The organism is Bradyrhizobium sp. cir1, assembly GCF_014198245.1.
Classification (GTDB): Bacteria; Pseudomonadota; Alphaproteobacteria; order Rhizobiales; family Xanthobacteraceae; genus Bradyrhizobium.
Map to the genome: position 1 here is coordinate 777542 of NZ_JACIHE010000002.1, position 46087 is coordinate 823628.

Annotated in this window: 52 protein-coding genes, 3 tRNA genes and 1 pseudogene (1 of these 56 only partly in view); 35 read left to right on the top strand and 21 right to left on the bottom strand. The window is 65.1% G+C overall.

Going from position 1 to position 46087, the window contains the following annotated elements; genetic code table 11:
- Window positions 1-1284, top strand: partial view of an APC family permease gene (locus GGD63_RS08205; RefSeq protein ID WP_183240625.1) — the 3' portion only. 84 nt of this gene lie to the left of the window's left edge; the window shows 1284 of its 1368 coding nt (coding positions 85-1368); its start codon lies off the left edge, out of view; its stop codon occupies window positions 1282-1284.
- A gap of 14 nt (window positions 1285-1298) precedes the next feature.
- On the top strand, window positions 1299-2498 hold the full coding sequence (locus GGD63_RS08210; protein WP_246785387.1) for a hypothetical protein: 1200 nt from the start codon (window positions 1299-1301) through the stop codon (window positions 2496-2498).
- 21 nt (window positions 2499-2519) lie between these two features.
- Here GGD63_RS08210 and GGD63_RS08215 read toward each other — a convergent pair whose 3' ends face one another.
- Entirely contained in the window at window positions 2520-3077 is a 558-nt protein-coding gene (locus GGD63_RS08215; RefSeq protein ID WP_183240628.1) for a helix-turn-helix domain-containing protein, read from the bottom strand.
- A gap of 355 nt (window positions 3078-3432) precedes the next feature.
- Between GGD63_RS08215 and GGD63_RS08220 the strand changes: the two genes are divergently transcribed.
- The 3 genes from GGD63_RS08220 to GGD63_RS08230 are packed head-to-tail and all read left to right on the top strand — an operon-like array spanning window position 3433 to window position 6276.
- The gene (locus tag GGD63_RS08220; RefSeq protein ID WP_183240630.1) at window positions 3433-4746 is read left to right on the top strand and encodes an MFS transporter; all 1314 of its coding nucleotides are present in this window, start codon (window positions 3433-3435) and stop codon (window positions 4744-4746) included.
- 55 nt (window positions 4747-4801) lie between these two features.
- Window positions 4802-5323 (top strand): MOSC domain-containing protein, encoded by a 522-nt coding sequence (locus GGD63_RS08225; protein WP_183240631.1) that lies wholly within the window; start codon window positions 4802-4804, stop codon window positions 5321-5323.
- Window positions 5320-6276 carry a PDR/VanB family oxidoreductase gene (locus tag GGD63_RS08230; RefSeq protein ID WP_183240633.1) on the top strand — a complete coding sequence of 319 codons (957 nt, stop codon included), beginning with the start codon at window positions 5320-5322 and terminating at the stop codon, window positions 6274-6276. The genes GGD63_RS08225 and GGD63_RS08230 overlap by 4 nt, the downstream gene beginning before the upstream one ends.
- Window position 6277: 1 nt before the next feature.
- Here the strand turns inward: GGD63_RS08230 and GGD63_RS08235 are convergent, their stop codons facing one another.
- Window positions 6278-6487 (bottom strand): hypothetical protein, encoded by a 210-nt coding sequence (locus GGD63_RS08235; RefSeq protein ID WP_183240635.1) that lies wholly within the window; start codon window positions 6485-6487, stop codon window positions 6278-6280.
- Between the two features lie 78 nt (window positions 6488-6565).
- Window positions 6566-6904 carry a membrane protein insertion efficiency factor YidD gene (yidD, locus tag GGD63_RS08240; protein WP_183240637.1) on the bottom strand — a complete coding sequence of 113 codons (339 nt, stop codon included), beginning with the start codon at window positions 6902-6904 and terminating at the stop codon, window positions 6566-6568.
- Window positions 6905-7152: 248 nt separating this feature from the next.
- Here yidD and GGD63_RS08245 point away from each other — a divergent pair, with 248 nt between their 5' ends.
- The gene (locus GGD63_RS08245; RefSeq protein ID WP_183240639.1) at window positions 7153-8052 is read left to right on the top strand and encodes a hypothetical protein; all 900 of its coding nucleotides are present in this window, start codon (window positions 7153-7155) and stop codon (window positions 8050-8052) included.
- A gap of 141 nt (window positions 8053-8193) precedes the next feature.
- Here the strand turns inward: GGD63_RS08245 and GGD63_RS08250 are convergent, their stop codons facing one another.
- Complete coding sequence (locus GGD63_RS08250; RefSeq protein WP_183240641.1) at window positions 8194-8649, bottom strand: iron-sulfur cluster assembly scaffold protein; 456 nt, start codon at window positions 8647-8649, stop codon at window positions 8194-8196.
- A 256-nt stretch (window positions 8650-8905) separates the two neighbouring features.
- Here GGD63_RS08250 and folE point away from each other — a divergent pair, with 256 nt between their 5' ends.
- The 4 genes from folE (at window position 8906) to GGD63_RS08270 (ending at window position 12751) form a co-directional block, all read left to right on the top strand.
- On the top strand, window positions 8906-9598 hold the full coding sequence (gene folE / locus GGD63_RS08255; RefSeq protein WP_183240642.1) for a GTP cyclohydrolase I FolE: 693 nt from the start codon (window positions 8906-8908) through the stop codon (window positions 9596-9598).
- A gap of 28 nt (window positions 9599-9626) precedes the next feature.
- Entirely contained in the window at window positions 9627-10049 is a 423-nt protein-coding gene (hisI, locus tag GGD63_RS08260) for a phosphoribosyl-AMP cyclohydrolase (RefSeq protein ID WP_183240644.1), read from the top strand.
- A gap of 175 nt (window positions 10050-10224) precedes the next feature.
- Complete coding sequence (locus GGD63_RS08265; protein ID WP_183240796.1) at window positions 10225-11286, top strand: lytic transglycosylase domain-containing protein; 1062 nt, start codon at window positions 10225-10227, stop codon at window positions 11284-11286.
- 289 nt (window positions 11287-11575) lie between these two features.
- Window positions 11576-12751: a DUF2336 domain-containing protein gene (locus tag GGD63_RS08270; RefSeq protein ID WP_183240646.1), complete on the top strand. Its 1176-nt coding sequence runs from the start codon at window positions 11576-11578 to the stop codon at window positions 12749-12751.
- A 232-nt stretch (window positions 12752-12983) separates the two neighbouring features.
- On the opposite strand, the gene GGD63_RS08275 is transcribed toward GGD63_RS08270, so the two are convergent.
- The 3 genes from GGD63_RS08275 to GGD63_RS08285 all read right to left on the bottom strand — a co-directional run bounded on the left by GGD63_RS08275 (window position 12984) and on the right by GGD63_RS08285 (window position 15004).
- Entirely contained in the window at window positions 12984-13562 is a 579-nt protein-coding gene (locus tag GGD63_RS08275) for an Hpt domain-containing protein (protein ID WP_183240647.1), read from the bottom strand.
- A gap of 28 nt (window positions 13563-13590) precedes the next feature.
- Complete coding sequence (locus GGD63_RS08280; RefSeq protein ID WP_008549760.1) at window positions 13591-14136, bottom strand: response regulator; 546 nt, start codon at window positions 14134-14136, stop codon at window positions 13591-13593.
- An 88-nt stretch (window positions 14137-14224) separates the two neighbouring features.
- Window positions 14225-15004, bottom strand: coding sequence for an NAD kinase (locus GGD63_RS08285; protein ID WP_183240649.1), 780 nt, complete (start codon window positions 15002-15004; stop codon window positions 14225-14227).
- A gap of 248 nt (window positions 15005-15252) precedes the next feature.
- On the opposite strand from GGD63_RS08285, the gene GGD63_RS08290 reads away from it, so the two are divergent.
- Window positions 15253-16818, top strand: coding sequence for a S10 family peptidase (locus tag GGD63_RS08290; protein WP_183240651.1), 1566 nt, complete (start codon window positions 15253-15255; stop codon window positions 16816-16818).
- A 51-nt stretch (window positions 16819-16869) separates the two neighbouring features.
- On the opposite strand, the gene GGD63_RS08295 is transcribed toward GGD63_RS08290, so the two are convergent.
- The gene (locus GGD63_RS08295; RefSeq protein WP_183240652.1) at window positions 16870-18252 is read right to left on the bottom strand and encodes a serine hydrolase; all 1383 of its coding nucleotides are present in this window, start codon (window positions 18250-18252) and stop codon (window positions 16870-16872) included.
- A 109-nt stretch (window positions 18253-18361) separates the two neighbouring features.
- On the bottom strand, window positions 18362-18904 hold the full coding sequence (locus GGD63_RS08300; RefSeq protein WP_183240654.1) for a lipopolysaccharide assembly protein LapB: 543 nt from the start codon (window positions 18902-18904) through the stop codon (window positions 18362-18364).
- A gap of 250 nt (window positions 18905-19154) precedes the next feature.
- On the opposite strand from GGD63_RS08300, the gene GGD63_RS08305 reads away from it, so the two are divergent.
- The 4 genes from GGD63_RS08305 (at window position 19155) to GGD63_RS40765 (ending at window position 21738) form a co-directional block, all read left to right on the top strand.
- Entirely contained in the window at window positions 19155-19607 is a 453-nt protein-coding gene (locus GGD63_RS08305) for a His-rich protein BRANT (RefSeq protein WP_183240656.1), read from the top strand.
- Window positions 19608-19802: 195 nt separating this feature from the next.
- On the top strand, window positions 19803-20237 hold the full coding sequence (locus tag GGD63_RS08310) for a hypothetical protein (RefSeq protein ID WP_183240657.1): 435 nt from the start codon (window positions 19803-19805) through the stop codon (window positions 20235-20237).
- Between the two features lie 287 nt (window positions 20238-20524).
- Window positions 20525-21229, top strand: a complete 705-nt coding sequence (locus GGD63_RS08315) for an outer membrane protein (protein ID WP_183240659.1) — start codon at window positions 20525-20527, stop codon at window positions 21227-21229.
- A gap of 266 nt (window positions 21230-21495) precedes the next feature.
- Window positions 21496-21738 carry a DUF6719 family protein gene (locus GGD63_RS40765; RefSeq protein WP_183240661.1) on the top strand — a complete coding sequence of 81 codons (243 nt, stop codon included), beginning with the start codon at window positions 21496-21498 and terminating at the stop codon, window positions 21736-21738.
- Between the two features lie 27 nt (window positions 21739-21765).
- Here GGD63_RS40765 and GGD63_RS08325 read toward each other — a convergent pair whose 3' ends face one another.
- Entirely contained in the window at window positions 21766-22020 is a 255-nt protein-coding gene (locus GGD63_RS08325; protein ID WP_183240663.1) for a hypothetical protein, read from the bottom strand.
- A gap of 305 nt (window positions 22021-22325) precedes the next feature.
- On the bottom strand, window positions 22326-22715 hold the full coding sequence (locus GGD63_RS08330) for a hypothetical protein (RefSeq protein WP_183240665.1): 390 nt from the start codon (window positions 22713-22715) through the stop codon (window positions 22326-22328).
- 106 nt (window positions 22716-22821) lie between these two features.
- Here GGD63_RS08330 and GGD63_RS08335 point away from each other — a divergent pair, with 106 nt between their 5' ends.
- From GGD63_RS08335 to GGD63_RS08360, 6 genes and pseudogenes are all read left to right on the top strand, one after another.
- Window positions 22822-22989 (top strand): hypothetical protein, encoded by a 168-nt coding sequence (locus GGD63_RS08335; RefSeq protein WP_183240667.1) that lies wholly within the window; start codon window positions 22822-22824, stop codon window positions 22987-22989.
- Window positions 22990-23033: 44 nt separating this feature from the next.
- Window positions 23034-23238, top strand: a pseudogene (locus GGD63_RS08340) (methyl-accepting chemotaxis protein); the annotation flags it as partial.
- Between the two features lie 202 nt (window positions 23239-23440).
- Window positions 23441-24160, top strand: coding sequence for a bifunctional 2-polyprenyl-6-hydroxyphenol methylase/3-demethylubiquinol 3-O-methyltransferase UbiG (locus GGD63_RS08345; RefSeq protein ID WP_183240668.1), 720 nt, complete (start codon window positions 23441-23443; stop codon window positions 24158-24160).
- Between the two features lie 79 nt (window positions 24161-24239).
- Window positions 24240-24953, top strand: a complete 714-nt coding sequence (locus GGD63_RS08350) for a class I SAM-dependent methyltransferase (RefSeq protein WP_183240670.1) — start codon at window positions 24240-24242, stop codon at window positions 24951-24953.
- Between the two features lie 101 nt (window positions 24954-25054).
- Window positions 25055-26890, top strand: coding sequence for a PQQ-binding-like beta-propeller repeat protein (locus GGD63_RS08355; RefSeq protein WP_183240672.1), 1836 nt, complete (start codon window positions 25055-25057; stop codon window positions 26888-26890).
- Between the two features lie 121 nt (window positions 26891-27011).
- Window positions 27012-27431 carry a GFA family protein gene (locus GGD63_RS08360; RefSeq protein WP_183240674.1) on the top strand — a complete coding sequence of 140 codons (420 nt, stop codon included), beginning with the start codon at window positions 27012-27014 and terminating at the stop codon, window positions 27429-27431.
- A 357-nt stretch (window positions 27432-27788) separates the two neighbouring features.
- Here GGD63_RS08360 and GGD63_RS08365 read toward each other — a convergent pair.
- Together GGD63_RS08365 and GGD63_RS08370 are read right to left on the bottom strand one after the other, a co-directional pair.
- Window positions 27789-27863, bottom strand: a tRNA-Thr gene (locus tag GGD63_RS08365).
- A 170-nt stretch (window positions 27864-28033) separates the two neighbouring features.
- Window positions 28034-28486: a hypothetical protein gene (locus GGD63_RS08370; RefSeq protein ID WP_183240676.1), complete on the bottom strand. Its 453-nt coding sequence runs from the start codon at window positions 28484-28486 to the stop codon at window positions 28034-28036.
- A gap of 306 nt (window positions 28487-28792) precedes the next feature.
- Between GGD63_RS08370 and GGD63_RS08375 the strand changes: the two genes are divergently transcribed.
- Both GGD63_RS08375 and GGD63_RS08380 read left to right on the top strand, forming a co-directional pair.
- Window positions 28793-29278: a hypothetical protein gene (locus tag GGD63_RS08375; protein WP_183240677.1), complete on the top strand. Its 486-nt coding sequence runs from the start codon at window positions 28793-28795 to the stop codon at window positions 29276-29278.
- Window positions 29279-29322: 44 nt separating this feature from the next.
- Window positions 29323-29808 carry a hypothetical protein gene (locus GGD63_RS08380; RefSeq protein ID WP_183240679.1) on the top strand — a complete coding sequence of 162 codons (486 nt, stop codon included), beginning with the start codon at window positions 29323-29325 and terminating at the stop codon, window positions 29806-29808.
- Between the two features lie 198 nt (window positions 29809-30006).
- On the opposite strand, the gene GGD63_RS08385 is transcribed toward GGD63_RS08380, so the two are convergent.
- Window positions 30007-30092 (bottom strand) — tRNA-Tyr (locus GGD63_RS08385).
- Window positions 30093-30299: 207 nt separating this feature from the next.
- Between GGD63_RS08385 and rlmB the strand changes: the two genes are divergently transcribed.
- A complete protein-coding gene (gene rlmB / locus GGD63_RS08390; RefSeq protein ID WP_183240681.1) occupies window positions 30300-31127 on the top strand; it encodes a 23S rRNA (guanosine(2251)-2'-O)-methyltransferase RlmB in 828 nt (275 codons plus the stop codon).
- Between the two features lie 10 nt (window positions 31128-31137).
- Here the strand turns inward: rlmB and GGD63_RS08395 are convergent, their stop codons facing one another.
- Together GGD63_RS08395 and GGD63_RS08400 are read right to left on the bottom strand one after the other, a co-directional pair.
- Entirely contained in the window at window positions 31138-32169 is a 1032-nt protein-coding gene (locus GGD63_RS08395; RefSeq protein ID WP_183240683.1) for an LLM class flavin-dependent oxidoreductase, read from the bottom strand.
- A gap of 136 nt (window positions 32170-32305) precedes the next feature.
- Window positions 32306-33229, bottom strand: a complete 924-nt coding sequence (locus GGD63_RS08400) for a LysR family transcriptional regulator (protein ID WP_183240684.1) — start codon at window positions 33227-33229, stop codon at window positions 32306-32308.
- A 112-nt stretch (window positions 33230-33341) separates the two neighbouring features.
- On the opposite strand from GGD63_RS08400, the gene GGD63_RS08405 reads away from it, so the two are divergent.
- Genes GGD63_RS08405 through GGD63_RS08415 form a run of 3 tightly spaced genes read left to right on the top strand, consistent with a single transcriptional unit; the run spans window position 33342 to window position 36465 of the window.
- Window positions 33342-34700 (top strand): MFS transporter, encoded by a 1359-nt coding sequence (locus tag GGD63_RS08405; RefSeq protein ID WP_183240686.1) that lies wholly within the window; start codon window positions 33342-33344, stop codon window positions 34698-34700.
- A complete protein-coding gene (locus GGD63_RS08410; RefSeq protein ID WP_183240688.1) occupies window positions 34697-35200 on the top strand; it encodes a GAF domain-containing protein in 504 nt (167 codons plus the stop codon). The genes GGD63_RS08405 and GGD63_RS08410 overlap by 4 nt, the downstream gene beginning before the upstream one ends.
- A gap of 17 nt (window positions 35201-35217) precedes the next feature.
- Window positions 35218-36465 (top strand): amidohydrolase family protein, encoded by a 1248-nt coding sequence (locus GGD63_RS08415; protein ID WP_183240689.1) that lies wholly within the window; start codon window positions 35218-35220, stop codon window positions 36463-36465.
- A gap of 6 nt (window positions 36466-36471) precedes the next feature.
- Here GGD63_RS08415 and GGD63_RS08420 read toward each other — a convergent pair whose 3' ends face one another.
- On the bottom strand, window positions 36472-38529 hold the full coding sequence (locus GGD63_RS08420) for an ATP-dependent helicase (RefSeq protein ID WP_183240691.1): 2058 nt from the start codon (window positions 38527-38529) through the stop codon (window positions 36472-36474).
- 128 nt (window positions 38530-38657) lie between these two features.
- Between GGD63_RS08420 and GGD63_RS08425 the strand changes: the two genes are divergently transcribed.
- Window positions 38658-39248, top strand: coding sequence for a TMEM175 family protein (locus GGD63_RS08425; protein ID WP_183240693.1), 591 nt, complete (start codon window positions 38658-38660; stop codon window positions 39246-39248).
- A 9-nt stretch (window positions 39249-39257) separates the two neighbouring features.
- Here GGD63_RS08425 and GGD63_RS08430 read toward each other — a convergent pair whose 3' ends face one another.
- Window positions 39258-39638 (bottom strand): YciI family protein, encoded by a 381-nt coding sequence (locus GGD63_RS08430; RefSeq protein WP_183240694.1) that lies wholly within the window; start codon window positions 39636-39638, stop codon window positions 39258-39260.
- Window positions 39639-39843: 205 nt separating this feature from the next.
- On the opposite strand from GGD63_RS08430, the gene GGD63_RS08435 reads away from it, so the two are divergent.
- Entirely contained in the window at window positions 39844-40029 is a 186-nt protein-coding gene (locus tag GGD63_RS08435; protein WP_183240696.1) for a hypothetical protein, read from the top strand.
- Between the two features lie 27 nt (window positions 40030-40056).
- The gene (locus GGD63_RS08440) at window positions 40057-40260 is read left to right on the top strand and encodes a hypothetical protein (RefSeq protein WP_183240698.1); all 204 of its coding nucleotides are present in this window, start codon (window positions 40057-40059) and stop codon (window positions 40258-40260) included.
- Between the two features lie 11 nt (window positions 40261-40271).
- On the opposite strand, the gene GGD63_RS08445 is transcribed toward GGD63_RS08440, so the two are convergent.
- Window positions 40272-40985 carry an ABC transporter substrate-binding protein gene (locus GGD63_RS08445; protein WP_183240700.1) on the bottom strand — a complete coding sequence of 238 codons (714 nt, stop codon included), beginning with the start codon at window positions 40983-40985 and terminating at the stop codon, window positions 40272-40274.
- A 332-nt stretch (window positions 40986-41317) separates the two neighbouring features.
- On the opposite strand from GGD63_RS08445, the gene GGD63_RS08450 reads away from it, so the two are divergent.
- Complete coding sequence (locus GGD63_RS08450) at window positions 41318-43729, top strand: ATP-binding protein (RefSeq protein WP_183240701.1); 2412 nt, start codon at window positions 41318-41320, stop codon at window positions 43727-43729.
- Between the two features lie 318 nt (window positions 43730-44047).
- Window positions 44048-44121: transfer RNA gene (locus tag GGD63_RS08455), tRNA-Gly, on the top strand.
- Between the two features lie 56 nt (window positions 44122-44177).
- On the opposite strand, the gene GGD63_RS40580 is transcribed toward GGD63_RS08455, so the two are convergent.
- Window positions 44178-44303: a hypothetical protein gene (locus tag GGD63_RS40580; RefSeq protein ID WP_283811930.1), complete on the bottom strand. Its 126-nt coding sequence runs from the start codon at window positions 44301-44303 to the stop codon at window positions 44178-44180.
- A 47-nt stretch (window positions 44304-44350) separates the two neighbouring features.
- On the opposite strand from GGD63_RS40580, the gene GGD63_RS08460 reads away from it, so the two are divergent.
- Window positions 44351-44818: a metallophosphoesterase family protein gene (locus GGD63_RS08460; RefSeq protein ID WP_183240703.1), complete on the top strand. Its 468-nt coding sequence runs from the start codon at window positions 44351-44353 to the stop codon at window positions 44816-44818.
- Between the two features lie 208 nt (window positions 44819-45026).
- Here the strand turns inward: GGD63_RS08460 and GGD63_RS08465 are convergent, their stop codons facing one another.
- Entirely contained in the window at window positions 45027-45239 is a 213-nt protein-coding gene (locus GGD63_RS08465) for a DUF6894 family protein (protein ID WP_183240705.1), read from the bottom strand.
- A 304-nt stretch (window positions 45240-45543) separates the two neighbouring features.
- On the opposite strand from GGD63_RS08465, the gene GGD63_RS08470 reads away from it, so the two are divergent.
- A complete protein-coding gene (locus GGD63_RS08470; protein ID WP_183240706.1) occupies window positions 45544-45807 on the top strand; it encodes a hypothetical protein in 264 nt (87 codons plus the stop codon).
- Between the two features lie 185 nt (window positions 45808-45992).
- On the top strand, window positions 45993-46087 hold a 95-nt coding region (locus GGD63_RS08475; RefSeq protein ID WP_183240708.1), incomplete at its 3' end, for a GDP-mannose 4,6-dehydratase.

The window sequence follows — 46087 nt, forward strand, 5'->3', positions numbered from 1 at the left end:
GCGATCGTCGTTGCCGACATGATCGGGGTCGGCGTCTTCACCAGCCTCGGCTTCCAGGTCAAGGACATCCCGTCCGGCTTCTCGATCCTCCTGCTCTGGACCGTTGGCGGCATCGTCGCGCTGTGCGGGGTGTTCTCCTACAGCGAGCTCGGGGCGATGTTTCCGCGCTCGAGCGGCGAGTACAATTTCCTCGGCCGCGCCTATCATCCCGCCTTCGGCTTTCTCGCCGGCTGGGTCTCGGCGACGGTGGGCTTTGCAGCGCCCGTCGCGCTCGCCGCGATGGCCTTCGGCGAATATGCCAAGTCGGTCATTCCCGATCTGCCGCCGATCCCGCTTGCCATCGGCGTGGTGTGGCTGGTCTCGATCGTGCAACTGACCGGCGTCAGGCACTCCTCGACCTTTCAGCTGATCTCGACCATCTTGAAGGTCGTGCTGATCGTCGCCTTCCTGGTCGCCGGCTTCATCATCGGTGTGCCGCAGCCGATCGCCTTCACGCCGCAGCCGGGCGACATCGCGCATATCGTCAGCGCGCCCTTCGCGATCGGGCTCGTCTTCGTGATGTATTCGTTCTCCGGGTGGAATGCCGCGACCTACATCATCGGCGAGATGAATACGCCGCAGCAAAGCCTGCCGCGTGCGCTGCTCGCGGGCACGCTGATCGTGCTCGTGCTGTATGTCGCGCTGAACGCGGTGTTTCTCTATTCCACGCCGGTCGGTGCGCTCGCCGGCCAGCTCGACGTCGCCAGTGTCGCCGGCACCGCCATCTTCGGCAGCCTCGGCGGCCGGATCGTCGGCGCCATGATCTGTGTCGGCCTGATCTCCTCGATCAGCGCGATGATGTGGATCGGCCCGCGCGTGATGATGACGATGGGGGAGGACATTCCGGCCTTGCGCGTCTTCTCGAAGCGATCGGCCAGCGGTGCGCCGGCCTATGCCATCCTGTTCCAGCTCGCGGTCGCGACCCTGCTGCTGTTCACGCGCAGCTTCGAGGCCGTGCTCGACTTCATCCAGTTCGCGCTGCTGTTCTGCTCGTTCTTCACGGTCGCCGGCGTCATCAAGCTGCGCATCACCGATCCCGATCTCCCCAGGCCCTATCGCGCCTGGGGATACCCGTTCACGCCACTCGTTTTCCTGCTCGTGACCGCGTTCATGATGTACTACCTCTTGACCGAGCGGCCGGTGCAGTCGCTCTCGGGGATGCTCGTCATGCTCTCGGGCCTGTTGATCTATGCTGTTTTCCGCAGGCGGCCGGTCGCCGCTGGCAATTCATCACACCGCGAATAGACATGTTCCGACCCATGAGAATTGCGGCCGTCGCTCTTGCCTTCCTGGCTGCGGCCGTCTCGTCCGCACGTGCCGCCGACGTCACCTTTGACGATACCGCGCGCTTCCTCGCGGGCATGCAGCCTTCGGCGGACTCGCCGCTGGTGCCGCTGACCAGGGACCCCAACTGGCAGCATCATGCAAAATTCTTCGACAACGCCTTCGCCCAGCTCGAGCAGCGGCAAATATCGAAGATCCGCGCCTGGGCCGACGTCAATCTGGCCGCGCCACGGCCGACCATGTTCTACATGTTCAGCGGCCCGGACTTCCTCTACGCCAATGCCTTCTATTCCAAGGCCAGCACCTACGTGCTCGGTGCGCTGGAGCCGGTCGGTGCCGTGCCCGACCTGACGAAGTTGCCGCGCGGTTCGGTCGGCGCGGCGCTCTACAATGTCGAGCGCTCGCTCGGCTCGATCCTGAGCTTCTCCTTCTTCATCACCAAGCAGATGAAGATCGACCTGCACACCAACCAGGTCAACGGCACCTTGCCGATCCTCTATGTCTTCCTTGCCCGCTCCGGCAAGACCATCCGCAACGTCGAGATGGTCGCGCTCGACAACAAGGGCGGGATGCATGTGGGGAACGACAATCCGGGACCGAACGCGACGCGCGGCGTCCGCATCACCTTCGCCGGCAGCGACGGTGAGGTGCGCACGCTGTACTATTTCTCGACCGACCTCTCGAATGCCGGCGCGCGTGCGACCGGTTTCCTGAAGTTCTGCGAGACGCTCGGCCCCGGCAACAGTCTGCTCAAGAGCGCATCCTATCTCTTGCACTCCGGCAACTTCACGGTCGTCCGCGACTGGCTGCTCGCCAACAGCGCCACCATCGTCCAGGACGATTCAGGCATTCCGCTTGCCAACTACAATGCACGGCAATGGCGTTTCTTCCCGTTCGGCCGTTACCTCGGGCCGATCAGCGAATTCCCCGGACGCTACCAGGAGCGCTACGCCGAGCTGTTCACGCGCGCCCAGCCGATCGACTTCGGCGTCGGCTATCGCTGGCGCATGCATGAATCCAATCTTCTGCTGTCGGTGAAAGTGCCGGGCAGCGAGACCGCGCCGGCGGCCGATGCCACTTCGTCCACCGAGCCGCCAAGACCGCCGCGCCCGAAGCGGCCGCGTCCGCCCGAGCCGATCCCGCCGCCGCCCGGGCGTTTCTTCTGGTTCCGCTAAGCTATTCGCTGAGGCCCGGCGTCAAGGAGTCTGGGCAACAACGACCAGAACCTCGGCCTTCTGCCGCCCGAGGCTCCTGACCTCGTGCGGCGTTTCGCCTGAGAAATACAGGCAGTCGCCCTTGCCGAGCGTCAGCTCCTCGCCGTCGAGCTTGATCGCGATCTTGCCGTTGATGACGAACAGCAGCTCCTCGCCGGCATGCGAGGCGCGCGTCGCCGCCTTGTGCGGCGGGCTGAGCAGGAACGGTTCCATCATCTTGCGGGTTCGGCCGGTTGCCAGCGGCACCACGCCGAACGTGTCCTGGAACAGCGGCACGTTGCCGCCTTCGCGGCGAAACAGCGTGTAGCGCGGCGCCGGCTCGGCGTTCGGATCGAAGAAGTTTGCGACATTGACCTCGAGGGCGGCGGCCATCCGAAGCAGGGCGGCGAGGGAGGGGATTTTCAGGTTGCGCTCGACCAGCGAAATGTAACCGCGCGTGAGGTCGCTCTGCCTCGCAAGCTGGTCCAGCGTCAGGCCCTTGGCAACCCGCGCCTGGCGGATGTTGGCCCCGACCGCTGTCGCTTTGCTGACGTCAAGCACGCAAGAATCTCCCGAACTGCTCGCGCCTGTTTTGCAACAGATAGCGCCCGACTGCCAGCCCCGCGGCCCACGCAGGCCGCGTCGGTCGCCTCTGGGTGTATTCCAAAGGAAAACACAAGAGCAGAAATTTCGGGCAGGGCCGCGGATATTATGAGCAAGTGAACTGATATAGCCTGAAAAATAGCTGAATTTAAGTGCAAATCGTCAGCCTTGCCGCGATCGTCGGCATTTGCCGCGTTCCGCGGCGTTGATTTCCAACAGTAAACATGATCGATTTTACCGTCGTGGCTGCCGATGGGCTCCACGCACCGAACCAACTGCTTTTCCCTGGCGCCGGTACCTTTTGGAGAGATCGATGACCGTAGCAGACGACGTAACCCTGAACGTAGCGCCGGACGAGGCGGCGAGCTTGCGACGGATCGTGTGGTCGAGCGTGATCGGCACCGCGGTCGAATGGTACGACTTCCTCATCTACGGCACCGCAACCGCACTGGTGTTCAACAAGGTCTTCTTCGCCGCCGGCAATCCCACGCTTGCCACCATCGCCGCCTTCGGCACCTACGCGGTCGGCTTCCTGGCGCGGCCGCTGGGCGCCGCGATCTTCGGCCATTACGGCGACCGGGTCGGGCGCAAGGCGATGCTCGCGATCACGATCATGGTGATGGGCATCGGCACCTTCCTGATCGGCCTGCTGCCGACCTACCAGCAGATCGGCATCGCAGCGCCGCTGCTGCTGATCGGGCTGCGCTTCCTCCAGGGCATCGGCCTCGGCGGCGAATGGGGCGGCGCCGTGCTGATGGTGGTGGAGAATTGCCCGACGCATCGCCGCGGCCTGCTCGGCAGCATGGTGCAGGTCGGCAATCCCATCGGCAATCTCGCTGCGATCGGTATGTTCGCGCTGGTGGCGAGCCTGCCGGAGGGCGACTTCATGGCTTACGGCTGGCGCATTCCCTTCCTGATTTCGATCCTCCTGGTTGGCGTCGGCCTCTACATCCGCCTCAACATGGAGGAGACCGCGGCCTTCCGTCAGGTTCAGGCCAAGAAGGACGTTGCGAAGCTGCCGCTGGTCGAGATCTTCACGCATCACCGCAGGCCCTTCTTCACAGCGGTCGGTCTCAAGATTTCCGAGATCGCCTATGCCAGCATCGGCGGCGTGTTCGTGATGTCCTACGCCACCGCCATTCTGGGATTGCCGCGGGCGGTGGTGCTGAACGGCGCCTTTGCCGCGTCGCTGGTCGCGCTGCTTGCCATTCCGCTGTTCGGCTGGCTGTCCGATCTCGTCGGCCGCAAGACCATGTTCTACGCGAGCTGCCTGTTCTCGGCGCTGTTTGCCTTCCCGCTGTTCTGGCTGCTCGACACCCGCGATTCCACCATCGTCATCTGCGCCATCGTGGTCGCGATCACCTTCGGTCAGATGGTGATGTTCGGCATCGGCGCGCCCTGGTATTCCGAATTGTTCTCCGCGCGGCTGCGCTATAGCGGCGCTTCGCTCGGCTTTCAGGTCGGTGCTGCCCTGAGCGGCGGGTTGACCCCGCTGATCGCGGCCTCTCTGATGGCGTGGAGCGGCGGCGCCACCTGGCCGGTCTCGCTGCTGCTGATCGCCTGCGCCGCCATCACCGCGACTGCGACCAGGTTCGCGCCCGAGATGGCGAACAAGGAACTGACCTGATTCCGCCGCGCGCCGCCATCTGCGGCGCGCCATCGCTTCTGACAAGGATTTTGTCATGCTCGACATCGTCAGCGCCGGCTCGGCGCAAAAGACAGCACAACTCGGCTGGACCGGCGTGGTGCGCTTCCTCCATCTCGCTCCGCGTGCGTTCCTGCCGATGCGCGCAGCCGAGACGATCACCCTCGTCGCCGGCAAGGGGATCGAGGGCGACCGCTACATGATCGGCAAGGAGGAGGGGTTTTACTCGCACAAGCCGGAAGAGGGCCGGCAGGTCACCCTGTTCGAGCTCGAGACGCTGATCGCGCTCAAACGCGATGCCGGCATCGAGCTCGGTCCCGAAGAGCATCGGCGCAATGTCACGGTCGAAGGCGTGCCGCTCAACCACCTCGTCGGCCGCCGCTTCTGGCTGGGCGACACTCTGTTGGAAGCGACGCGGCTGTCGGTGCCGTGCCGGCATATAGAGGAGATCACCGGCAAGGCGATCTTCGATCCCCTGATCAATCGCTCCGGCCTCAACTGCAGGATCCTGCAGGGCGGCATCGTCAGGGTCGGCGACACCGTGCGGAATGCGGCATGAGTGCGCGCCCGATTACGACGGTCAAGACGATCGTCACCGGCATCGAGGAGGCGGGGGCAGACATCAAGCTGTTCACGCTGGCCGATCCTGACCGATGGGAGTTGCCGCCGTTCAAGCCCGGCGCGCACATCGACCTGCATCTGCCGAACGGGCTCGTGCGGACTTACTCGCTGTGCAACGAGCCTGCGGACAACACGCGCTATGTCATCGCAGTCAAGCGCGAAGCAGACGGGCGCGGTGGTTCGCGCGCGCTTCACGATGACGTCGGGGTTGGCGATATCATCGGCGTTTCATTGCCGCGCGGCGGGCTGGCGCCCGATGCGCGCATCGGGCGCTACATGTTCGTGGCGGGTGGCATCGGCGTGACGCCGTTCCTGTCCGTGGTGCGGCATCTCCAACGCACCGCGCAGGCCGAATTCACGCTGCATCTGGTCGCGCGCGAGGAGGTGCCGCTCGCCGCGCATCTCGGCTCACTGATCGAGGCGGGGACTGTCGTCGTGCATCGGACGTCGCGAGCGGGACGTCCGGATCTCGCGGAGTTGGTCGGCGATCCCGATCCGGAGACCCTGGTGGCTTGCTGTGGCCCGGAAGGCATGACCGAGGATTTCGAGCGCCTGACCACAGCCTGGCCAACGGCCAACGTTCACATCGAACGCTTTGTCGCGCCGCCACCGATCATCGATCCCGACGCCAAACCATTCACATTGTCGCTTGCGCGCTCGGGTACCGAGATCCAGGTGCGCGCCGGCCAGACCATGTTGGCCGCGTTGCAGGAGGGCGGCATCGACATCGCGACCTCCTGTTGCGGCGGCATCTGCGGCGCCTGCAAGGTCGGATGGATCGAGGGCAGACCGGTCCATCGCGACCGCATCCTGTCGCCCTATGAGCGGGAGCGCTATCTCATGGTTTGCGTCGCCGGATCGGACGCGGAGCGGCTGGTGCTGGACCTCTGAGCTACCAGTGCACGCTCTGGCTCGGCACGATGATCGCAGTCGTGCTCGGCGGCGTCGCGAGGCTCGTCGCAAGATACCAGCCGGAGCCGACCGCGAGTGCGAGCAGGGCGACGATGGCGAGCAGGTCGAGGGTTCTGGGGTCGTGATGCGCCCTGGGACCGAGACTTGATCCAGGTCTGAAGTGAAAAAGAGGGCTGATTTTCCAGCGCATTGTTGTTTCCTCCCGTGGGAGTATCACAACAACGCGAGGGGACGGTTCCGGTTCCCCTGAGGTCAGCAACGCGGCAACTCAGGACGAATTCACGCCGCGCCAGCGGGCATACCGCCAGGGCAGATACCAGCGCGCGTTTTGGGGCGCGGCGAGCGGCACATTGTCGATGCCCGACGTGCCGTACGGATTGCAGCGGAGCAGGCGCGCGAGCGTCATCCAGCCGCCGGCCCAGAGCCCGAAGCGCTCGATCGCCTCATCGCCATAGACGGAGCAGGTCGGCAGGTGCCGGCAATTGTATCCGACCAGCGGCGAGAGCGTGTGGCGATAGAGCCAGATTAGGGCACGGCCAAATCTCCGCGGCAGGCGAAGGAGGCTCTCGACGGGAATGGAACAATGCTCGCAGGTTGAATGCTTCATGGGCGCGTTGCTGCGACGTTAAGCGAGGTGTTGCTCGGTTCCGGCGCAGGGAACTGTAAGGTGTTGTTTGCGCGCCATATTTTGCCTGCTTTCTGGGAGCAGTGCAGCAAGTATCTGTGGACGATCTGTATTCGCCCGGATACCATTTTTATGACGCCCGTGTGTAGAAACATACGCCTGTATGATGGACTCAGAGGGCGCTACCGGGGATTGTTTGGCGACCTTGGGGCTTTGGGGAAGGAACCAGATTGAAACTTCTGAACTCCCTTGATCTTCGCGGCTGGCTGCTGGTGGGAACCGCCGTCTGTGGAGTCGCGCTGGCCGGCGCCGTCGCGACATTCGGGTCGTCGGCCCGAGCGGGTAGCGCTCTCGAAGAGCGCAAGCTGCCGATGAAGTTCAGCTGGGTCGCTTGCGAGCCGAACTGCCGCGGCTGGGTCAGCGCGGTCGGCATCATCACCGCCGATACGCCCAAGCAGTTCGAAGAGTTTGCGCGCGGACGCCAGCTCGGCGGTGCCACCGTGGTGCTCGATTCCAGCGGCGGTTCCGTCAACGACGCAATCACGCTCGGCCGGCGCTTCCGCAATCTCGGGCTTCTGACCACCGTCGGCATCAGCCTTCAGAACCGCGGCGGCCAGTCGGCCCGTCCGGCGGTCGCGCCCGAGGCCTATTGCGAGTCCATGTGCGTGTTCCTGCTGCTGGCCGGCAAGAAGCGCTACGTGCCGGAAGCGGCCCATGTCCGCGTCCACCAGATATGGATGGGTGACCGCGCCGACGATGCCAAGGCGGCAGGCTACAGCGCCCAGGACCTGATGATCGTGGAACGCGACATCGGCCGCCTCGCGAAATACACCTTCGACATGGGCGGCGCCGGCGATCTGCTGTCGCTCGCGCTCAGCGTGCCGCCCTGGGAAGATCTGCACGAGCTCGATGCAGGCGAGCTGAAGCTCACCAACCTGGTGACGACGGATCTCGTCGCCGACGTGCTGCCGCATGTGGACCTCACAGCGCCGGCGATGGCGGAACTCGCACCGAAGACGCAGGCGAGGTTCGGTGCCGAACCGGAGCAGCCGGCCAAGTCGACCAAGACGGCGGAAGCCCTGGTGCCCACGGGCAGCGCGGCAGCGCCGGCGACAGCGGCGCAGAAGTAAGCTCTCCACAGTCATTGCGGGGCGTCGCAAAGCGACGAACCCGGAATCCAGATGTTGTAGCGCGAGATTCTCAGGTGCGCACTTGCGCACCATAGTTCGCGCTGGCGCGCGCCCCGGAATGACGTCGATGTCGATGGGGGCTCAGCCCTGTGCCGCGGCGGGCTGCTTGGCCTTGGACTCGATCTGACCGATCGCGTCGACCACTGCATCGAAGGTCAGCAGTGTCGAGGCGTGCCGCGCCTTGTAGTCGCGGACCGGTTCGAGGAACTTGATCTCCTCCCATTTGCCTTGAGGAGGAGCGCCATTCTCCTTGAGCATCTTGCGAACGGTTTCGCGTAACTCACGGAGTTCGCTCGCAGTCGAGCCGACCACGTGACTTGCCATGATGGATGAAGAGGCCTGTCCCAGCGCGCAGGCCTTCACGTCATGGGCGAAGTCGGTGACCGTGTCGCCAGCCATCTTGAGGTCGACCTTCACGGTCGAGCCGCACAGCTTGGAGTGGGCGGTCGCGGTGGCATGGGGGTCCGACAGCCGCCCGAGGCGCGGAATATTCCCGGCCAGCTCGATGATCCGCTTGTTATAAATGTCGTTCAGCATGTGATGGAGTCCAACACTTCCACACCCACTTCCGGGCCGGATCGGCCTTGGCGGGCGCCGCCCACGGTCCTATATAGGGGCGGAACTGGCGGAAAAACAGTCCAGCGGTGCGGCGGCGCTGATCCAGATCTGCGCCGCCAGCGTTATGACCTCGGGACCTTTTTTCGCCGAAACTGTTCTGTTCAGGCGTCCGGCGGCTTGGCCGCCCCGTCTGCCGGTGACACTCCGGCCGTTGAGGCCGTCGAACGGAGTCGATATGGACGCTGCAATCAAATCCATCCGCCCCAACAAGCCCTCCGACCGGCAGCCTGAGAGCCGCCCGGCCGAACTTGACCCTGCCGAATTCCTCGCGGTCGCCGTCCGCGCCGACCAGCCGCGCCCTGCGCGCGCCGAGGCGGAAGCGGCGGTGAAGACACTGCTCGCCTATATCGGCGAGAACCCCCAGCGCGAGGGCCTGCTCGACACGCCGCGCCGTGTGGTCGAGGCCTTCGACGAGCTCTATCAGGGCTACCACCAGTGCCCGGCCGAGGTGCTCGACCGTACCTTCGGCGAGACCGCGGGCTATGACGATTTCGTGCTGGTGCGCGACATCGAGTTCACCTCGCAATGCGAGCATCACATGATGCCGTTCTACGGCAAGGCGCATATCGCCTACACCCCGGTGGAGCGCGTCGTCGGCCTGTCGAAGCTCGCCCGCCTGACCGACATTTTCGCCCGGAGGCTTCAGACCCAGGAACATCTGACGGCGCAGATCGCGGCGGCCATCGACGAGATCCTGAAACCCCGCGGCGTTGCCGTGCTGATCGAGGCCGAGCATACCTGCATGTCGGTGCGTGGCGTTGCCAAGCATGGCGCCTCCACCTTCACCAGCCGCTTCACCGGCATGTTCCGCGACAATCCGGCGGAGCAGGCCCGTTTCCTGTCCCTGGTGCGAGGCCTGCAGCGCTGACCTCGCGAACGCTCTAAGCGAGGAAGCCGTGTCCGCTCACTCCCATGAGATCGAGGAAGGCCTCGCCTTCCTGCCGAAGTTCGACGCGAACGGCCTCGTGACGGTCGTCGCGACCGACGTCGCCACCGGCGACGTGCTGATGGTCGCCCACATGAACGACGAGGCGCTGCGCAAGACCATCGCGACGGGCGAAGCCTGGTACTTCAGCCGTTCGCGCAATGCATTGTGGCGAAAGGGTGAGACCTCAGGTCAAACCCAGCGCGTGGTCGAGATGCGCACCGATTGCGATCAGGATGCGGTCTGGATCCGCGTCGAGCAGATCGGCGCGGCCTGCCACACCGGGCGGCGGTCGTGCTTCTACCGCAAGGTCGAGGCGGAAGGCGGGGGAGCCAGGCTGGTCTTTACCGAGGCCGAGCGGCTGTTCGATCCGAACGACGTCTATAAGAAGTAGCACTCTGTCATTCCGGGGCGCGCGGAAGCGCGAGCCCGGAATCCATCGCAAGGCATCGCGCGCGGCTGGATGGATTCCGGGCTCATCGCTTCGCGATGCCCCGGAATGACAGGGAGAGCCGAATTAACCCCGCATTAACCATACCTGTCCCACGGTGAGACGACAGGGCGCCGAATTGCCGGCGTCGCTCAACGCCGCGCGGGGCGGGCACTCCATCATGTCGGTCGACAATTCCAGTGCCTCACAGACGGCGGGTCTCGATCCGTCGCGGGCGCGCGTCGCCGGTGCGATCAAGCAGGCCTCGAACATCTCCGGCGTCAGCTTCCAGTACATGCTGACCACCGCCAAGATGGAATCGGATTTCGATCCGACGGCGGGCGCCACCACGTCGTCAGCGCACGGGCTCTACCAGTTCATCGACCAGACCTGGCTCGGCACCGTGAAAGAGGCGGGCGCCCAGCTTGGCTATGGCAGCTACGCCGACGCCATCATCAGGACGTCGTCCGGCGCCTATTCGGTCGACGACCCCGTCATGAAGCGGTCGATCATGAAGCTGCGCGACGATCCCGAGGCCGCATCCAGCATGGCCGCGGCGCTGACGCAGTCGAACAGCTTCAAGCTCACCGGCCTGCTCGGCCGCAGGCCGTCCGACAGCGAGCTCTATATGGCGCATTTCATGGGCGTCGGCGGGGCTGCAAAACTCATCGCCAATGCCGAGGACAATCCGCAAGCCGTCGGCGCGCGGATGTTTCCCAACGCGGCCGCGGCCAACCGCTCGATCTTCTACGCCAGGGACGGCCGCGCTCGCAGCGTCTCCGAGGTCTATTCGGTGCTGGATGCCCGGTATGCCAGCGCGGCGAATTCGAAAGTCACGCGCAGTGCGATGGCGATGTATGGCGGCACGCCGTCGACCACTGAGGTCGCCAGCGCCAACGGCGTGCAGCCCGCAGTGCCCGTCATCGACAACGCCGCCTATCTCCAGACCTTCCCGAATACACGCGCCGTGACGCCTGCCAGCGCGACGTCGTCAACGACGGTCGCGGACAATGCGCCGAGCACGCCGGTGTTTCGCTCGATCTATCAGCCCGGCGATGCCACGCAGCCGGTCTCGGCGACGGTGCAGAAATTGTGGGGCAACAACGCCTCGCTCACCTCGGTCGCCTCGGCCACGCCGGACGTGCGCCCGCCGCAGCCACTCGATCTCTTCAGCGACCGCAGCGGCACGTTCTCGAGCTGACGTCCGCTCTCGTGTCCCGGACAAGGCGCGGCGCGACGTGGCGCCGCCGAGCCGGGACCCATGCTCCCGCGAATCCTTCCGTTGAAAATGTGCCCCGGCTCTGCTGCGCATCGCCGAAGAGGCGCTGCGCAGCGTCCTGGGCACGTGAGCCGGGCGTCTCGGTTCCCTTAACAAAACGTCAATAAAACCAGCCAGTTATGGTGAACGCTTTGTTAAGCGTCGTGGTTTATTTTGTGTTGCAGGTGACGAGCCGTCACCATTTTCGTTTGTTGTGTAAGCCGGAAGCAGCATGATTGTTCGGCAGTTTATCAATTGGATCAGGACGGCGCCCGCCGGCGAGCGGGCCGAGGCAACGCGGGCATTGGCCCGGGCCTGGCTGATCTCGGACCTTTCTCATGACGACCGCATCGCCGCCGAAGGCGCGCTTCTGATGCTGCTCGACGATCCCTCGCCGCTGGTGCGGCAGGCGATGTCCGAAGCTTTTGCGCGCAGCCTTGACGCCCCGGCCTCGATCGTGCGGGCGCTGTCGGCGGACCAGCCGACCGTCGCGCTGCCGGTACTCGAACATTCCCCGCTGCTGATCGATGCCGATCTCGTCGACATCGTTGCGACCGGCAATGACGAGGTGCAGTGCGCGGTCGCCCGCCGCATCGCGCTGCCGGTGTCGGTCTGCGCCGCCATCGCCGAAGTGGGCTGCGCGGCCGCAGCGCTGGAGCTGATCGAAAATCCGCACGCCGAGCTTGCGCCGTTCTCGTGGACTCGCATCGTCGAGCGTCACGGCCATCTTGCCGCTATCCGCGAAGCGATGCTGGTGCTGGACGATCTGCCGGCCGCAACCCGCGCGGCGCTGGTCGCAAAGCTCTCGGAGACGCTGGCGCAGTTCGTCGTGGCGCGGAACTGGCTGAGCGCTGATCGTGCCGAGCGCATGACGGTCGAGGCGCGCGATCGCTCCACCATCAACATCGCGGCGCGCTCGCGCGGCGAGGACATGCAGGGCCTGGTGCATCATCTCCGCGTCACCGGCCAGCTGACCGCCGGTCTCATTCTGCGCGCGCTGCTGTCGAGCAATCTCGACCTGTTCGACGCGGCCTTGGCCGAGCTCGCCGATGTGCCGCTGGCGCGCGTCACCGCTCTGCTCCACGACCGCGGCGGCAACAGCCTGCACGCGCTGCTGCGCCGTGCCGGCCTTCCCGAAGCGACCTTTGCGGCGTTCCAGGTGGCGCTCGATGCCTGTCACGAGCAGGGTTTCGTCGACAGCGACGACGGCGCGGCGCGGCTGCGCCGGCGCATGGTCGAGCGCGTGCTCACCCATTGCGAGACCGACCGCGGCGCCACCGAGCCGCTGATGGTCCTGCTCCGCCGTTTCGCCACCGAGTCCGCGCGCGAAGAGGCAAGGTTGTTCTGCGACGAGATCGTTGCGGATGATGCGGTCGATCCGGTTTACGACGATCTGATTGCGGCCTAGCGAGATGCCGTAGGGTGCGCAAAGGCGCTCTTGCGCCGTGCCCACCACCTCTCTGTATAATTCGAGCTGATTGGTGGGCACGCTCCGCTTTGCCCACCCTGCGATACTTATCGTGCCGATAGAGCAGGCCCAAACCCCGTCATTGCGAGCGCAGCGAAGCAATCGAGAAATCCCACCGCGGGGACAGTCTGGATTGCTTCGCTGCGCTCGCAATGACGAGAGGAGAGGGTCCTTACTCCGCCGGCACGATGCTCGGCGCCAGGATCGCTTCGAGATGCTCGGGGCGGTCGCGGTTGACCTGGGTGAGATAGTCGTCGGCGACCTTGCGCAGGCGGCGGCTGAGCTCGGCGGAGACGCTGATGCTGTCGAGCCTCGTGTTCTCGTGCACGATGGCCAGGACGGCATTGATGTGATGCGTGAACAACTCGGCCGGCACCTTCTCAAGATCAGGGGCGTGCTCGATGACGCGGCAAAGGCTCTCGGCGATTCCCGCCGCCGCCGGGAAGCCGAATGTCGCGGCGTCGCCCTTGATGTCGTGCGCGGCGCGGAACAGCTCGTCGCGCCGCTCCTTGGAAAAGCCGTCATTGCGGATGGCGACGTAGGCGGCCGACAGGCGGTTGACCTCGGTTGCCATCCAGTCCTTGAACTCGCCGGAGAGACCCGCGAGCGCCTGCTCGGCACGGCTGACCGGATCGTCCATGTCCTTCTCTTCGATGCGGCGCAGAACCTTGCGCAGCGGATTGGGCTGCGTGATTACTTGATGCGTGGCGAAGGCTTTGACCTCGATGTCCTTTGCGCTGTTCTTCGCCATGATGCCTGCCTCGTCTGAAGACGTTGCGCTAGATGGAGGAGCGGGCCTTGTCGAGCAGCGAGGGCTGCTGCAGCACCTCGTGCTTTTCGCCGACGCGGCGCTCGGGGCCCATATAGGCGGAGTTGGTGTTGCGGCGCCGGTCCGGTCCGAAATAGGTCTTGGTCTTGATGAAGGGGCGGGGATTGGCGACGACGTTCAGGATGCGCTGGTAGAGCCCCTTGGCCGAGATCGGCTTGGCCAGGAATTCGGTGACGCCGGCATCGCGCGCGACCGTGACGCGGCGCTTCTCGGAATGGCCGGTCAGCATGATGATCGGCGCGTAAGGATTGCCCTTGGATTCCGGCTGCCGGATCATCTGCGCGAGCTCGAGCCCGTCGAAGATCGGCATCGCCCAGTCGGTGATGACGATGTCGGGCACGTAATGGCTGTACATTTCCAGCGCCGTGGCGCCGTCCTCGGCTTCATAGACCTCGCGCGCGCCGAACGAATGCAGCAGCGTCCGCAGGATGCGGCGCATATGCGGATTGTCGTCGCAGACGAGGAAGCGCAGCTTGTTGAAGTCGATACGGAACATGACGCCCGGGCCAAAGCGGTCAACCTTCGTTAACCATATCGTGGCGGGGGTTAACGAAGGGTTGCCGACGGGCGGCGGGCAGGAGGGCTCAGTAGCCGAACTGCTCGCGTAAAATGCGCTCTTCCAGGCTGTGGCCGGGGTCAAACAGCATGCGCATCGAGATGGTCTTGTCCGAGAGCACCTCGACGCGGCGGACGTCGCGCACCTCGTCATGGTCGGCGACCGCCGCGACCGGTCGCTTGTCGCCTTCGAGCACCTCGATCACGACATAGGCCGTATTGGGCAGCAGCGCGCCGCGCCAGCGGCGCGGGCGGAAGGCGCTGATCGGCGTCAGCGCCAGCAGGGCGGCGTTGATCGGCAGGATCGGTCCCTGGGCGGAGAGGTTGTAGGCGGTCGAGCCGGCCGGCGTCGCCACCATGATGCCGTCGGCAATCAGCTCGGGCATGCGCTCGCGCTCGTCGATCAGGATACGCAGCCGCGCGGCCTGGTAGGTCTGCCGGAACAGGGCGACCTCGTTGATGGCGTGGTGCAGGTGAACGCGGTCATTGACGTCGGTCGCCCGCATCAAGAGCGGATTGATCTCGGATTCATGGGCCGCCTCGAGCCGCGCACGCAGATCGTGGGTCGAATATTCGTTCATCAGGAAGCCGACCGTGCCGCGGTGCATGCCGTAGATCGGCTTTCCCGTGTGCATGTTCTGGTGCAGCGTCTGGAGCATCAACCCGTCGCCGCCGAGCGCGACCACGATGTCGGCATCCTTCGGGTCGCAATTGCCATAGTCGCTGGTGAGCTGGCCGATCGCGGCCTGCGCCTCGCTGCTCGGGCTGGCGACGAAGGCGATCCGTTCGTATCGCGAGGGCTTGGTCATGGCTTTTCGGGCAGGCCCGCTGGCTCGAGAAAGTTCCGCCGGGCTCGTCTATACGAGGTGGGGCTGCATTGTCGAGGATGACCACCCTTCAAGGCAAACGGCCGACTGCCGGATTCGGGGCAAACCGGGTCGTTTCGAGCCCGATCGGCCTCCCAAGGGGGCGCCTCGTCAATGATTCCCCAAACCGTCGCAATTCCGCGCTAGCCTTGCGGCCCCACCGGCTCTCACGGCCGAGCAGGAGAACGATCATGGTCACGAGCTTGCCGGCGCTGCGTTGCACGGTCCTGGTGCTGGCAGTGTCGGCTTTCGCACTCGCAGGATTTGCGCGCGCGGATGATCCGCCGCAGCCGCGCTCCGAGACGACGGCGCCAGCCGGACAGAAGGGCGGGCGCGGTGGTGGCGCGCAAAGTGCGTCGCAGAATTCGCCGGCCTCCGAGCCGCACCGTCTCCCGCCGGATTCGACCACGAAGCAAACGCTCGATCTGCCCGGCCGTGCCCTCAACTTCGCCGCGACCGCAGGCTCCATCCGTGTGTTCGACGGCAAGGGCGAGCCGCTGGCCGACATCGCCTACACGTCCTACGAGCTCGACGGTGCCGACCGGGCGACGCGCCCGGTGACCTTCCTGTTCAACGGCGGACCCGGCGCGTCCTCGGCCTGGCTCCAGTTCGGCGCGGCGGGGCCGTGGCGCCTGCCGCTCGACGGCGAAGCGCTGTCGCCGTCGGCTTCACCCGAGGTGAAGCCGAATGCGGAAACCTGGCTCGACTTCACCGATCTCGTCTTCATCGACCCTGTCAGCACCGGCTACAGCCGCTTCGTGGCGAGCGGTGAGGACGCGCGCAAATCCTTCTACTCCGTCGACGGCGACGTCAATTCGATCGCGCTCGTGATCCGCCGCTGGCTCGAGAAACACGACCGGCTGATCTCGCCGAAATACGTCGCGGGCGAAAGCTATGGCGGCATTCGCGGGCCGAAGGTCGTGCGCCAGTTGCAGCTCCAGCACGGCGTCGGCGTCAGGGGATTGATCCTGGTGTCGCCGCTGCTCGACTTCCGCGAGTTCACAGGCACGAGCCTCCTGCAATATGTCGCGACGCTGCCGAGCTATGTCGCGGTGGCGCGCGCAGCGAAAGGCCCGGTCAAGCGCGCCGATCTCGCCGACGTCGAGGCTTACGCGCGCGGCGAATTCCTGGCTGACCTCGTCAAGGGCGAGGCCGACAAGGAGGCGACCACCCGGCTGGCCGACAAGGTCGCCGAGCTCACCGGCATCGACCAGGCGGTGAGCCGCAGGCTCGCCGGCCGCTTCGACGTCGGCGAATTCCGCCGCGAGTTCGACCGCAAGAACGGCAAAGTGACGGGACGCTATGATGCCTCGGTGCGCGGCTTCGATCCCTATCCGGATTCAGGCAATTCGCGTTTCGGCGACCCTTCCGGCGATGCGCTCCAGGCGCCACTGACGAGCGCCGCGGTCGATGTCCTCACGCGCAAGCTCAACTGGCGGCCCGATGGCTCCTACGAGGTCCTGAACGGCGCCGTCGAGGGCAACTGGGATTTCGGCCGCGGCATCAACCCGCCGCAATCGGTGTCGGACCTGCGCCAGATCCTTGCAACCGACGCGAAGCTGAACCTGCTGGTCGCGCACGGCCTGTTCGATCTCGCCACACCCTATTTCGGAACGAAGCGGGTGCTCGACCAATTGCCTGGATTCGCGACCCGGCGCGTGAAATTCGCCGTCTATCCCGGCGGTCACATGTTCTATTCGCGCGACGGCTCTCGGCAAGCCCTGCGCGGCGAGGTCGAGACGCTGATCAGGGAGTAGAGCATGATCCGGAAAAGTGCGTAGCGGTTTTCCGATAAGATCATGCTCCAACTAAACAGGCCGCCGCTTGCGCGGCGGATAGCGGCGCGCGATCTCGCGTGCCACGACCTTTTCCGGCTTCACGTTGGCGCCGGCAAGCCAGATGTCGCTGACTTTGCCGCGCTTGTCGCGCACGCGGCGCACGGGCTCGCCGTGACTGGAATAGCCGGCGGCCCAGGCGAGCTTGCCGGTGTCGCGGCCTGTCACCTCGATCTCGCCGGCGTCCATGAACGGGTTGTTGAACTGCGGGTTGGCGACGAGCACGCGGTTGCCCATCGGCACCAGATCGGTCGCACCCCACATCGTCCACCATCGGCCGGTCCAATCGCGCACGCGGCGGTCGGGCGCGCCGCGGGTGTTGAAGGTGCGCAGGATCTGTATCGCGCCGTCCATCCAGAACGGCGCGGCGCCGTCGATGGAGTTGCTGAGAATGCTGATCGCGAGGTCGCAGGCCGGAATCGAGCAGGTGCGCGAGATGTAGCCCTGGAAGCCGCCGCTATGGCCGAACCAGTCCCAGCCGTCGGTCTTGCCGGCGTTGACGCCGAGACCGTAATAGGCATCGAAGCTTTGCGGGATTCGCCAATGATGCCGCGTCATCTCGCGGCGGCTTACGACCGAGAGCATGCTCTTTTTCGCGTTGGGTGCAAGCTGCGCGAAGAAGCGGGCGGTGTCGGCGGCGGTCGCGACGAAGCCTGCGGCCGAGGCCATGGCGTAAGCGGGATTGTCGCCTGGGATCACGCAACGCTCGCCGAACGGCAGTTTTCGGGTATGGCCGCGCGCGAACAGCGCGCCCTTGGGCAGCGGCGCATTCGGCTCGGTCTCGCGCAGCCCCGCGGGCTCGATGATCTCGCGCTTGATCCAGACGGAGTAGGGCTCCTTCGTCACCGCTTCGATGACGAGGCCGATCAGGGCAAAACCGTGATTGGAATATTTGAAGCGCGTGCCGGGCTCGATCGCCGTCGGCAGCTTCAATTCCGCGAGCAGCTCTTTGGCGTCGAGATAGGAGCGGCTGTCGATGAACTGGCCGGAATCGGCGCCATCGCGGGTCAGCCCCGCGCTATGCGAGAGCACCTGTGCAATCGTCGTCTCGGCGACGCGCGGGTGCAGGCCGCCGACATACTGGCCGACGGTGTCATCAAGCCGGAGCTTGCGCTGCTCGCGCAGCTTCATGATGCCGGCTGCGGTAAAACTCTTCGAATGCGAGGCGATGCGGAAGCGGTGGCGCGGAGTTAGCTTCTCGCCGGTGTCGAGATTGGCGAGGCCGAATGCGTGCTCGGCGACGATCTCGCCGCGATGGGCGAAGGCGACGATGACGCCGGGCTGCTGGATTGTCGTCTGCTGGAATTCGATCCAGGAGCCGATGTAGTCAATCGCGGATCGCAGCCACGTATCCATTGCGCACCAATTGTGAGGGAGGATTCATGCGCGAAGGCTAGCCGAGAACGCGGAACGGGCACAACCTGAAAGGTTGTGCCCGTTCGCTTCGTTCGAAGATGCGGTGTCTTCAGTAGACGAGCGTCGCGCCGGTCGGCTTGTCGAGCGCTGCGGCTAGCGAGCGATATTCGGAGCTGTCGGTGCCGGCGAGCGATGCGATCTTGTTGAGGTGATACTGCGCCTGCTCGCGGTTGCCCTGCTCGAGCTGCCAGAGGCCGTAATACTGCCAGGTGCGAACGTGGTTCGGATCGTCCTTCAGCGCCAGCTCGTAATAGACCTTCGACGACTGGTAGTCGCCGAGCTTGCGATAGGAATAGCCGATCAGGTTGGCGACGTCGGCGACGTCATCGCGCTTGAGCGACTTCAGCTGGTCGATCGCGCGAGTGTAGTCGTGATTGTCGTAGATCGCAGTGTAGGCGGTGCGATAGGCCGCGAGGAACTTGGGATCGCTGACGGAGGAGCTCTTCTTCTTGCCCTTCTTGCTCGAGGAGTCCGACTTCGGCGGCGAGGAGGGCTCGTCGCTGCCCGCGGCGTAGGCGCTGGTCAGCACCGGCCCGGCTGCGAGTGCCATGGAAACAAGGCCTGGCAGCAGAAGCATTGAGAGTTTGCGCATCTAAGTTCTCCCGTATGAAGCGTGGCGATCCTACACGATTGCCCGAAGACCGGAACACCCAGGAGGGGAAAACATTCCCGCTTCGCACGATCTATTCGCCCTGGCGCAGATGACAAACTTGTCATCCAGATGAACGGAAGCCTGCAATCGGCTTCAGAATGGGTTCAGCGCGCGGCGCCTAGGCTCCCACCTACGATCGAAGGGTCGGCGAGAGGGCGCCGCCTCAAGATCCTTCCAAGAGGAGACCACCATGTTGAAGACCATTTCCGCAGCCTTGCTTGCAGCCTCCGTGATCGCAGCTCCGGCCTTCGCCGCAGAAGCCGGCAAGACCACCACGACCGCGCCGGTGATCAAGGCGGACCAGAGCCAGACCAAGGCATCGACCGCCGTGAAACCGGATGCCAGCATCAAGGCCGATGCCAAGACGTCGGACGTCAAGACAACGGGTGCCAAGGCTTCCGACGCGAAGGCTTCCGACGCGAAGGCTCCCGATGCCAAGGCGCCCGATGCGAAGGCCGACGTCAAGGCGGACGCCAAGGTCGACGGTAAGTCGAAGGCGATGAATGCGAACGCGGCGGTCACGCCCGACGAGCACAAGACGGTGCGGACGCATCGCCATCACCACAAGCATCTGTCGGCGAAGAAGTCGCTGAAGACGCAGCCGGACGTCACCAAGCCGGCGACGACCGAGAAGCGCAGCTAACGACTGATCCCACGCGGCGGCATCCCTGGCATTGCCCTGCTGCCGCGCGGAATTCAGGCCGGCCCGTCGTTCGGCGTCTTGCGCGAAAGTGCAGGGTGCCGGCGGCGGGCCGGTGCGTTACGCAAGCGAATTCCCTTCGCGCGACCTTGGGGCTAGAACGTCTTTCCGAGTCTGGGCGAGCGGAGAGCGTGACCTGTGGGGCGATTGGCGAAACGTGCGGTGAACGCGGCATTGATCCTGGCATTGCCGCTGGCGCTCGCGGCGTGTTTTGGCAGCGACGGCGACCGTCCATCCTTGATGGATGGGACCCAGGCCGGAGGACCGCAGCCCTTTCCCGACAATTTCCGCGGCGACACGCTGGCCTTGATGCGCACCTATCTCAACAACCCGGTCGGCGTGCGCGAGGCCAGCATGGCCGATCCGGTGCAACGGCCTGTCGGTGGCCGCCAGTTCTATGTCAGCTGCCTGCGCTTCAACCCGCGTGAGACCGACGGCAGCTACAAGGGAGCACGCGAGCGCGCCGTGATTTTCGTCAACGGACGTGCCGATCGCGTCGTCGACAAAGCCGGCGAGCTCTGCGCCGGCGCGGTTTACGCACCCTTTCCGGAACTGGAAAAGATGACGCGGTAGCGCAAAGCCCGCCTTCATCGGCTGGTGCTAGACGGAGGGCGGCCGGAGCCGGTGGATCACATTTCGGCGAGCTTTGAACGGGGCGGATTTGCCTTGCGACTAACCGTTACGGCAAGCCTTGCGCGAACGATAAAATCGGCCGGTGCAAGGCGGCGTGGCGGAACAAAATCGCGATGTTGCCACCCCGTCACAGTTGCGAACGATCAACGTTCCGGCATCGCCGCGAAGCAACCAAATTCACGCCACGTTGTTTGCTGAGGGTCGATTTTGAAAGAACGGGGACGGACATGAAGACGATCTTGCTGGGCGCAGTCGCCTTGCTTGCGCTGGCAGCGCCGGCCGCAGCGGCCGACATCCAGCCGCGCCCCTACACCAAGGCGCCGGCCTATACGCCGCCGCAGGTGATCTACAACTGGACCGGTTTCTACATTGGCGGCCATGTCGGCGGCGCGTTTGCCGGTGACAGCAGCTTCCAGTCGAGCGACGCCCGCTTCCTGGGCGGCGTGCAGGGCGGCTTCGACTACCAGTTCGCGCCCAACTGGGTCGTGGGTGTCGAGGCCCAGTACTCCTGGCTGCCGACCAACAACAACGGTGCCACGTTCCCGCTGGGTACGCAGGTGACGTCCAACACCGACCAGCTCGGGTCGGTGACCGGCCGGATCGGCTACACCTGGGGCCCGACGCTGCTCTACGCCAAGGGCGGTTACGCCTGGCGCAATAACGGCCTTGGCGTCAACATCGCCGGCGTGCCGCAGACCTTCACCACCACTGGCAACAGCAAGGACGGCTACACCGTCGGCGCCGGCCTCGAATACATGTTCGCGCCGAGCTGGTCGGCCAAGGCCGAGTACCAGTACTACAACTTTGGCAGCACGACCTTCACCTCCGGGCCGGCCGACATCGTCGGCGTCCGGGGAAGGGAGGACGAGCATACCGTCAAGGTCGGTGTGAACTACCGCTTCGGCTGGGGCGGTCCGGCAGCCTCGCGGTAACTGACCCGCCAAAGGCGATCCAGGGAGATCAAAGATCTGACAAAGGCCGGCTTCTCGCCGGCCTTTCGTTTGCCGGCTCCGGCTTGCCGGTGTCGTTTGCCTCGCGTGAACCATCTGGCGCGTCATTTGCAAGCAAACGTTCCGACACGCGCTTTCTCATGCGTGTCATGGGGCTGGCGTAAAGCAAAAATAATTTTTGCAGCTTACGGAACTCGCGCTCCGGAACGCGTTATTATGGGACTTCCCGGGCTGGTGGGACGACGGTCATGCGTATCTTGGTGTCGGCAGTAGCGCTCTCGTGCTTCCTCGCCTTGCCGTGCTCTGCTCAAACAATCCTCAAATCCGAGCCTCTGATGCTGGCACCCTATGAGGTGGCCTTCGTCAAGGACGCCTCCTGTCCGTCCGGCAAGGTGCTGAAGGTCACCGGTGCGATCCGCGGGCTGCACCGTCGCAAGGCTTGCGTGGTCCTGGCTGGCGAGCAGGCCTCCCTCGCGACCGCGACGCCCTGAGCCATCGGCCGGCTTCCGGGCCGAACCTTAAGAATTCAGCTCAAGCTCCATTCTGGACTGACGCTCGGCCTCCGCCTTGTTCATGGCGGGATCCTCACCCTGGGCTGCCCGGCACGGCTTGATCTCGTAGTCGTTGTCGAGCACCCGGCGCGGTCCGGCACGTTCTTCATCAGTGCTGACATCCACGATCAGGCCGCTCCGCTGCGCCAATTTCCAGACATCGGACTCATCAGGATAGGCCTTGCTGATTTGGGCGTCGTTGCAGAACAGGGCGTACGGCATTCTTTCCGCTCCGGGAAAGCGCATTAACGACTTCCCGGGCGCGGGGTTCCGGCCGGCAGGGTGATCACGGAGCCGTGATCAGAGGGCCCGGGGTCTTGAGTCGTAAACGAGTCCTGAATCCCCAAAAAAAGAATCCCTGGGACTCTCCGGCCGGAATCAGCGGATGTTTCGGCCATGACGAGCGACCTGAAAACCTCCTGCGGGCACATGCTCCTGCCGTTGACGCTGGCGTTGTTCGGCGCCTGCGCAGCCAATCTCTGGCTGGTGTGGTCCTGGCTGTAAGTCCCTGACGGACGGGCGCTGCCCTACTTTTTGGCCGGCGGAGAAGGGCCGACGTCGCGGAGGGCGGCGCGAAGCTTGGTCAGGGTCGCCGCGCAATATTCCTCGCGCTCCCGCTCGAACCGCTCCTGATGCTTGCGGAAATTCGCGATCCTGGCCTGCATCTCGCTACGGAAATCGCCACCGGGGCGGGGTGGCGGGATCTGCAGGGACTGAGGTTGGGGGGCGGGCGGAGATACGGCCGGCGCCGGGTCGGTTTCGACCGCAACAGCCCGCACGGTCACGATCTCCGTGGTGACCGCGAATGCAGCAGGAGGGGGCTCCGGCGGATGGAGCTCATCCGTCTTCCCGGTTACGGATTGGACGAAAGCCAGTGTCTGCGCGATCAGTGCGTCGCGCTCCGCGATCCACTTCATGGGCGACCCCTGCTGGGGGCCATTCCACCAAAGGTGGAGGGTCGAATCAAGGAGGTAATCCTGCAAGGGGATTGCATATTTTTCCCGGTCGCCCGACAGTGGACAGATGAATGCCGGGAAAGAAGAAGAGTCGCTCGAAGTGGAGGGCTTGAGGCTTGTGCGCGCCTTCCTCTCGCTGCCGCCCGAGAAGCGGGCGGAGGTGATCGCATTCGTCGAGGAGCTGGCCCGTGTTCATGCCCTGGCCGAGGAGGCCGAAGGCACGCCGGCAAGATGAGTGCTATCGCTCGCGCGGGTTGACGTTGGGCGCGAAGGGCGCCCGCGACCCAGGAGATCTCGCGCAACGTGCAGCAGGCCGCGCGCGGCACCCGGCAGGTCTCCTCCAACATCACCGACGTCCAGCGCGGCGCCGCCGAGACCGGCTCGGCCTCCTCGCAGGGTGCTCTCGACTGCCAAGATGCTGGCGAGCGACAGCACCCGGCTGAAGGACGAAGTCGGAAAATTCCTGCGCACGGTCTATCGCGCCAGCAGAAATGCAAGTGCGATGACCAACAGGACGGCCGTCATGATGACGGCCGTCACGGCACCGGCGATGATCCTGGCTTTCTCTCGGGCGGTGGTGGGATGCATGCAGCCCGCATGCTACCTCATGTTGAACTTCGGTCCAATGTGTGGTCAGTAGCCATCCCCGCGGCGTTACGCGCCCGCGCCCCTTCGAAGGCAGCCCCATGACCGAAGATGTCGGCGACGGCTGGACCGCGTCCGCAGCCGCCTGGATCATCGAGCAGGGCGAAGACGGCGACTACGGTCGCCGCTTCGTGCTGGATGCGCCGATGCGCGCGCGGATCGAAGGACGCGGTTTCCGCAATGCGCTCGATGTCGGCTGCGGGGAAGGCCGCTTCTGCCGTATCATGCAGCGCGCCGGCATCCGCACCACCGGCGTCGATCCGACCGAGGCGCTGCTCGTGCGCGCCAGGGAGCTCGACCCCGGCGGTGATTATCGGCTCGGCCGCGCCGAAGCGATGGAGTTCGATGCGTCCTTCGACCTGGTCGTCAGCTATCTCAGCCTGATCGACATGCCGCATCTCAGTGCCGCGATCGCAAGAATGGTGGCGGCGCTGCGGCCGGGTGGCACGCTGCTGATTGCCAACCTGACCAGCTTCAACACCGCGGGCGCGCCCGAGGGGTGGAGGCGCGACCGCGAAGGCGTCCTGCGCTTCGCAATCGACCACTACATGGAGGAGCGGGCGGTCTGGGTGAGCTGGCGCGGCATCCGGATTCAGAATTGGCACCGTCCGCTCAGCACCTACATGACCCTGCTGCTCGATCACGGCCTCCAGTTGCGCCTGTTCGTCGAGCCGGAGCCCATAGGCGGCGACCCTGGCCGAAACGCCCTTCATCGCCGCGTGCCCTACTTTCACATGATGGAGTGGCAGAAGCTGGCTTGAGTGGCGAGGCCGGTGATTTCTGACGCGACGCTCATGTGTAGACTGCGTTCGAGATGGAATCTGGATTTGGAATCTTCTCATGATCTCCGATCGTCCTCCCGTGCTCGCCCACGAACGCTTCGTCGCCGACCGCGACAACTTCGCGGGCCTCGATCTCGCCGCTCGGTTCGAGCGGATCGAGCGAACCAACCTTTGGGGCGCTGCGAGCTCGGTTTCGGGCCTTGGCTCGGAGGATGTCGCCACGGATGCGATCCGGGAGGCGCTTCCTCCGCTGCTGCAACGGCTCGGCGTGCGCTCGCTGCTCGATGCGCCCTGCGGCGATGCGGGCTGGATCGGTCGCATGAAGCTCGATCTCGATTACACCGGCATCGATATCGTGCCGTCGCTGATCGCAGCCAACAGCGAGCGCGCGGCGCGCGGTGAGGTTTCCGGTCGCTTCCACGTTCGGGATATCACGCGCGATCTTCTGCCGCCCGCCGACCTGATCCTGTGCCGCGACTGCCTGGTGCATTTGAGCTTCGACAACATCGCGCGGGCGTTGCGGAATTTTCGTGCGAGCGGCGCGCGCTTCCTGCTTGTCACGACGTTTCCTGAATGGGGCGGCAATCGCGATTGCGAGGACGGCGACTGGCGCGCGCTGAACATGGCGAAGCCGCCGTTTAACTGGCCCGCGCCGCGCGAGCTGATCAACGAGCGTTGCGAGGAGGGCAATGGCGGCTGGCGCGACAAGAGCCTCGGCCTCTGGCAGCTCGATCGACTGCCCGATCGTGTCCGCATTGCCACGGATGTGTGACAGGCGCGGGTCGAACGTCCATTGCCCCGGTGATCGTTCCGGCGATAGACTTTCGGTTGTGCAGCGATCTCGTATCGCGATGACCCTGCCGGAGCTCACCCATGAGAGCAAGTGCCGTCCTGGCCGCGTTGTTGACCTGGTGCTGCGCTCCGGCTCTGGCGCAGCAGCAGGACGGAGCCGCGCTCTACGCCACGCATTGCGCGCAGTGCCACGAGGGTGATGCGCAGAGCCGTGTACCGGGCCGCACCGCCATGCAGGCGATGTCGTTCGACCATGTGCTGGGGACCTTGACCTCCGGCAACATGGCGGCGATGGCGAAGGACCGCAGCGACGCGGAACGCCGCGCGATCGCCGCCTTCGTCACCGGCAAGACCGCAGGGAGCGGCGTTGCAGCCGAGGTGGACGGCCGCTGCACAAAGCAGCTCAGCGGCTTTCCGCAGGCCCTCGATGGTCCGCGCTGGAACGGGTGGGGCGTCGACCTCAACAACAGCCGCTTCCAGCCCGCCGACATGGCGGGGCTGACGGCGGAGCAGGTGCCGCACCTGCGGCTGAAATGGGCTTATGCGTTTCCCGGCGCCTCGGTGTCCTTTGCGCCGCCGACCATCATGGGCGGAGTGCTGTTCATCGGCGGCACCGATCGCAAGGTGCATGCGCTCGACGCGCGAAGCGGCTGCACGCACTGGACGTTCGCGACAGACGGGGCCGTGCGCGCCGCGATCAGCTTTGGGCAACTTCCAGGCTCCGATCAGTTCGTGGTTTTCTTCGGCGATTTGCGCGCCAACGCCTATGCCGTGAACGCGCTGACCGGCGCGCTGATCTGGAAGACGAAGGTCGAGGAGCATGCCGCCGCGCGCATTACCGGAGCGCCGACGTTGCATTCCGGCGTGCTCTACGTCCCGGTGTCCTCGCTCGAGGAAGCCGCCGGCTCGCAACCCAGTTACGAATGCTGCACCTTCCGCGGCAGTGTGGTGGCGCTGCAGGCCGCGACCGGCAAGCTGGTGTGGCAGGCCTATACGATTCCCGAGGTGCCGCATCCGACGAGCAAGAATGCGAGAGGCACGCAGCTGTTCGGTCCGTCCGGCGCCGCCATCTGGTCGGCGCCGACGATCGATCCGAAGCGCAACGCCGTCTATGTCGCCACCAGCAATTCCTATTCGAACCCGCCGGCCGCAACCGCAGATGCGATCCTGGCTTTCGAGCTCGGGACCGGGAAACTGCTCTGGAAGCAGCAGGCGACGCCCAAGGACGCCTATGTCGTGGCATGCTACGGCGCGGACAAGACCAATTGTCCCGATGATCACGGACCCGATCACGATTTCGGCCAGTCGCCGATCCTTGCGACCTTGCGTGACGGCAGGCGCGTGCTCGCCATCGCGCAGAAATCCGGCGTCGTGCACGCGCTCGATCCCGATGACGGTGGCAAGATCCTGTGGCAGACGCGGATCGGGAAGGGCGGAGCGCTCGGTGGCAGCGAGTGGGGCTCGGCCGCAGATAGTGAGCGCATCTATGTCGCCAACTCCGACGTGCGCTTTACCCGCGACGGAACGCGGCAACTCGATTCCACGCAAGGAGGAGGTTTGTTCGGCCTCGACCTCGCCAGCGGGAAGATCGCAATGGAAGTGCCCCCGGTCCCCTGCGGCGACCGTCGTCAATGCAGTCCCGCGCTCTCGGCGGCGGTGAGCCTGATCCCGGGCGTGGTGTTCTCCGGTAGCGTCAGCGGCTTCCTGCGCGCCTACGCCACCGACGGCAAGCTGCTTTGGGAGTTCGACACCGCGCAGGATTTCAAGGCCGTGAACGGCGTCCCCGCCCATGGTGGCGCGATCGATGGCCCCGGGCCGGTCATCGCCGGCGGCATGCTCTACACCAATGCCGGCTACGGCCAGTGGAGCGGCGTCGCCGGCAACGTGCTGCTGGCGTTCGAGGTGGGGACGGAGTGAGGGCGTCACAAAGTCCTTCCCTGCGCTGCGTCCGGGACTCGGCTCGAGGTTGCCTCATCGACGACGGAGGGTGAGTGGCGCTGCTCTTTCAATTTGCATTCGGCAATGGGAGGCAAATTCGATGATCGATGCCAGATGCAGTTGCGGCGCTGTTTCACTTTCGCTTCCGGGACCGACCGAGCTGGTCGCGGCCTGTCATTGCATCGACTGCCAGCGACGAACCGGGGCACCGTTCGGTGTCGGTGCGTTCTACCCGGTCGAAGCCGTCACGATCTCCGGCGCGCCGAAGGAGTACGTTCGCGCCGCCGCAAGCGGGGGCGAGGTCCGCTTCTATTTTTGCTCCGACTGCGGCTCGACGGTCTGTTGGAAGGCGGACAATCTGCCTGACATGATCGGCGTTGCCATCGGCGCCATCGCGGACCCGGATTTTCCGGCGCCGGTCAGATCGGCGTTCGAGCAATCGAAACATGCCTGGGTCGAGATCGGCGGCGCCGGCGTCGCGCACTTCGAACAGGGCAGCGCGCAGAAGAGTTCAGGCTGAGGCACAGGCATCGAGCGCAGGTGCCGGCGCGGCCGGTATTCAGTCAGGGACGCTGCCTTGCGTTAGACGGCGTTCCGACCGTCTGTATCGGTTCACCGGGAGCACGGTCCAGCGGCGGGTGAGGCCTGGCGAGTCCTACTGTTCCGGGAGGTGCGTCGTTGCTGGCCGTATGGGTATTGACGCGCTCTAACGTCACTGTCGATGCAACCACAATGGCGATCGCCAAGGCGACAGCGGATAGGGCTAAGGCTGCTCGATCATTCGGGTCCATCGCTAGACCTCCCCGAGACGGCTCTATAGTCGACGATAACGCCGAACTGATGATTTAGTTGTAGCGTCAGGCCACGGCTAAGCCAATGGTGCCGGCTGAGGGGATTGAACCCCCGACCTTCGGTTTACAAAACCGCTGCTCTACCGCTGAGCTAAGCCGGCGACGCTGGAAAGCGGGGCCGGGCCCGGCATGGACCGGGGCTGTCCGCCCGTGCGCCGCAATACCAGACTTGATTGGAAAGTGCCAGAACCCGAAGAAGGCGTCTCGCCGGCATGAAACAGGCGGCCCGTTGGGCCGCCTGAAACTGTTCAACACTCGATGGAAGAAGGCCTTACTGGCAGAGATGCCGCCGGCCGTCTTCGCCCTTGATCCAGGTGCCGGGCCTGCAGACGATGCCGTTGCGGGCCGCATAGGCGTCCCAGTTGCCGTTCCAGGCGGGGCCGCCGCGGTCGTAGCTCGCGTAGGAATTGCCCCAGCCCTGGAACGGTGCGGCCGCGACCGTTGCTGCGGTTCCGACGGCCGCGCCAGCCACTGCTCCCGCAGTATCGAGCGGCCAGAAGCCTGATTGCCGTCCATCATTCGGATTCACTTGGTTGCGGGCCATGTGGCGGCGGCGATAGGCGCGGTCGGTAGTGGAATTGGCGGGACCGAGATTCCGGCAATTGGGATCCTGGAATAGCCCCGTGCAGCGGCCCGAATTGTCGACCGTCGTTTGCGCGAAGGCCGGTGTCGCGAGCGTGGACGCGACGATCGCGGCCAAGCCAAGAAGCTTCAGGCTCGTCATGGCATTTTCTCCATGTTGTTGAGACCTGTGCTAAGTGCGACCTCTGGCAGTCGTTCCGCGGATTTTCGCATGAAGGGTCACATCGACGTGAGCCCGCCCAGGATGTGAAATTTGTGCCACGCAACCTTGCTCGCTCCGGCACGTGCCGCGAGTTTGCGCCGCGTTAACACTTCGCTAGCGCGCCTTTCGGCATTTGAGCAGCTATCGATCCTTGCGCGTTAGGCTTACCGGAATTTGGTGAGGCGGCCTTAACCCTCTCCGCGCCCTGATCGGATAGGTTGTGTTCCGGATAACCGGGGCCTTCTCATGCGCGTCGTGGCGCTCGCTGCCTTTCTGATCGGACTGCCCGCGGCGGCGTTTGCCGACGGCGGCTTCGACATCGTTGTGCCCGGCCGTCCCGGCGTGCCGATCATCATCAACAATATCGATGCGTCCTATAGCGTCGTCGAAGGTGTCTGGGGCCTGGGCAAGAACGTCCAGGTGCAGCCGACGATCTATGGCGGACGCTATGTCGCCGAGCGGCAGCCCTCCGACGTCGGCCATTATTATCCAACGCTGGGCTTGCGGCCCGGCTATGGCCGGCTCGAGGTCGAGCCGCCCGCGAACCGCAAATTGCCCAAGCCCGCCGAGAGCTATCACCAGAGCTGGGGTGCGTCGTCCGCTCCGCTGCCGGCGCAGATGGACGCGCCCGTCGATCCGCCGCCGGTGATCTACGCGCCTGAGATCAACGACCGTCCCCGGCGCCCCCGGCCACGGCCGCATGTCGAAATCCCCGGCAGGCCGCCGGGTTGAGAAACGTGAAAATCCAAACAAACGGAAATCAACAGGAGAGAGTAATGCGTCAAATGATTTCGGGACTGGTCGCGGCGGCTGCCGTGATGTTCGTCGGGGCTGCGCCTGCCGCGGCTTGCGGCTTCACCACGTGCGCACCCGTTGCGCCGGTCTATACCGGCTGCAACACCGGCTGCGGCGGCTATGGTTACGGCTACGGCTATGGCTATGGCGCCTTTGAGCGTCTCGCCGAGCCGACCACGCAGTATTATTACGTCAACCAGGGCCCGACCTATACCGGCCCGGGCGCCTTCGCGCCGTATCCGACCTATCGTGAGGACGCGGTCGTCGCTCCCGCCAATTACGGCTACGGCTATGGCTATCGCGCCGCTCCCTATCACCGCCCGTACTACCGTCCGTATCGCTACGGCTACGGTCCGCGCTACGGCTATCTGCCGCGCGCGCACTATGGCTACGGCCCGCGCTATGGCTACGCCCACCGTCACGCGCCGTATTACGGCGGTCACCGCGTGCTGCGCCGCTACTACTGATCGCCTGATCGGTTGAGTTACGAGACGCCTGTTCGCACAACGCGGACGGGCGTTTCATTTTTGCGCGTCGTTGGCGCGATGGATCAGATCGACAGCCCGCCTTCGCCTATCGGCTACGGCGTGGCAGCCTTCGCTCGCTTCGCTCAATGATGTGTTGGGATGGCTTGCCTAGCCGTAGCTCGCGAAGCGAGCGAAGGCTGGTGGGGGAGGCAGGACTCGAACCTGCGAAGCCATGAGGCGGCTGATTTACAGTCAGCTCCCTTTGCCACTCGGGACACTCCCCCGCTCGACGGCAGCACAATCGGGCCGGACCTTACCGGCGGACCGAAGACGGCCATGGAACGTGAAGGCCGCGACAGCCCGGATCGGGGCGCGACCGGGCGCGTTTATGGGCGAAGCGGTGGGGCAAAGTCAACCGAGGCGAACAGCTAAAATCGCCCCTGAAGGCACCCAAATTGCCATATTCCGGCGCCCGTGACACAAGCGAGCCCATGAAGGAACGAAAATTTGCCCCCAAGGGCTCCCGCAGCGGGGCTAAGCCCTTCAACAGGCCCGGAAAATCGGCCGGCCGCCCGGCCTGGCGCGACCGCGATTCGCATGGCGACGGGCCCGTCATCCTCTATGGCTGGCACACCGTCACCATGGCCTTGGCCAATCCTGCGCGGCGGATCCGCAAGCTGACGCTGACCGAGAACGCTGCAAGGCGGCTCGCGGAGGAAAACATCGCGACCCGCGTCGCGCCCGAGATCGTCCGGCCTCAGGAGATCGACCGGCTGCTGTCGCCCGATGCCGTGCATCAGGGCCTGCTCGCGGAAGCCGATCCTCTGCCTACGCCTGACATCGAAACCCTGAAGCAGGAAGGCATGGTGCTGGTGCTCGACCAGATCACCGACCCGCACAATGTGGGCGCCATCCTGCGCTCGGCCGCGGCCTTTGCGGTGAAGGCGATCGTCACCACCGCGCGCCACAGCCCGGAAGCCACCGGTGTGCTCGCAAAGGCCGCCTCCGGTGCGCTCGAGCTGGTGCCAATGGTGACCGTGCAGAACCTCGCCCGCGCGCTCACCGCGCTCAATGAGCGCGGCTTCCAGACCGTCGGCCTCGACAGCGAGGGCACCGAGAACCTCTCGGACGTCGCGTTGCGCGAACCGCTTGCGCTGGTGCTGGGCGCCGAAGGCAAAGGCCTCAGGCAATTGACCCGCGAGACCTGCAGCGTCGTGGCGCGGCTCGACATGCCCGGCGAGATCAAGAGCCTCAACGTCTCGAACGCCGCCGTGCTCTCGCTCTATGTCGGCGCAAGCCGGCTCGGGCTCATGAAGTAGCCTCGAACCGCTACGCCGTCATCTCCCTGACCAGCGGCACCACCTTCCGCCCATAGAGCTCGATGCTCTTCATCAGCTTCTCGTGCGGCAGGGGACCCGCCGAATACTTCAGCTGGAACCGCGAAATCCCGAGCGCCTTTGCGGTCGTCGCGATCTTCCGCGCCACCGTTTCCGGCGAGCCGACATAGAGCGAGCCGTGCTCGGCCTCGCTGACGAACTCGTCGCGCCCCATCGGCGGCCAGCCGCGCTCCTTGCCGATGCGGTCGCGCATGGCCTTGTAATCGGGCCACAGCTCCTCGCGCGCCTGCGCATCCGTCTCGGCGACGTAGCCGGGCGAGTGCACGCCGATCGGCTGCGCCGGACGGCCGAACTCCTTGAACGCGCGGTGATAGAGATCGACGTAGGGCGCAAAGCGCGCGGGATCGCCGCCGATGATCGCGAGCATCAAAGGCAGGTCGTAATGCGCCGCGCGCACGACCGATTGCGGGCTGCCGCCGACGCCGATCCAGGTCTTCAACGTGCCGTTCTCGACCGGGGGATAGACCAGTTGGTTCTTCAGCGGCGGGCGCAGCTTGCCCTGCCAGGTCACCGGCTGCTGCGACAGCAGTGCGGCGAACAGGTCGAGCTTCTCCTCGAACAGCTCTTCGTACTTGCGCAGGTCGAAGCCGAACAGCGGGAAGGATTCGGTGAATGAGCCGCGGCCGAGGATCACTTCGGCGCGTCCGTTGGAAAGCGCGTCCAGCGTCGCAAAGCGCTGGAACACGCGGATCGGGTCGTCCGAGCTCAGCACCGTCACGGCCGAGCCGAGATGAATGCGCTTGGTGCGACTCGCGGCCGCCGCGAGCACCGTCTCGGGCGAGGAGATCGCGAAATCGGCGCGGTGATGCTCGCCGAGGCCGATGAAGTCGAGGCCGAGCTCGTCGGCCAGCACGGCTTCGTCGACGACGTTGCGGATCACTTGCGCATGCGGAAGCATGGCGCCGGAGCCGCCTCTGGTGACGTCGCCAAAGGTGTCCAGTCCGAATTGAAGCGGTGCGGTCATCGATGAGGTCTCTTGGCGCGCGGACGGCGCCCGTCATGGGAGGAAATAGTTGCCATGGAGGTAGGGCGCGGAGACCGTTTCGACAATGCTGATCCAGGAAAGGCATCGTTTCCGGTTCTTCATCGAACCGGCGGGCTCAGTCGGATCTCGCGAACATCTCCACCAGGGTTTCGCGCAGCCAGCGCTGCGCCGGCACGGTGTCGTTGCGCTGATGCCAGAACAGGCTGACGATGCGCGGCGGCGCCTTGAGCGGAAGCGGCATCGCATGCAGGAGCGGCGCATGCCTTGATTGCGAGCGCAGGTCGCTCGGCAGCACGGCGATCAGGTCGGATTGCCGCACAACCTCGTAGGCGGCGCTGTAGTGATTGACGGTGGCGACCAGATTGCGCGACAGCCCGCGCGAGGCGAGGAAGAGATCGTAGGACGGCATGGTCTTGCCGGCTAGGCTCACGTCGACATGACCCGCGTTCAGGAAGGTCCGCGTGCTCAGCCGTTTCTGGGCGGCGAGCGGATGGCCGCGCCGCATGAAGCAGGCATAGTCGACGGTCCACAGCGAGCGCGAGCGAATGGCGGCCGGTTGCTGCGCCTCGTTGACATAGACGCTGAGCACGCAGTCCACCCTGTTGTGCTCGAGCTGGTCGGCGATCTCGACGACCGTATTCGGCACGGTGTGGACGCGCGCCTTCGGCGCAACCTTGCCGAGATGGGCGAGCAGGTTCGGCATGACCAGCGAGGAGACGTAGTCCGACATCGACAGGCTGAATTCGGTCTGCGCGCGTGCGGGATCGAACACCTGCTCGTCGAGCGCACCGCGCACGCTTTCCAGCGCCTCGCCGATCGGCTCCCACAGCACCACGGCGCGCTGGGTCGGGCGGATACCGGTGCCGGCGCGCACGAACAGGGGATCGCCGAGCGCGTCGCGCAGCCGCGCGAGCGCATTGCTGACCGCGGGCTGGGTCATCCGCAAGGCATTCGCGGCGCGCGTGACGCTGCCCTCGGTCATCAGCGCCTCGAAGACTTTCAGGAGGTTGAGGTCGAGCGCGCGGAACGACACGGACATTCACCATAGTGATATATCAGATCATGATTATAAATTATGACGATAATGTCACTTTGTCTATGGTTCCCTCCCGAGCGGCGCGCCGGGCCCGTGACATCAGAGGGGGACTTTCATGTCGATGATTTCGGCGCGCATCGAGCGCCTTCCGTTCGCACGCTTCCACACGCACCTGCTGCTGATGGGCGGGCTCGGCTACATGTTCGACGCGATGGACGCGGCGGTGCTGGCCTTCATCCTGCCGGTGCTGCGCACGGCGTGGAATTTGACGAGCGTGCAGATCGGCGTGCTCGGCAGCAGCACCTATATCGGCTTCCTGTTCGGCGCGTTGCTGGCGGGCACGCTGGGCGACCTGATCGGCCGCCGTGCTGTGATGATGTCGGCGCTGGCGCTTTATTGCGCGGCCTCCATCGTGAGCGCGATGGTCGACACATGGCCGTCCTTCTTCGCCGCGCGCGTCGTTGCCGGCATGGGCACCGGCGCGGAGAGCGCGATCATCGCGCCTTATCTCGCGGAGTTCGTGGCGCGGCGTTACCGCGGCAGCTTCACCGGCGCGCTCGCCGGCTTCTTCTCCTTCGGCTTCGTCGCCGCGGCCTTGCTCGGCTACTTCATCGTGCCCACTTCCGACAACGGCTGGCGCATCGTGCTGGTGATCACCGCGGTGCCCGTCGTCATGCTGCTGTGGTGGCGCAGGGCGCTGCCGGAATCGCCGCGCTGGCTCGAAAGTCGGGGCAGGGGCAAGGAAGCCGAAGCCCTGCTGGACAGGATCGAGGCGGGCTTTGCGCGCGAAGGCCATGTCCTGCCGCAGCCGGTGGTCGAAGCAGCAGTGCCCACGGGGGCGGGCGGAACGCTGCTCGCCAATTTCGCGGCGCTTCTGGCGGGCCGGCAGGCACGCATCACCATCATGACCTGGATCATGTGGCTGGCGATCACCTTCAGCTATTATTCCTTCTTCGTCTGGATCCCCGGCCTCCTGGTCCAGAACGGCATGAGCATCACCAAGAGCTTCGCCTATTCGATCGCGATCTATTGCGCGCAGATCCCCGGCTATTTCAGCGCCGCGTATTTCAACGAGCGCATCGGCCGGCAGGCAACGATCGCGACCTACATGGTGCTTGGCGGCGCCAGCGCGCTCGGGCTCGCTTTCGCGCAAAGCGATCAGCAGATCATGGCGGCGGGAATCTTCCTGTCGCTGTTCATGAACGGCACCTACGCGGGCGTCTATGCCTACACCGCCGAAGTGTTCCCGACGCCGGTGAGAACCACCGGCGCAGGCCTTGCGTCGGCGATCGGCCGCATCGGCGCGATCGTCTCGCCGATCCTGGTCGGCTATCTCTATCCGAACTTCGGCTTTGCCGGCGTGTTCGGCGTCACCACCACCGTGCTGCTGCTCGGGGCGGTCACCGTCGTGCTGATGGGTGTGCCGACGCGCGGCCGCTCGCTGGAGGAGATTGCGGCGGGTGAGGTGGTATGACGCGGACGAAACCTAAGGCCGATCCGCTGCTCTGCGCCGTCGCGGCGGCGCAGGGCAGGGTGGACCAGCCGGATGCGCTGTTCGTTGCGCTCGACCAAGGCTTGAAGTCGGCGATCGGCCACAAGCTGTTCACGGTCCTGACCTATGACGAGGCGACCAGCGAACTGGCTCGCCTTTACTCCAATCTGCCCGGTCTATACCCGACTGGCGGACGCAAGCGTCTCGCACCGGGCCCTTGGACCGAGGCCGTGCTGGACCGCGGCGAGGCCTATATCGGCTACACGCGGGATGATCTGCGCACCGTCTTCTCCGATCACGAGCTGATCGCCTCGCTCGGCTGCGAGAGCGTGCTCAACATGCCCGTGCGCTGGCGCGGCCGCACCCTCGGCTCGCTCAACCTGCTTCATGAGGCGGGCTGGTACGGCGAGGACGATGCCGCCGCGTGCCTTCCCTTTGCCCAGCTCGCGCTGCCCGCGCTGCTGACGGCGACTTCATCCTGACCAGACAGGAAACGACCATGCCCAGCATCCTCTTCCAGAACGCCGCACTGCTCGATCCGCTCCAGCCGGACTTGCTGGAGGGACAGCACGTGCTGGTCGAGGACAGCCTGATCAAGGAGGTCTCCGACCGTCCGATCCAGGCCAATGCCGATCGCACCATCGATCTGAAGGGCAAGACGCTGATGCCCGGCCTGATCGATCTTCACGTGCATGCTATCGCTGTCGAGCTCAACCTGGCGCAGCAGGTGCACATGCCGAACGTGCTGGTGACGCTGCGCTCGACACTGCTGCTCCGCGGCATGCTGCGACGTGGCTTCACCACCGTGCGCGATGCCGGCGGCGCCGGTCATGCATTGAAGCAGGCGATCGAAACCGGCCTGACTGACGGCCCACGTCTGTTCGTCTCAGGCCGCGCGCTCAGCCAGACCGGCGGCCACGGCGACATGCGGGCACGTTCCGATTATCTCGCCAGCGACGCGCCTTGTCCCTGCTGCGTACGGGTCGGCGCGCTGGCGCGCGTCGCCGACGGCGTCGACGGCGTGCGCAAGGCCGCGCGCGAAGAGCTCCAGATGGGCGCCGATCAGATCAAGATCATGGCGTCCGGCGGTGTCGCTTCGCCGACCGATCCCGTCGGCGCCTTCGGCTACTCCGAGGACGAGATCCGCGCCATCGTCGAGGAGGCGCGCGGGCGCCAGACCTATGTGCTCGCCCACGCCTACACCGCCGCAGCCATTGAGCGCGCGATCCGCTGCGGCGTGCGCACCATCGAGCATGGCAATTTGGTCGATGCGCCGACCGCGCGGCTGATGGCCGAGAAGGGCGCCTATGTGGTGCCGACGCTCGTCACTTACGAGGCACTTGCCAATGAGGGCGCCCAATATGGCCTGCCGCCGGAGAGCGTGGCCAAGATCGCCGATGTCCGCGACGCCGGCCTGCGTTCGCTCGCGATCTATCGCGATGCCGGCGTGAAGATGGGGTTCGGCAGCGATTTGCTTGGGCCGTCGCAGCGCCTGCAGAGCGACGAATTCCGCATTCGCGCCGAAATTCTCGGCCCGCGCGCCGTCATTGCCAGCGCGACATTGATCGGCGCGGAGGTGCTCGGCATGGAGGGCAAGCTCGGCCGCATCGTGCCGGAGTCTTTCGCGGACCTGCTGGTGGTCGACGGCAATCCGCTGCGCGATGTCGCCTGCCTGCTCGGCCAGGGCGAGCACATCCCACTGGTAATGAAGGCGGGGAAGGTCCAGTTCGACCGGCTGAATGCCTAGCTGGCGTTACCGCCACATCCCGCGCATCTTTGCCCCGATGTCGATCTTCGGCCCTTGCGCCGCCGTGCGGGCGGCGCCCGCCGCGGCCTTCGGCCAGGCGGTGCGCTCGAACAGATAGACCAGGGATTCCGGGATGAAGCGGGTGCGCGAGGCATAGACGTGGCGGTCGCCCTTGGCGGCCTGGCCGTGGACGAAGAAGCGCTGCGGCACCACGAGGTGGAGATCGTCCTTGGCGCGCGTCATCGCGACATAGAGCAGGCGGCGCTCTTCCTCGAGCTCGGCGCTGGTGCCGGCGCCGAGATCGGACGGCATGCAGCCGTCGACGACGTTGAGCACGAACACCGATTTCCACTCCTGGCCCTTGGCGGAGTGGATGGTGGAGAGGATCAGATAATCCTCGTCGCGCAAGGGAGGACCTGATTTGTCGCTGGTTGCATCCGGCGGATCGAGCGTGAGCTCGGTCAAAAATTTCTCGCGCGAGGAATAGCCGCTGGCGATCTGCTCGAGCTGCATCAGATCGGCGCGGCGCGTCTCGGAATCCTCGTGGATGCGATCCAGGTGCGGCTCGTACCACAGCCGCACGCGCTCGAGATCTACAGGCCATTCCGAATAGCGCAGATTCTCGACCGTGCGGACGAAATCGGTCCAGTCCGCGCCGGTGCGCGGCGGGACCGGGATGAGGCCGAGTGCGGCAAGCGGATCCGTGCTCTCCGCCATCTGGTCGAGCACGCGCTGCGCGGTCGCGGGGCCGATGCCGGGCAACAGATGCATGATGCGGAAGCCGGCGACGCGATCGCGCGGATTCTCGGCAAAGCGCAGCAGCGCCAGCACGTCCTTGACATGCGCGGCGTCGAGAAATTTCAGCCCGCCGAATTTCACGAACGGGATGTTGCGGCGGGTCAGCTCGATCTCGAGCGGACCGGAATGCGAGGACGTCCGGAACAGCACCGCCTGGTGCTTGAGCAGCGCGCCTTGCTCGCGGTTGGCCAGCACCGCTTCGACGATGTAGCGGGCCTGGTCGGCCTCGTCGTGCACCGTGACGAGCTGCGGCTTCTGTCCGGAAGTGCGGTCGGTCCAGAGGTTTTTTGTGAAGCGCTCACGCGCCAGGCCAATGACGCCGTTGGCGGCCGCCAGCACGGCTTGCGTCGAGCGGTAGTTGCGGTCGAGCGTGATCATCTCCGCGCGGGGCGAGAAGCTTTGCGGAAAGTCCAGGATGTTGCGCACGGTCGCGGCGCGGAACGAATAGATCGACTGCGCGTCGTCGCCGACGACGGTGAGGCCGCGGCCGTCGGGCTTCAGCGCCAGCAGGATCGAGGATTGCAGGCGGTTGGTGTCCTGATATTCGTCGACTAGCACGTGATCGAAGCGGCCGCCGATTTCTTCGGCGATCAGCGCATCGCTCATCATCTGCGACCAGTACAGCAGCAGGTCGTCGTAATCGAGCACGTGCTGGGCCTGCTTGGCCTCGACGTAAGCGGTGAACAGGCCCTTCAGCTCGGCCGCCCAGCCCGCGCACCAGGGATAGTGCACCCCCAGCACCTTCTCGATCTCCATCTCCGCGTTGACGCAGCGCGAATAGATCGACAGGCAGGTGCCCTTGGCCGGAAAGCGGCTCTCGGTCTTCGACAGGCCGCGCTCGTGCCGGACCAGGTTCATCAGGTCGGCGGAATCCTCGCGGTCGTGGATGGTGAAGGCGGGATCGACGCCGATCCGTTCGGCATATTCGCGCAACAGCCGCGCGCCGATGCCATGGAAGGTGCCGGCCCAGGTGAGCGCGTCACGCATGATGGCGGCGCTGTTCTCCCCTAAGACCTTCCGGGCGATGCGCTCGACCCGGCCGGCCATCTCGGCCGCGGCGCGGCGCGAAAACGTCATCAGCAGGATGCGGCGCGGGTCGGCGCCTGCGACGATCAGGTGCGCGACACGGTGGGCCAGCGTGTTGGTCTTGCCGGAGCCGGCGCCGGCAATGACGAGCAGGGGGCTTCCCACGGTCGCGCCATCGGCCACGCCATGCTCGACGGCGCGGCGCTGCTCCGCATTGAGCGTGTCCAGATATGTCGCCACGAATCGCCCCGGTGAACAGCCGAGAATCGGCGATCCCGGCGCGAATCGCAATGCGGCTGGACGGAACCAGAATTAGCATTTAGGGGAAAGTCGGCCCAAGGTTCCAGCCCGAGAAGAGCACGCCCGGCATGACCGAGCTCAAGCCCGACCAGTTCGAGATGCGGCGGCTGGAGTCGCTCAGCAACACCATTTTCGGCGTCGCCATGACGCTTCTGGCCTACGACCTGCCCAAGGCCGCTGTGTTCACCAGCGCCCCCGGCTGGAGCGATCTCGCCTATGTCTATTCCGGCAAGCTCGCCGGCCTCGCGCTCAGCTTCATCATCGCCGGCGTGTTCTGGATCAGCCATCACCGGCGCCTGGCGCGCCAGCCGATCGGCAGCCGCGGCATGGTGATCCTCAACCTGTTCTTCCTGCTCTCGATCGTGCTGCTGCCGGTGACCAACGGCCTCTACACCAATTACGCCACGAGCAGCGCCGTCGCCGTGCTCTATGGCCTGCATCTGACCGCGATCGCCGCGCTCAATGCCTGGCTGTGGTGGACCATTCTCGGCGGCTGGCGCCACGAGATCATGGCCTCGCTGTTTCCGCTGCTCGTTTTCATCCCGGGCACGGTCGTGGCGGCATTCGCGCCGCACGTCGCGCCTTTCGTGTGGTTCATCGCCTTCGGCGGGCTCCTGATCCAGCGCTTCTATGTCGCGCAAACCGGGCCGGACGCGTAGGCCGGCGATTCACGTCTGTGTCGCGCCAAACCTGTCGGCCGGCACGTAAAGCTTGACCGGCCGGATTTCGTAAACCGCAGTCGGGTTGACCTCGCGCAGCTTCCGCGCCGCCGCGATCGCCTCCTCCTCAGTGTCGTATTCGACGAGGTGGAAGCCCAGAAGCTGCTCCTTGGTCTCGGCAAACGGGCCGTCCAGCACCATGCCGGCGCCGGGGCCGCGCAAGGTGCGGGCCTTTCGGGTCTCGTCCAGACGGGCCGCGGGCCCAAAATGTCCGCTTGCCCGGAGCGGCGCCTGAACCTCGATGACTTTGGCCACGACCGCGGCGTCTTGCTCCGGCGTCCAGGACAGGATTTCGTCTTCCACGTGATAGGCCAGGATGGCGTAGAGCATCGTCACCTCGTTGATTTTTGGCGCACAGGCCCGAAGGACGTATCACTGTGGCCCGCCCCGACAATCCCCCGGCAAAAAAATATTGCGTCGCCGCGTGCGCGACGAAACCGTCCTGAAACCCGATTGTGGCGCCATAACGTGAACGCTGCCCGAAGCCGATGCGACTGATGGCCACCAAGAACAAGGTTTTATGCTGGAGGCGGCAATGTCGGGTCAGTCCATCAAGATCATCTGCGACGCGCGGCGGGCGGGCCGGTCGGAGCCGGCCGATCTGCACGACCAGAGCGGTCACCACCGCTATTACGGCAGCTCGGCCGTGAATGGTGGCGAGCGCATTGTCGAAAGCCGCCGCGGCAAGCGCCCGCGCGCGCTCAATGTCTGCGGCTTCTGAACTCTCCTGCGAGACCGGGTTTCGCGGATGAGCGTCCTGCAAATATCGATCGCCGCATTGCCGTTCCTGCTCTCGCTGGCGAGCCGGAACAGCAACGCGATCGCGCCATGCCTGGTCACGAGCATTTTCACCGTGCTGCTCGCCGAAGAGCCTCACCGGGCGGTCGTGGCCTGGTGCGTCGGCGTGCTGATCGCCGCCGTCGCCTTTCGTGAACGGCTTCGCGCCACCTGAGCCGGCACCGCTCACGGTGTGCTCAGGATCTGTTTGACGAGCGCCTCGCGCAGCGTTGCCAATTCGCCGCTCGCCTCCATCTGCGCGATCACTTGGCCGACCTTCGGCACCAGAGCGCGATGGCGTTCGTGCAAATAATGATAGATGTGGATGCGCTCCAGCGGTGGCGAGAGCGGGTAGATCCTGGTTTGCAGGTTGAGCTTCCTCACCGCGACGAGCCCGCTGAAGAGGTCGGTGACCATTACGTCGAAACGATCGGCGTCAAGCATCTTGACCATGCTCTCAAGGCCGGTCGTCGCCGTGACGCGGGCCATGCCGCGCGTACCGGACTCCGATGAGCCGACGCCGCGGACGATGCCGATGCTGTAGTCTCGAATTGAATCCCAACCGGCGACATCGAAATGGAGCTTCGTCGTGAACACTGCGGGCTCGATGTAGTTGATCGCCGGCGTGACCTGGACCAGCGTCGGATAGTCGCGGGAGAGCGTGCCGATCCGCTGGATCTCGCCGTCCACCTCGCCGGCGCTGGACAGCGCGAGCGCCCGCTTGCCGGGAACGTCCTCGAATTCGAGCTTGATGTTCAGCTTGGCGTAGACAGCCCGCAGCATCTCGCCGCCGACATATTGATCGGGGATGTCGGCGATGCGCGCCAGTCGGATCAGGTCCTGTGCCTGCGATGGAGCGGCTGCGAGCAAAGACACCCAGGCGACGGCAATCCGCCACATCACGCTTCTCCCTGGTCGAACCTTGCTACCGCTGGATTCGGAAGCCCGCGCGATCTACCGGGGGTCGCGCCTGCGCGCAGGCCGCAACAATCGACGCTCGCCCGCGACGTGAGGCGACTCCGGACTTTCACCGATGTCATTCTAGCACGCGAGGTGGTAGCTTGCCCGGGAATCCTGCTGCTGGGCGCAAGATATGACCCCGCCGACCTCAAGCCGCCCATGGGCCGACAGGATCGCCACGCGCCTTGCGTGAAGACAATCTCAACTGTCGAATTGCTCGCGGCCGCGACTGGCCGGCCAGAGCAGTGCCGCCATTCCCGGGGACGTGGTGCATGGGCAACTCAGGCGATGAGGATTCCAAGCGCAGCCGCGCCGTTGCCCCGGCGGCCGCGAAGCAGGATTTGGGCGGGATCGGCGCGCAACTTGCGCCGGCGATGATCGGAGCGTTGCTGTCGCGAATCTTCAACTGGTTACGTGGCGGCGTCGGGCCGCGCCTGTTGGCCGCCGTGCTGCTGTTCTCCTCGATCGTCACGCTGGTGCTGACCGCGCTTCAGCTCTATCTCGACTACAACCGCGAGGTCGGCGTCATCGAGACGCGGCTCAACGAGATCGGCCGCAGCACCACCGGCAGCCTCGGCGAGAGCCTGTGGAATCTCGACCAGAACCAGCTCAAGCTCCTGCTCGACGGTATCATGCGGCTGCCCGACATCCGCGCCGCCGAGGTGCTCGAGATCGCCGATCGTCCCAATCCGATCCGTGTTGCGGTCGGGGAGCCGAATACCCGTTCGATCGTGACTCGCGACTATCCGCTGACCACCACCGTGCAAGGGACCGCGCGCACGATCGGTGTGCTCCACGTCGAGGCGACGCTGAGCGAGGTCTATCAGCAATTGATGAACCGCGCCCTGATCATCCTGGCGAGCCAGGCGGCGAAGACGTTTCTCGTCTCGCTGTTCATCATCTACATGTTCCATCTGCTGGTGACGCGGCATCTGGTCGCCATCGCCGACTTCGTCAGCAAATACAGCCTGGCGCGGCCGCCGCCGCCTTTGCACCTGGAGCGCCGTCCGCCCCACGATCCCGACGAGCTGGATAAGGTGATCGTCGCCTTCAACGCCATGTGCGCCAACCTCGGGCGCGCTTATGGCGAGCTGCGCGAGGCCAACGCCAATCTCGAGCGTGACCTGAAGATCCGCCGCAGCGCCGAGGAAGACGCGCGCGCGAGTGAGCAGCGCTTCCGCGACTATGCCGAGACCGCATCCGACTGGTTCTGGGAAACCGGACCCGATCATCGGTTCACCTACATATCGGAGCGGGCGGGCGCCTTCGGCATGGACCACAAGGCGCTGATCGGCAAGCGCCGCACCGATGCCGCTTTCGACCACGACGTCGAGCCGGAGAAATGGCGCGCGCACCTGGCGACGCTGGACCGTCACGAGCCGTTCCGGAAGTTCGAATATCGCGGTCGTGATGCGAACGGACGCATGCATCATTTCAGCGTCAACGGCCAGCCGGTGTTCGCGTCGGACGGACGCTTCATGGGCTATCGCGGCTCCGCCACCGACCTCACCGAGCGGCACGAGACCGAGGAGCGGCTGCGCCAATCCCAGAAGATGGACGCGATCGGCCAGCTCACCGGCGGCGTCGCGCATGACTTCAACAATGTGCTCACCGTCATCACCGGCACGATCGAGATCATTCAGGAGGCGCTTGCGGACAGGCCCCAGTTCGCCGCCATCGCGCAGCTCATCGACGATGCGGCCGCGCGCGGCGCCGAGATCACCTCGCAGCTCCTGACCTTCGCGCGCCGCCAGCCGATGGAGCCGCGCGAGATCGACGTCAATGCCCTCGTGCTGGAGACCGCGAAGCTGCTGAAGCCGATCCTGGGCGAGCATGTCGAGATCGTGACCCGGCTCGCGGACGATGCCTGGTCGGCGATGGCGGATCCGTCGCAGCTCTCGTCCGCGATCGTCAATCTCGCCCTCAACGCGCGTGATGCAATGCCGGGCGGCGGCAGGCTGACGCTCGAGACGGCGAACCGGGAGCTGGACGGCACGGAAGGTGCCGGCGAGGGTGATGTCGTGCGCGGCGCCTTCGTGATGGTCGCAGTCAGCGACACCGGCCACGGCATTCCGGCCGACATCCGCGAGCGCGTGTTCGAGCCATTCTTCACCACCAAGGGCGTCGGCCGCGGCACCGGGCTCGGGCTCAGCATGGTCTACGGCTTTGCCCGCCAGACCGGCGGCACCGTCGCGATCGAGAGCGAGGAGGGGCGCGGCACGGTGGTGCGCTTGTTCCTGCCGCGGTCGGAGGGCGTGGCGCCGGCGAGGACGGCGCCGGTTCAGGCGCCCGCCGCAGCGCGCGGGCATGAGACGATTTTCGTGGTCGAGGACGATCCCCTGGTGCAGGGCTATGTCATCGCCCAGCTCGGCAGTCTCGGCTATCGCACGCTCGCTGCCGGCGACGGCGCATCCGCGCTCGCGCTGGTCGACCAGGGCGCCAAATTCGATCTCCTGTTCACGGACATCATCATGCCCGGTGGCATGAATGGCCGGGAATTGGCCGATGCGGTCCGGCTCCGCCGGCCGGGGGTGAAGGTGCTCTACACGTCCGGCTATACCGACGACACCATCGTCCACGAAGGGCATCTCGATCCCGGCGTGGCGCTGCTTCAGAAGCCATACCGCAAGTCGGAGCTGTCGCAGAAGATTCGCGAGGTTCTCGCGGGCGAGCCGTCTGCCTGAGCTGCGCCGACAGACGAAAAAGGCGCGGCGGGGAGGCCCCGTCGCGCCCGATTTCTTGCTCGCTGGTCCAGGGCTGAGAACGCCCCGATGCCAAGCCTTCTTCAAAGCCTAGCGGGCGATCCCAGCGAGGTGACAGCGCTTGAGATAAGACACTGGATCACCTCCTTTCGTTGGTTTCGGGAGATTTGAATATAGGGCGAGATCACCCGGCCGTTAAGGGGCGGGGCGAAACGCCGGGAACAGGGGCATTCCTGATGCGGGAAAGACCGTCCAGAGGCAGTTGAGACCGTCGCCCGGCCGTGTTAGGGGATCGCCAACGCGGGTGTAGCTCAATGGTAGAGCAGCAGCCTTCCAAGCTGAATACGAGGGTTCGATTCCCTTCACCCGCTCCAATGATTTCAATTACTTATTCTGCCTCGAGTGTTCACTCGCAGAGCCGCGCTGCGGCTCATTCGGACAGCGAGTCAGAATGGCCATTCCTCGTTGCGATGAAGATTGTCGCATCATCCACGGCCATCACCAGCAAGACGATGAGGACGGCGATGATCGCTCCGGGCCGGGTGATCGCGCGCAAGTGAGCGCGCTGTCGTGGTTCCTAAGCGTGGACGTCAGGAGAGCGCTGTGACGAAAATCGGGGTGATTTCGGACACGCACGGGCTGCTGCGACCGGACGTCGAGCATTGCTTTGCCGGCGTCACGCATATCATTCATGCCGGCGATATCGGCGCCGAGCATGTGCTCGAGGGGCTGCGCAGGATCGCGCCGGTCACGGCCATCCGCGGGAATGTCGATGGCGGCGACTGGGCGCGGAACTATCGGGATACGGAAACCGTGCGCCTCGGCCGGTACGTATTCTATGTCCTGCATGATCTGAACGAGCTCGAGAGCAAGCCTGCCCCCGACGGGATCGATGTCGTGATTTACGGTCATTCGCATCGCGCGAGCATCAGGACGGCCGACGGCGTCCTTTATCTCAATCCCGGAAGCGCCGGACCGAGGCGCTTCAAGCTGCCGATCACGCTGGCGACGCTCGATCTCGATGCTAGTAGCGACCTTCGACCGGTCCTGCATACGCTCGGTGGGGCCTAGCCCAAAGCAGGGCAAGTTATGATTTTCCGTCAAAAGTTGCTCGATGGGGCATTTTGGAACGATCTTATAACGCTGCGTTGTCTTACATCAGGCAGATAGTCTCGGGCGCCGGTGCTGAGAGTGTAGCGCTCCCGCCTGACAGGCCGCGCCGTTCGGGTCTCAATAAGACGACGGCGGACCCGACTTATCTGCATCTCAATCCGAACGCTTAATTCAGCTTTTGGGCCCGCACATCGATGCGGTAGAGCGGATCACCCTCCCGGTGGACAACAAGCGACCAATCGCCTCCATTGGAGCTGAGTGTCGATTCAATGTCCTTCACCGTGCGGAGAGCCTGGTGCCAGGCAGCTTCATCGTTCGGCAGCTCTTCACTGTCAGAGAAATCACCGCCGTTCGAGATCTTGAAGGAATATTGCGTCATCCAGGTGAACGGCGGGGACCGGCGAGGCGTTCCTAACCGTCAGCGACAATGATCTGGCAAGTCGGCCGACAGAGAGACGCCTCCGCAATACGGCAGCCTGAGGCGAGGCCGCTCGATGGCGGGGCCGTCTCGTTGCTGCATGTCGTCGGACCAATCACGTGCGGCTTGGATCGTTCCTCAGCATCGCATCGTCTGCGCCGGCGTTGCGCGGAACGGCGACTTCATCCGCCCGGACGCGTCTTAGGAACGATCGAGCCGGGTTGCGGTTGCGGCAATGGAGGCAGTCAAATGACAGTGTGATTTGATGACGCATATCATCTTCAGCGACTACCGCAATCCGGCTGCCGAGCAAGCTTATGACATCGCGTGGGACTTTCTCACGCGCACGGGGGCAATCCGGAATGAATTCGAGGCGTGCGTTTTCATCGCGCAGCGCGTCGCCACGATGGTCGAGGAAGGACAGACCAATCGCATCTGGATGGCCAATCGCGCGATCTCCCAATATCAGCACTACATCAGCGAATGCGACGATCTCGTCCGATGTGGCGGCTGTCGCGGCGCGCAGTGAACCTGCGGGCCGCCCCCACGCGCCGAAGCCCTTAACAATGCCAAAAGCGCCGGTCCGGGATCATCGTCCGGCTGGCGACGCCGGTACCCCTTGTCCCATATTGGGTTGACCCCGGCCGCCGATCTGTCAGAGAAGGACGGCGGCTGGAACGGGAATCCGGCGGCCCTCGGGGAGCAGGTGCACATATGGCTGAGCGGATCGCTCTCATCACCGGCGTGACCGGCCAGGACGGCGCCTATCTCGCCGAATATCTGCTGTCGCTCGGCTATGTCGTGCACGG

Bases quoted from the DNA above. Each gene is read 5' to 3' on its own strand.
- GGD63_RS08210 (WP_246785387.1), top strand. From the start codon at position 1,299: ATGAGAATTGCGGCCGTCGCTCTTGCCTTCCTGGCTGCGGCCGTCTCG.
- GGD63_RS08220 (WP_183240630.1), top strand. From the start codon at position 3,433: ATGACCGTAGCAGACGACGTAACCCTGAACGTAGCGCCGGACGAGGCG.
- GGD63_RS08225 (WP_183240631.1), top strand. From the start codon at position 4,802: ATGCTCGACATCGTCAGCGCCGGCTCGGCGCAAAAGACAGCACAACTC.
- GGD63_RS08230 (WP_183240633.1), top strand. From the start codon at position 5,320: ATGAGTGCGCGCCCGATTACGACGGTCAAGACGATCGTCACCGGCATC.
- GGD63_RS08235 (WP_183240635.1), bottom strand. From the start codon at position 6,487: ATGCGCTGGAAAATCAGCCCTCTTTTTCACTTCAGACCTGGATCAAGT.
- yidD (WP_183240637.1), bottom strand. From the start codon at position 6,904: ATGAAGCATTCAACCTGCGAGCATTGTTCCATTCCCGTCGAGAGCCTC.
- GGD63_RS08250 (WP_183240641.1), bottom strand. From the start codon at position 8,649: ATGCTGAACGACATTTATAACAAGCGGATCATCGAGCTGGCCGGGAAT.
- folE (WP_183240642.1), top strand. From the start codon at position 8,906: ATGGACGCTGCAATCAAATCCATCCGCCCCAACAAGCCCTCCGACCGG.
- GGD63_RS08270 (WP_183240646.1), top strand. From the start codon at position 11,576: ATGATTGTTCGGCAGTTTATCAATTGGATCAGGACGGCGCCCGCCGGC.
- GGD63_RS08275 (WP_183240647.1), bottom strand. From the start codon at position 13,562: ATGGCGAAGAACAGCGCAAAGGACATCGAGGTCAAAGCCTTCGCCACG.
- GGD63_RS08280 (WP_008549760.1), bottom strand. From the start codon at position 14,136: ATGTTCCGTATCGACTTCAACAAGCTGCGCTTCCTCGTCTGCGACGAC.
- GGD63_RS08285 (WP_183240649.1), bottom strand. From the start codon at position 15,004: ATGACCAAGCCCTCGCGATACGAACGGATCGCCTTCGTCGCCAGCCCG.
- GGD63_RS08290 (WP_183240651.1), top strand. From the start codon at position 15,253: ATGGTCACGAGCTTGCCGGCGCTGCGTTGCACGGTCCTGGTGCTGGCA.
- GGD63_RS08295 (WP_183240652.1), bottom strand. From the start codon at position 18,252: ATGGATACGTGGCTGCGATCCGCGATTGACTACATCGGCTCCTGGATC.
- GGD63_RS08300 (WP_183240654.1), bottom strand. From the start codon at position 18,904: ATGCGCAAACTCTCAATGCTTCTGCTGCCAGGCCTTGTTTCCATGGCA.
- GGD63_RS08305 (WP_183240656.1), top strand. From the start codon at position 19,155: ATGTTGAAGACCATTTCCGCAGCCTTGCTTGCAGCCTCCGTGATCGCA.
- GGD63_RS08315 (WP_183240659.1), top strand. From the start codon at position 20,525: ATGAAGACGATCTTGCTGGGCGCAGTCGCCTTGCTTGCGCTGGCAGCG.
- GGD63_RS40765 (WP_183240661.1), top strand. From the start codon at position 21,496: ATGCGTATCTTGGTGTCGGCAGTAGCGCTCTCGTGCTTCCTCGCCTTG.
- GGD63_RS08325 (WP_183240663.1), bottom strand. From the start codon at position 22,020: ATGCCGTACGCCCTGTTCTGCAACGACGCCCAAATCAGCAAGGCCTAT.
- GGD63_RS08330 (WP_183240665.1), bottom strand. From the start codon at position 22,715: ATGAAGTGGATCGCGGAGCGCGACGCACTGATCGCGCAGACACTGGCT.
- GGD63_RS08335 (WP_183240667.1), top strand. From the start codon at position 22,822: ATGAATGCCGGGAAAGAAGAAGAGTCGCTCGAAGTGGAGGGCTTGAGG.
- GGD63_RS08345 (WP_183240668.1), top strand. From the start codon at position 23,441: ATGACCGAAGATGTCGGCGACGGCTGGACCGCGTCCGCAGCCGCCTGG.
- GGD63_RS08350 (WP_183240670.1), top strand. From the start codon at position 24,240: ATGATCTCCGATCGTCCTCCCGTGCTCGCCCACGAACGCTTCGTCGCC.
- GGD63_RS08355 (WP_183240672.1), top strand. From the start codon at position 25,055: ATGAGAGCAAGTGCCGTCCTGGCCGCGTTGTTGACCTGGTGCTGCGCT.
- GGD63_RS08360 (WP_183240674.1), top strand. From the start codon at position 27,012: ATGATCGATGCCAGATGCAGTTGCGGCGCTGTTTCACTTTCGCTTCCG.
- GGD63_RS08370 (WP_183240676.1), bottom strand. From the start codon at position 28,486: ATGACGAGCCTGAAGCTTCTTGGCTTGGCCGCGATCGTCGCGTCCACG.
- GGD63_RS08375 (WP_183240677.1), top strand. From the start codon at position 28,793: ATGCGCGTCGTGGCGCTCGCTGCCTTTCTGATCGGACTGCCCGCGGCG.
- GGD63_RS08380 (WP_183240679.1), top strand. From the start codon at position 29,323: ATGCGTCAAATGATTTCGGGACTGGTCGCGGCGGCTGCCGTGATGTTC.
- rlmB (WP_183240681.1), top strand. From the start codon at position 30,300: ATGAAGGAACGAAAATTTGCCCCCAAGGGCTCCCGCAGCGGGGCTAAG.
- GGD63_RS08395 (WP_183240683.1), bottom strand. From the start codon at position 32,169: ATGACCGCACCGCTTCAATTCGGACTGGACACCTTTGGCGACGTCACC.
- GGD63_RS08400 (WP_183240684.1), bottom strand. From the start codon at position 33,229: ATGTCCGTGTCGTTCCGCGCGCTCGACCTCAACCTCCTGAAAGTCTTC.
- GGD63_RS08405 (WP_183240686.1), top strand. From the start codon at position 33,342: ATGTCGATGATTTCGGCGCGCATCGAGCGCCTTCCGTTCGCACGCTTC.
- GGD63_RS08410 (WP_183240688.1), top strand. From the start codon at position 34,697: ATGACGCGGACGAAACCTAAGGCCGATCCGCTGCTCTGCGCCGTCGCG.
- GGD63_RS08415 (WP_183240689.1), top strand. From the start codon at position 35,218: ATGCCCAGCATCCTCTTCCAGAACGCCGCACTGCTCGATCCGCTCCAG.
- GGD63_RS08425 (WP_183240693.1), top strand. From the start codon at position 38,658: ATGACCGAGCTCAAGCCCGACCAGTTCGAGATGCGGCGGCTGGAGTCG.
- GGD63_RS08430 (WP_183240694.1), bottom strand. From the start codon at position 39,638: ATGCTCTACGCCATCCTGGCCTATCACGTGGAAGACGAAATCCTGTCC.
- GGD63_RS08435 (WP_183240696.1), top strand. From the start codon at position 39,844: ATGTCGGGTCAGTCCATCAAGATCATCTGCGACGCGCGGCGGGCGGGC.
- GGD63_RS08440 (WP_183240698.1), top strand. From the start codon at position 40,057: ATGAGCGTCCTGCAAATATCGATCGCCGCATTGCCGTTCCTGCTCTCG.
- GGD63_RS08445 (WP_183240700.1), bottom strand. From the start codon at position 40,985: ATGTGGCGGATTGCCGTCGCCTGGGTGTCTTTGCTCGCAGCCGCTCCA.
- GGD63_RS08450 (WP_183240701.1), top strand. From the start codon at position 41,318: ATGGGCAACTCAGGCGATGAGGATTCCAAGCGCAGCCGCGCCGTTGCC.
- GGD63_RS08465 (WP_183240705.1), bottom strand. From the start codon at position 45,239: ATGACGCAATATTCCTTCAAGATCTCGAACGGCGGTGATTTCTCTGAC.
- GGD63_RS08470 (WP_183240706.1), top strand. From the start codon at position 45,544: ATGACGCATATCATCTTCAGCGACTACCGCAATCCGGCTGCCGAGCAA.